At 72.0% G+C, this 44489-nt stretch carries 41 protein-coding genes, 3 tRNA genes and 1 riboswitch (1 of these 45 cut by a window edge); of the genes, 24 read left to right on the plus strand and 20 right to left on the minus strand.

Annotated elements, in window-relative coordinates:
- On the plus strand, positions 1-1269 hold the 3' portion of the coding sequence (locus ABD284_RS22310) for a cation:proton antiporter domain-containing protein (RefSeq protein WP_344147075.1). It extends 762 nt beyond the left edge of the window; 1269 of the gene's 2031 nt are visible here — the last part of the coding sequence; its start codon lies beyond the left edge, outside the window; it ends in the stop codon at positions 1267-1269.
- On the opposite strand, the gene ABD284_RS22315 is transcribed toward ABD284_RS22310, so the two are convergent.
- Positions 1233-2309 carry a DMT family transporter gene (locus ABD284_RS22315; RefSeq protein ID WP_344147078.1) on the minus strand — a complete coding sequence of 359 codons (1077 nt, stop codon included), beginning with the start codon at positions 2307-2309 and terminating at the stop codon, positions 1233-1235. The genes ABD284_RS22310 and ABD284_RS22315 overlap by 37 nt on opposite strands.
- 74 nt (positions 2310-2383) lie before the next feature.
- Between ABD284_RS22315 and ABD284_RS22320 the strand changes: the two genes are divergently transcribed.
- Both ABD284_RS22320 and ABD284_RS22325 read left to right on the plus strand, forming a co-directional pair.
- Positions 2384-3301: a LysR family transcriptional regulator gene (locus tag ABD284_RS22320; protein WP_344147081.1), complete on the plus strand. Its 918-nt coding sequence runs from the start codon at positions 2384-2386 to the stop codon at positions 3299-3301.
- A 110-nt stretch (positions 3302-3411) separates the two neighbouring features.
- Positions 3412-3500: transfer RNA gene (locus ABD284_RS22325), tRNA-Ser, on the plus strand.
- A gap of 170 nt (positions 3501-3670) precedes the next feature.
- On the opposite strand, the gene ABD284_RS22330 is transcribed toward ABD284_RS22325, so the two are convergent.
- Positions 3671-5788 carry a nucleotide-binding protein gene (locus tag ABD284_RS22330; protein WP_344147084.1) on the minus strand — a complete coding sequence of 706 codons (2118 nt, stop codon included), beginning with the start codon at positions 5786-5788 and terminating at the stop codon, positions 3671-3673.
- A 1097-nt stretch (positions 5789-6885) separates the two neighbouring features.
- On the opposite strand from ABD284_RS22330, the gene ABD284_RS22335 reads away from it, so the two are divergent.
- The gene (locus ABD284_RS22335) at positions 6886-7869 is read left to right on the plus strand and encodes an NAD(P)H-quinone oxidoreductase (protein WP_344147087.1); all 984 of its coding nucleotides are present in this window, start codon (positions 6886-6888) and stop codon (positions 7867-7869) included.
- A gap of 28 nt (positions 7870-7897) precedes the next feature.
- Positions 7898-8428 carry a bacterial proteasome activator family protein gene (locus ABD284_RS22340; RefSeq protein WP_344147090.1) on the plus strand — a complete coding sequence of 177 codons (531 nt, stop codon included), beginning with the start codon at positions 7898-7900 and terminating at the stop codon, positions 8426-8428.
- A gap of 118 nt (positions 8429-8546) precedes the next feature.
- Here ABD284_RS22340 and serS read toward each other — a convergent pair whose 3' ends face one another.
- A complete protein-coding gene (serS, locus tag ABD284_RS22345; protein WP_344147093.1) occupies positions 8547-9815 on the minus strand; it encodes a serine--tRNA ligase in 1269 nt (422 codons plus the stop codon).
- 190 nt (positions 9816-10005) lie between these two features.
- Between serS and ABD284_RS22350 the strand changes: the two genes are divergently transcribed.
- The gene (locus ABD284_RS22350) at positions 10006-10185 is read left to right on the plus strand and encodes a hypothetical protein (RefSeq protein WP_344147096.1); all 180 of its coding nucleotides are present in this window, start codon (positions 10006-10008) and stop codon (positions 10183-10185) included.
- 29 nt (positions 10186-10214) lie between these two features.
- Here ABD284_RS22350 and pheA read toward each other — a convergent pair whose 3' ends face one another.
- From pheA to ABD284_RS22385, 7 genes are all read right to left on the minus strand, one after another.
- Complete coding sequence (gene pheA / locus ABD284_RS22355) at positions 10215-11156, minus strand: prephenate dehydratase (RefSeq protein WP_344147099.1); 942 nt, start codon at positions 11154-11156, stop codon at positions 10215-10217.
- 207 nt (positions 11157-11363) lie between these two features.
- Entirely contained in the window at positions 11364-12011 is a 648-nt protein-coding gene (locus tag ABD284_RS22360) for a DUF4446 family protein (protein ID WP_344147102.1), read from the minus strand.
- A 73-nt stretch (positions 12012-12084) separates the two neighbouring features.
- The gene (locus ABD284_RS22365; RefSeq protein WP_344147105.1) at positions 12085-12927 is read right to left on the minus strand and encodes a glycosyltransferase family 2 protein; all 843 of its coding nucleotides are present in this window, start codon (positions 12925-12927) and stop codon (positions 12085-12087) included.
- Between the two features lie 336 nt (positions 12928-13263).
- Positions 13264-13620 (minus strand): STAS domain-containing protein, encoded by a 357-nt coding sequence (locus ABD284_RS22370; protein WP_344147108.1) that lies wholly within the window; start codon positions 13618-13620, stop codon positions 13264-13266.
- 173 nt (positions 13621-13793) lie between these two features.
- On the minus strand, positions 13794-14354 hold the full coding sequence (locus ABD284_RS22375; protein WP_344147111.1) for an ATP-binding protein: 561 nt from the start codon (positions 14352-14354) through the stop codon (positions 13794-13796).
- Positions 14355-14618: 264 nt separating this feature from the next.
- Positions 14619-16502, minus strand: a complete 1884-nt coding sequence (locus ABD284_RS22380; protein ID WP_344147114.1) for a PAS domain S-box protein — start codon at positions 16500-16502, stop codon at positions 14619-14621.
- 110 nt (positions 16503-16612) lie between these two features.
- Entirely contained in the window at positions 16613-16945 is a 333-nt protein-coding gene (locus tag ABD284_RS22385) for a rhodanese-like domain-containing protein (protein WP_344147117.1), read from the minus strand.
- A gap of 204 nt (positions 16946-17149) precedes the next feature.
- On the opposite strand from ABD284_RS22385, the gene ABD284_RS22390 reads away from it, so the two are divergent.
- Complete coding sequence (locus tag ABD284_RS22390; protein ID WP_344147120.1) at positions 17150-17668, plus strand: SSI family serine proteinase inhibitor; 519 nt, start codon at positions 17150-17152, stop codon at positions 17666-17668.
- Between the two features lie 187 nt (positions 17669-17855).
- On the opposite strand, the gene ABD284_RS22395 is transcribed toward ABD284_RS22390, so the two are convergent.
- Positions 17856-17941 (minus strand) — tRNA-Leu (locus ABD284_RS22395).
- 282 nt (positions 17942-18223) lie between these two features.
- On the opposite strand from ABD284_RS22395, the gene ABD284_RS22400 reads away from it, so the two are divergent.
- The 8 genes from ABD284_RS22400 (at position 18224) to ABD284_RS22435 (ending at position 27864) form a co-directional block, all read left to right on the plus strand.
- A complete protein-coding gene (locus tag ABD284_RS22400; RefSeq protein WP_425573291.1) occupies positions 18224-18985 on the plus strand; it encodes an FHA domain-containing protein in 762 nt (253 codons plus the stop codon).
- Between the two features lie 292 nt (positions 18986-19277).
- Positions 19278-19766 (plus strand): FHA domain-containing protein FhaB/FipA, encoded by a 489-nt coding sequence (locus tag ABD284_RS22405; RefSeq protein WP_311546443.1) that lies wholly within the window; start codon positions 19278-19280, stop codon positions 19764-19766.
- Positions 19763-21160: a Stp1/IreP family PP2C-type Ser/Thr phosphatase gene (locus tag ABD284_RS22410; RefSeq protein ID WP_344147124.1), complete on the plus strand. Its 1398-nt coding sequence runs from the start codon at positions 19763-19765 to the stop codon at positions 21158-21160. The genes ABD284_RS22405 and ABD284_RS22410 overlap by 4 nt, the downstream gene beginning before the upstream one ends.
- A gap of 61 nt (positions 21161-21221) precedes the next feature.
- Positions 21222-22598, plus strand: coding sequence for an FtsW/RodA/SpoVE family cell cycle protein (locus tag ABD284_RS22415; RefSeq protein WP_344147206.1), 1377 nt, complete (start codon positions 21222-21224; stop codon positions 22596-22598).
- The gene (locus ABD284_RS22420) at positions 22595-24037 is read left to right on the plus strand and encodes a peptidoglycan D,D-transpeptidase FtsI family protein (RefSeq protein ID WP_344147129.1); all 1443 of its coding nucleotides are present in this window, start codon (positions 22595-22597) and stop codon (positions 24035-24037) included. The genes ABD284_RS22415 and ABD284_RS22420 overlap by 4 nt, the downstream gene beginning before the upstream one ends.
- Positions 24034-25545 (plus strand): serine/threonine-protein kinase, encoded by a 1512-nt coding sequence (locus tag ABD284_RS22425; RefSeq protein ID WP_344147132.1) that lies wholly within the window; start codon positions 24034-24036, stop codon positions 25543-25545. The genes ABD284_RS22420 and ABD284_RS22425 overlap by 4 nt, the downstream gene beginning before the upstream one ends.
- A gap of 77 nt (positions 25546-25622) precedes the next feature.
- Entirely contained in the window at positions 25623-27401 is a 1779-nt protein-coding gene (gene pknB, locus ABD284_RS22430) for a Stk1 family PASTA domain-containing Ser/Thr kinase (RefSeq protein WP_344147135.1), read from the plus strand.
- 208 nt (positions 27402-27609) lie between these two features.
- Complete coding sequence (locus ABD284_RS22435; protein ID WP_311546438.1) at positions 27610-27864, plus strand: cell division protein CrgA; 255 nt, start codon at positions 27610-27612, stop codon at positions 27862-27864.
- Between the two features lie 352 nt (positions 27865-28216).
- On the opposite strand, the gene ABD284_RS22440 is transcribed toward ABD284_RS22435, so the two are convergent.
- Both ABD284_RS22440 and ABD284_RS22445 read right to left on the minus strand, forming a co-directional pair.
- Positions 28217-29119, minus strand: coding sequence for a rhomboid family intramembrane serine protease (locus tag ABD284_RS22440; protein ID WP_344147140.1), 903 nt, complete (start codon positions 29117-29119; stop codon positions 28217-28219).
- 15 nt (positions 29120-29134) lie between these two features.
- Positions 29135-29650 (minus strand): peptidylprolyl isomerase, encoded by a 516-nt coding sequence (locus tag ABD284_RS22445; protein WP_344147143.1) that lies wholly within the window; start codon positions 29648-29650, stop codon positions 29135-29137.
- Between the two features lie 391 nt (positions 29651-30041).
- Between ABD284_RS22445 and ABD284_RS22450 the strand changes: the two genes are divergently transcribed.
- Complete coding sequence (locus tag ABD284_RS22450; RefSeq protein WP_344147146.1) at positions 30042-30641, plus strand: hypothetical protein; 600 nt, start codon at positions 30042-30044, stop codon at positions 30639-30641.
- Between the two features lie 210 nt (positions 30642-30851).
- On the opposite strand, the gene ABD284_RS22455 is transcribed toward ABD284_RS22450, so the two are convergent.
- A complete protein-coding gene (locus tag ABD284_RS22455) occupies positions 30852-31502 on the minus strand; it encodes a DUF1707 and DUF4870 domain-containing protein (protein WP_344147149.1) in 651 nt (216 codons plus the stop codon).
- Positions 31503-32037: 535 nt separating this feature from the next.
- On the opposite strand from ABD284_RS22455, the gene ABD284_RS22460 reads away from it, so the two are divergent.
- From ABD284_RS22460 to ABD284_RS22475, 4 genes are all read left to right on the plus strand, one after another.
- Positions 32038-32541 carry a GyrI-like domain-containing protein gene (locus ABD284_RS22460; RefSeq protein ID WP_344147152.1) on the plus strand — a complete coding sequence of 168 codons (504 nt, stop codon included), beginning with the start codon at positions 32038-32040 and terminating at the stop codon, positions 32539-32541.
- A 1296-nt stretch (positions 32542-33837) separates the two neighbouring features.
- Positions 33838-34716, plus strand: a complete 879-nt coding sequence (locus ABD284_RS22465) for a RelA/SpoT domain-containing protein (RefSeq protein WP_344147209.1) — start codon at positions 33838-33840, stop codon at positions 34714-34716.
- Between the two features lie 24 nt (positions 34717-34740).
- The gene (locus ABD284_RS22470; protein ID WP_344147155.1) at positions 34741-34971 is read left to right on the plus strand and encodes a hypothetical protein; all 231 of its coding nucleotides are present in this window, start codon (positions 34741-34743) and stop codon (positions 34969-34971) included.
- 460 nt (positions 34972-35431) lie between these two features.
- Complete coding sequence (locus ABD284_RS22475) at positions 35432-36091, plus strand: HAD family hydrolase (protein WP_344147158.1); 660 nt, start codon at positions 35432-35434, stop codon at positions 36089-36091.
- On the opposite strand, the gene ABD284_RS22480 is transcribed toward ABD284_RS22475, so the two are convergent.
- The gene (locus ABD284_RS22480; RefSeq protein ID WP_486387779.1) at positions 36072-37352 is read right to left on the minus strand and encodes an NsdA family TPR-like regulatory protein; all 1281 of its coding nucleotides are present in this window, start codon (positions 37350-37352) and stop codon (positions 36072-36074) included. The two genes, ABD284_RS22475 and ABD284_RS22480, sit on opposite strands and share 20 nt — an antisense overlap.
- A gap of 506 nt (positions 37353-37858) precedes the next feature.
- Here ABD284_RS22480 and ABD284_RS22485 point away from each other — a divergent pair.
- Together ABD284_RS22485 and ABD284_RS22490 are read left to right on the plus strand one after the other, a co-directional pair.
- A complete protein-coding gene (locus ABD284_RS22485) occupies positions 37859-38053 on the plus strand; it encodes a hypothetical protein (RefSeq protein WP_344147164.1) in 195 nt (64 codons plus the stop codon).
- Complete coding sequence (locus ABD284_RS22490) at positions 38050-38340, plus strand: hypothetical protein (protein ID WP_344147167.1); 291 nt, start codon at positions 38050-38052, stop codon at positions 38338-38340. Before ABD284_RS22485 ends, ABD284_RS22490 begins: the two co-directional genes overlap by 4 nt.
- A 335-nt stretch (positions 38341-38675) precedes the next feature.
- Here the strand turns inward: ABD284_RS22490 and ABD284_RS22495 are convergent.
- The 4 genes from ABD284_RS22495 to ABD284_RS22510 all read right to left on the minus strand — a co-directional run bounded on the left by ABD284_RS22495 (position 38676) and on the right by ABD284_RS22510 (position 40877).
- Positions 38676-38748 (minus strand) — tRNA-Ala (locus ABD284_RS22495).
- Positions 38749-38952: 204 nt separating this feature from the next.
- Positions 38953-39072, minus strand: a complete 120-nt coding sequence (locus ABD284_RS22500; protein ID WP_217783044.1) for a DLW-39 family protein — start codon at positions 39070-39072, stop codon at positions 38953-38955.
- Between the two features lie 195 nt (positions 39073-39267).
- Positions 39268-40032 (minus strand): helix-turn-helix domain-containing protein, encoded by a 765-nt coding sequence (locus tag ABD284_RS22505; RefSeq protein WP_344147176.1) that lies wholly within the window; start codon positions 40030-40032, stop codon positions 39268-39270.
- Between the two features lie 530 nt (positions 40033-40562).
- The gene (locus ABD284_RS22510) at positions 40563-40877 is read right to left on the minus strand and encodes a DMT family transporter (RefSeq protein ID WP_344147179.1); all 315 of its coding nucleotides are present in this window, start codon (positions 40875-40877) and stop codon (positions 40563-40565) included.
- Positions 40878-40888: 11 nt separating this feature from the next.
- Positions 40889-40954: riboswitch (guanidine-III (ykkC-III) riboswitch) on the minus strand.
- A gap of 186 nt (positions 40955-41140) precedes the next feature.
- Here ABD284_RS22510 and ABD284_RS22515 point away from each other — a divergent pair.
- The gene (locus ABD284_RS22515) at positions 41141-41449 is read left to right on the plus strand and encodes a hypothetical protein (protein WP_344147182.1); all 309 of its coding nucleotides are present in this window, start codon (positions 41141-41143) and stop codon (positions 41447-41449) included.
- Between the two features lie 623 nt (positions 41450-42072).
- Here the strand turns inward: ABD284_RS22515 and ABD284_RS22520 are convergent.
- Positions 42073-43209 carry a winged helix DNA-binding domain-containing protein gene (locus tag ABD284_RS22520; protein ID WP_344147185.1) on the minus strand — a complete coding sequence of 379 codons (1137 nt, stop codon included), beginning with the start codon at positions 43207-43209 and terminating at the stop codon, positions 42073-42075.
- 323 nt (positions 43210-43532) lie between these two features.
- Here ABD284_RS22520 and ABD284_RS22525 point away from each other — a divergent pair, with 323 nt between their 5' ends.
- On the plus strand, positions 43533-44327 hold the full coding sequence (locus tag ABD284_RS22525) for an SDR family oxidoreductase (protein WP_344147188.1): 795 nt from the start codon (positions 43533-43535) through the stop codon (positions 44325-44327).
- The last annotated feature ends 162 nt before the right edge of the window (positions 44328-44489 follow it).

The following is a 44489-nucleotide window of genomic DNA, read 5'->3' on the forward strand; positions in this document are numbered from 1 at the left end:
GCGCTGGGCGCGTTCCTGGCCGGACTGGTGGTCAGCGAGTCGCGGCACAGCGCGCACGCCCTGGGCGAGGTGCTGCCGCTGCAGATCCTCTTCAGCGCCACGTTCTTCGTCTCCATCGGCATGCTGCTGGACCTGAGCGTGCTGCTGGAGCTGTGGTGGCTGGTGCTGCTGCTGGCCGTCGCCGTCGTGGCGGTCAAGGCGGCCACCGGCGCGCTGGCGCTGTCGGTGCTGGGCGTGGGCGCCTCCACGGCCGTTGCGGGCGGGCTGCTCCTCGCCCAGATCGGCGAGTTCTCCTTCGTCCTCCAGCGCTCGGGCGCGGAGGCGGGGCTGGCACCGGCCGGGTTGGGCGCCGACGGCGAGCAGGTGCTCATCGCGGTCACGGTGCTGCTGATGACCCTGACACCGGCGCTGGCCGCACTCGGCGACCGCCTCGGCCGATGGGCGGGCGGACGCCGCCGGCCGCGTACCGCGGTGCCCGGGGCGGGCGCCGACCGCGGCCGGGGGGACGGCGGCGGGGACGCGCCGCCCGACGCGCCGGTGCTGATATCGGGCTGGGGCCCGGTGGCCGCCGAGCTCGCCGCCGCCGTGCGCGCCCGCGGCATCCCCGTGGCCGTCACGACGCTGGGGCCCGACCTCGCGGCGGCGGCCGAGGCCGAGGGCTACACCGTTGTCCGCGGCGACCCGCTGCGCCACAACGTCCTCGAAGAGGCGGGCCTGTTCTCGGCCCGCGCGGTCGTCATCGCGGAGAACACCACCGAGGAGAGCGCCCGGATCGCCGCCGTCATCGGCCAGCTCGCACCGGACGCGCCGATCGTGGTGCGGCCGGTCGACTCCCCCGAGCCCGACGTCCTCGCCCCGTCGGGGGCGCGCCGCATCGTCGACACCTCGCGCGCCGTCGCCGCCGACCTGGCCGGGACCCTGCTGGACGAGCTGGGCATCGCCGCACCTCCGACCGGCGACTACCCCGATCCCAATACCCTGTTCGACTTCGCGGCCGACCCCCAGGCCTGCCCGCACGCCTCGCGGATCCGCCCCGTGCTGCCCAGCACGGCCGGGTGCGCCGACTGCCTGCTCGCGGGCGGCAACGACTGGGTGCACCTGCGCATCTGCCTCGGCTGCGGCCACGTTGGCTGCTGCGACTCCTCGCCCAACCGCCACGCGTCGGCGCACGCGACCGCGTCCGACCACCCCCTCGCCGCCGCGGCCGAGGACGGGGAGGACTGGGCGTGGTGCTACCTGGACGGCACGCTGATCGCACGCGAGGAGTAGGCCCTCTCCCGGCGGGACCGGCGCGGCCGCCCGTGCTCCCGCTTCGAGCGTTCGGTCGCCAGTGCCCAGATCGCGAGGAGGACGAGGGCGCAGCCGCCGAGCTGCGTGGCGGTCGGCCGCTCGCCGAGGAACACGGTGCCCAGCGCCACCGCCAGCACCGGCTGGATCACCAGCAGCGCCGCACCGGTGCCCGGTGCGAGCCTGGGCAGGGCGGAACCGATCAGCAGCCACGACAGCACCTGCCCCAGCAGGGCGAGGGCCGCCAGCCAGCCCCACGAGGCGAGCGGCAGCACCAGGTCGACGCCGGTCCAGGCGCCGCCGAGGGCGGCCGCCGCAACGGCGGCGGACAGCGTCGAGACGAAGACGGGCGCGGCGCTGTGGCCGGTCCCGCCCGCCGACCGGGTCAGGAACAGGTACCCGGCGTAGGCGACACCCGCGGCGACACCGCAGAGCGCGCCGGAGACGGGGGAGCCGCCCGGCGCGGCGTCGCCCGCCGCCCCGCTGGCGAAGGCCACTCCGGCCAGCATGGCCGGCGCCGCCAGGGCGAAGCGGGCGGAGGGGCGCACCCCGCTGAAGGCCCACGCCAGCACGGGGAAGACGACCACCTGCACGTTGATCAGCACGGTGGCGATGGAGGCGCCGACGTCGTCGATGCTGCGCGCCCAGAACACGTAGTCCACGCCGAGCAGCAGACCGGCGGCGGCGTCGGCGGCGACGAGCCGGGCCGGGCGGGGCCCGCGTGCGCGGTACTCCGCCGCCGCGAGCGGCAGCAGGGCGACCAGCGCCAGCGCGCAGCGCAGGAACGCCGTCGTCCCGGGGCCCGCACCCGCGAGCTTCGCGAACGCGGCCGAGGTCGAGTTGGCGGCCGCGCCGGACACCGCCGCGACCACCGGGTGGAGGCGGTCGAGCGGTCCGGCGGGCCGACCGGAGCCCGGCGCGGCGGCGGAGTCGGCGGCCGCGTGGTGTGCGGTCCGCGCATGCGCCACCGCAGCCGCCGCCGGACGCGCACCGGGGGCCGTCGGATCGTCGTACCTCTCCATGCCGCCTACTGTGCCGGGAATGAGCGCGAAGCAAAAGCGATCATTTCTACCAGTAACCCGGTAGCATCACTTACGTGTTCAATCTGGAGCGGTTGCGGGTCCTGAACGCGGTCGCCGTACACGGGTCGGTCGCGCAGGGCGCGCAGGCGCTGCACATCACCCCGTCCGGCGTCTCGCAGCATCTGAACAAGCTGGAGCGCGAGACCGGCCACCGGTTGCTGGAGCCCGACGGGCGGGGCGTCCGCCTCACGCACGCGGGCCGCGTGCTGGCCGAGCACGCCGCCAGGGTCGTGGCCCAGACCGGCGCGGCGGAGAACGACCTCGCCGACCTCCGGGCAGAGACGCTCGGGCCGCTGCGCATCGGCAGCGTCGGCAGCGCGGTGCGCACCCTGCTTCCCCGCGCGCTGGCCGAGCTGGCCGGCGCCCATCCGCGGCTCATCCCCTCGGTGCGCGACGGCGAGGTCATCGACATGATGCCGATGCTGCTGCGCGGCGAACTCGACCTGCTGCTGGTGGAGAGCTGGGCCAACCGCCCGGTCTTCCTGCCGCCCGGCCTGTCTGTGCGGCCCCTCGTCGACGAGGAGGTCAGCGCGGCCCTGTCGGACCGCCACCCGCTGGCCGGGCGCGAGCGGATCGGCCTGGCCGAGCTGGAGGGCACCCCGTTCGCGAGCTGCTCGCCGGGCACCGAGCAGCACGAGGCCCTGGTGCAGGCGCTGCGAGGGCGGGGTGTGGAGCCGGATGTGCGCTATCTGCTCGACGAGGTGCCGACCCAGCTGGCGCTGGTGGCCGCGGGCCTGGCCGCGGCGCTCGTCCCGGAGATGGCGCAGTGGCCGGCCCCGCCCGGCGTCCGCTTCGTGCCCCTGGACTCGCCACTGCGGCGCGAGATCGCGGCGGTGTGGCGGGCCGAGTACGAGAGCCCGCCGATCCGCGCCTGCCTGGCCGCCCTGTGCCGTGGCCTGGATGACGGCGGGGAGCACGGCGGGGCCGGCTGAAGCGGGCCCGCGCGGACCGGCGCGACGCGGTAGGCCGCGGAGCTGCGGCCCTCCGGACCGAGTCGGGTGTCTGCGCTATGCTGAGGGCGGCCTGCGTGGCCGCCGCTCATGGAGGGTTCGCATAGTGGCCGAGTGCAGTGCTCTTGAAAAGCACAAGATCCTTAGCGGGATCTCGTGGGTTCAAATCCCACACCCTCCGCGCCGTTGAAGCCCTCCCTCCGGTCCGTCTCCCGCGGTCCGGGGGGAGGGCTTCGTCCGTTCGCGCAATCGCCGGGCCGGCGGGCCGCCCCGCACGGGGCACAGCCGCACGCGCTCCGAGCACGCCGGCGCGTTGTGCGGGACCGCTCCGGCGCGGCCCCGCACACGGGGTCACCGCGGCCAGGCGAAGGCCTCGCCGACGGTGGCGGCCAGTTGCAGGTAGGCGTCGCGGGTGATGGGCGCAAGGCGCTCCAGGTCGACCTCGGCGCCCTCCTCCAGGTGGGCGTCCCACGGCACACGCGCCACAGCACGGCACCGGCTCGCGAAGTGCTGCTCCAGCCGCTCCAGGTCCACGCTGCTCTTGCCGGTGCGCACCATCGACAGCACCACCACCGCGCCGCGCACCAGCGAGCCGTACCGGTGCGCCTCCAGCCAGTCCAGGGTCGCGCTGGCGCTGCGCGCCCCGTCGACCGAGGCTGAGCTGACCAGCACGATCTGGTCGGCCAGGCCGAGCACGCCGCGCATGGCCGAGTGCAGCAGGCCCGTGCCGCAGTCGGTCAGGCAGATGGAGTAGTAGTGCTCCAGCAGCCAGGAGACCTCGCGGTAGTCCTCCTCGCTGAAGGCCTCCGAGACCGCGGGGTCGCGGTCGGACGCCAGGATCTCCAGCCGGCTGTTGGCCTGGGAGGTGAAGGCGCGGATGTCGGCGTAGCGGGAGATCGACTCGCGCTCGTTGAGCAGGTCGCGGATGGTGGCCGCGGTCTCCAGCCGCACCTTGTCCGACAGCGTGCCGCGGTCGGGGTTGGCGTCCACGGCCAGCACCCGGTCGCCGCGCAGCGAGGCGAGCATCGAGCCGAGCGCCACCGTGGTGGTGGTCTTGCCCACCCCGCCCTTCAGGCTCAGCACGGCCACCCGGTGGTGGCCGCCGCCGACCTGCGTGCGCGCCCGCTCGGTGAGCTCGCGGCGGCGCTGCTCGGCCGCCGACTCCCCCACGTCGACCATCCCGAAGGTGGCCGAGTGGAGCATCTTGCGCCACCCCTTGCTCGGCCCCGGCCGCCTGTCGCTGACCAGGTTCTCCGCGCGCAGGTCCTCGGCCGTCTCCGGGTGCCCGCTGTGGCCGGGGAACTGCTGGGGCTGCACGCCGTCCGCGAAGTGGGCGGAGTACTGGAACCCCGTCTGCGGCCCGGACGGCGGCCCGCCCGGGGCCGGGCCCGGCGCGGGACGGTAGCCCTCCGGTGCACCCGGCGGCGGAGGCGCGCCGTACGGGTCGTATCCGGGGCGGGCGTAGGGGTCGCCGGGCTGCTGGACCGGCCGGCCGTAGGCCTCGTAGGGCCGGCTGTAGGGGTCGAAACGACCGCCGTCCGGCGCGCCGGGCGCGTACGGCTGCTGCTGCGCCTGGTGCGGGCCGGCAGGCGGCGGCGCGTTCCACGGCTGCGGGCCCGACGGCGCCGATTCCGGACGCGGGTCACCGGCCGGGGGCGCGGGGCGGCCGCCGGTGTCGGCGCCGCCCGGCCCGCCTGAGTGCTGCGGCGGCCACGCGGGAGGAGCGGTCGGCGGACCGGCCCCGGGGCCCGTGCCCGGTCCGCCGTGCGGGGGCCCGGCGTTCGGCGGCAGCGGCGGGAGCCGCTCGGGAGAGGGGACGTCCCCGCCCGGCGCGGGGTGCCCGTCGGAGGGCGCCGGCCCGCCGGGCGGTTCCGGCGGGCGCACCCGCGGCGGGGTAGCCGGACCGTCGCCGACGAGCGGGGGCTCGCCGGGCGCGGCGTGCGGCCCCGGCGCGCCTTCGGGGGGACGGACGGGCTCGGCCGAGGTCCACTGCGGTCCGTCGCCGGCAGGCGGCTGGCCCCGGCCGGTGGGGTGCGGAGGTTCGGCGGACGACTCGTCCCAGGCGGCGGGGTCGTAGGCCCACGAGCCCGCCGCGGGCTCGCCCTCGTCACGGAAGGGCGGGATCACCTCGGTGGCCTCGCCGGGGCGCGGTCCGGCGCCGTTGCGGTCGGCGGACCCGCCCTCGGGCCGGGAGCCCGGCGGCGGGCTCGGCGCGCGCTCCGGCGGCGCCCACTGCGAGAAGCCGCTGTGGCCGCCGGTCCACGGCGCGCCGCCGGCGCCGTTGCTCCACGGCGGGGCCGACGGCTGCCCCGGCGGCGGGTCGGCGGGTGCCGCCTCCCCCGCAGCAGGGCGGTCGGGCGCGGTTCCCTCGGGCCGCTGGTCCCGTTCCGCGCTCTGCCCCGGCGACCCTGTTGCGGGGCCGACGGTGCCGGCGCCGCCGGACGCGCCGCCGTCGCGCTGTCCGGGCATGCCCGCAGCGTCCGGGGCCTCCGGCGCCGGACGGTCGGAAGCGGGTGCCGCGGGTATCGGCTGCCCGTTGTAGGCGGTCCGCGGCGCCTGGTTCGGGTCCTGCACTGGTCGGCCGGAAGCCGGGGGCTGCTGCGCCGGGCCGGGCGGCGGGGCGGGGTAGGGACCCGCCGGGTACGCCTCGCCCGGCCGCCCGCCGTGGAACCCGGGCGGGTCCGCGGGCGGGGGCCCGGCCGGATCGCGGCGCGCGGGGTCGCCGTCCCCGGCGGCGGGGGGAGGCGGCGGGACCGGGGCCGGCGCGTCCGGTCCCCCGCCCGCGGGGAAGGGCCCGGGGGCGGGGCCGTCCTGGGGCGGCGCGGGTGGCTGGTAGGGCCCGGCCTGGTACGGGCCGGAGGGGTAGGCGTCCGGCGCGGGCGCCGGGTTCCGGCCGTCGTCGTACTGCGGCTGCGGTGCGCCCGGCGCACCGGGCGGCTGGTAGGCGCCGGGCGCGGCGGACTGCTGCGGAGCGGGCGGCGGCCCGTAGGGAGCGGCGGGGCCGGACAGGCCGTCCTGCGCCGGCGCACCGCCGGGGCCGCCGGGGCCTGCAGGGTGTTCCGGAACCGGCTGATCCGCCGGCGCCTGCGGGGCGGGCCGGTCGGGCCCGAACCCGCCCATCCCGCCTACGGCATAGGGAGGAGGCGGGACGGCGCCCTCGTCGATGGCGTAGGGCGGGGGCGGCGGTGACGCGTCGCCGAACCACTGATCGGCCGGGGAGGGGGCCTGCCCGCGGTCGCCCGGAGCCTCGTCCCCGGCGGCGTCCTGGTCGTGCCCCCTGTCCCACGCACGCGTACCGGCATGTTCGGAACCGTCGTGCTCTCGGTGTGCCAACGCGGTTCTCCTCAAGACGCTTGCTCGGGTGCGCGATGTCCGATCGCTGCCGCCTGGCCGCGCCATGGGGGAACCTGGCAGACCAGACCCGGACTCACGGATATTCTCTCCTCCGCCAACAAAGATACGAACCGCAGCCAAAGGCCGACACCCCGCACCCGCCCGTTCCCCCGCCGTCCACAAGCGGCCGATCCGACGAGCGCGGCCCGCACCGCCCTGGGTAGCGTTGCGGCATGCACGCGATCCTCATCACAGAACCCGGCCCGGCCGACGTCCTGGCCTGGACCGAGGTCCCCGACCCTGTCCCCGGCGAGGGCGAGGTCCTCGTCGACGTCGCCGCCACGGCCGCCAACCGGGCGGACGTCAACCAGCGCCAGGGGAACTACCCTCCGCCTCCGGGCGCCTCCGAGTACCCCGGGCTGGAGTGCTCCGGCCACGTCGCCGCTCTCGGGCCCGGCACCGGGGACTCGGGCTGGTCGGTCGGCGACCCCGTCTGCGCGCTGCTCAGCGGCGGCGGCTACGCCGAGCGCGTCGCCGTGCCCGCAGGCCAGTTGCTGCCGGTCCCCCGCGGCGTCGACCTCGTGACCGCGGCCGCTCTTCCCGAGGCCGCCTGCACGGTGTGGTCCAACGTGTTCATGACTGCCGGCCTCCGCTCCGGCGAGACCCTGCTCGTGCACGGCGGCGGCAGCGGCATCGGCACCTTCGCCATCCAGCTCGCGCACGCGCGGGGCGCGCGCGTCGTGGCCACCGCCGGCAGCGCCGAGAAACTGGACCGGTGCCGCGAGCTCGGCGCCGACGCCGGCATCGACTACCATCGCGAGCGCTTCCCTGACCGGGTGAAGGAGGAGACCGGGGGCGCCGGCGCCGACGTGGTCCTCGACATCATGGGCGGCTCCTACCTGGCCGACAACGTGCGCTCGCTGAACGTGGGCGGCCGCCTGGTGATCATCGGGCTGATGGGCGGGCGCTCCGGCGAGCTCGACCTCGGGCGCCTGCTGGTCAAGCGCCTGTCGGTGCACGCCACGACGCTGCGTTCGCGCCCGCTGGAGGAGAAGGCGGCCATCGTGGCCGGAGTGGCCGAGCACGTCTGGCCGCTCGTCGCCGACGGCTCGGTGCGGCCTATCGTGGATCGCACACTGCCGTTGGCGCGCGCCGCCGAAGCACACAGCATCATGGAGTCGAGCGCGCACGTCGGCAAGATCGTGCTCACCCGATGACGACGCAACCCCGCTAGGTGAGGGATTCATGAGCGAGCGATTCGACGAAGAAGAGCAGCCGCACGTGCTGGTCATGGGCTCCGGCGCGGACTCCGGCGCCGATTCGGGCGCGGAGGACGATGAACAGGCCGCCCAGCGCCCCTTGAGCGAGATGGTCGAGCAGCCGGCCAAGGTGATGCGCATCGGCAGCATGATCCGCCAGCTCCTGGAGGAGGTGAAGGCCGCTCCGCTGGACGAGGCCAGCCGCGAGCGGCTGCGCGAGATCCACACCAGCTCCATCAAGGAGCTGGAGGACGGCCTGGCTCCGGAGCTGATCGAGGAGCTGGAGCGCCTCACCCTGCCCTTCGCCGGGGACAGCACGCCCAGCGAGGCCGAGCTGCGCATCGCCCAGGCCCAGCTCGTCGGCTGGCTGGAGGGCCTTTTCCACGGAATTCAGACCACCCTGTTCGCCCAGCAGATGGCGGCCCGCGCGCAGCTGGAGAACATGCGCAAGGCGCTGCCCGCCGGCATGGCACCGCAGGGCGAGCCCGAGCGGGGCGGATCAGGCCCCTACCTGTGACGAGGCGCATCCGCCCGCCCGCGACCTCCGGGAACCGCCCGCGAAACCCCACCGCCGAGGGTGCCGGCACCGGGCGGTTCCCGCGGGGTACCCGGCCCCCGGCCGTGCGGCTCCGGCGCTAGCGCTTGACGGGTTCGAGCACCTCGCGGCCGCCGACGAAGGGGCGCAGCGCCTCGGGTACCACCACCGAGCCGTCGGCCCGCTGGTGGTTCTCCAGGATCGCCACGATCCATCGGGTGGTGGCCAGCGTGCCGTTCAGCGTCGCGGCGTGGCGCGGCTTGCCGGAGTCGTCGCGGAAGCGGATGTTCAGCCGCCGCGCCTGGAAGTCGGTGCAGTTGGAGGTCGAGGTCAGCTCCCTGTAGCGGCCCTGGGTGGGCAGCCACGCCTCGCAGTCGAACTTGCGGGCCGCGCTGGCGCCGAGGTCGCCGCCCGCGATGTCGACGACGCGGTAGGGCAGCTCCAGCTTGTCGAGCATCTCCCGCTCCCAGGCCAGCAGCCGATCGTGCTCGGCGCGGGCGTCGTCGGGATGGGCGTAGACGAACATCTCGACCTTGTTGAACTGGTGCACGCGGATGATGCCGCGGGTGTCCTTGCCGTAGGAGCCGGCCTCGCGGCGGAAGCACGACGACCAGCCGACGTAGCGGTTGGGCAGCGCGTCAGCGGCGAGGATCTCGTCGGCGTGGTAGCCCGCGAGCGGCACCTCCGAGGTGCCGACCAGGTAGAGGTCGTCGGCCTCAAGCCGGTAGACCTCGTCCGCGTGGGCGCCGAGGAACCCGGTGCCCTCCATGGTCTCGGGGCGTACCAGCACCGGCGGGATCATCGGGGTGAAGCCGTTGGCCACCGCCTGCTGCATGGCCATGTTCAACAGGCCCAGCTCCAGCATCGCGCCGACGCCGGTGAGGAAGTAGAACCGCGCACCCGAGACCTTGGCGCCCCGGTCGGTGTCGATGGCGCCGAGCAGCTCGCCCAGCTCCAGGTGGTCGCGCGGGGTGAAGTCGAGCTCGGCCGGGGTGCCGACGTGCTCCAGCACCCGGAAGTCGTCGACGCCGCCCTCGGGGGTGGCCTCGTCGACGATGTTGGGAATGTCGTGCAGCATCGCGTCGACCTCGGCACCGAGGTCGTTCGCCTCGGCTTCGGCCCGCTTGACGTCGGCCGCCAACTCCTTGGCCTGGGCCAGCAGAGTCGCACGCTCCTCGGGAGCGGCGGAGGAGACCGCCTTGCCCGCGCTCTTCTGCTCGGCGCGCAGACCTTCGAAGCGCGTCTGCGCGGCGCGGCGCCGGGAGTCGAGGTCCAGCAGGCGGTCGACGACGGTTTCGTCCTCGCCGCGGACCCGCTGCGAGGCGCGCAGGCGGTCGGGGGACTCTCTGAGAGCACGGAGGTCGATCACGACTGCAGGCTACCGGTGATCGGAGCGGGCGACACATCGAGTTCCCGCCCGTCAGGCCCCGGGCGGAGCCGCCCGACCCGCAGTGGGAGTCCGGCCTCGCGAAACCGCGTCATAAGCGGCCTGCGACACCGTGTACCGGTGCCGGCGCGCTGGAGGGGGCGCGCCGGCGTACACGGAAGGAAGCGAAGCGATGGCACAGCCGTGGGCGATGAAGGCGCTGAGCGCCATGACGGCGGACGAGGTGCGGGCCGCGCTGGACCAGCTGCCCTACCTCTGCCCGGAGGACGCGGCCCTGGAGACGGCGCTGCGGGACCGGCTCGCCCGCATCCAGGAGGGGCGCCCGATCGAGGCGGCGCTGTCGGCGAGGTGACCCTCCGCGGACGCGCGCTCCCGCCGGGTTCAGCCGACCTCGCCCGCCCGGATGCGGGTCAGCCACTCCTGGGCCTCGTAGAAGTCGGCGCTGGTGGTGCCGCGCGAGGGCATGAACGGGGTGAGCTCGGTGTCGGCGTCGGCCCGCGGGTAGCTGCCGAGGAACCGGACCTCCTTGCACAGCCGCCGCAGCCCCATCAGCGCCTCGCCGACGGCGGGCTCGGCCACGTGCCCGTCGGCGTCCAGGCAGAAGCAGTACCGGCCGAGTCCGTCGCCGGTGGGCCGCGACTCCAGCCGGGTGAGGTTCACGCCCCGGACCGCGAACTGGTTGAGCAGCTCGACCAGCGCACCCGGGTGGTCGTCGGACAGGAACGCGACGAGCGACGTGCGGTCCGACCCGGTCGGCTCGGGCAGCGGCTGCGGCCGCATGAGGTGGATGAAGCGGGTCGCCCCGTCGTCGCGGTCGCCGACGCCCTCGGCCAGGGCGTACAGACCGTTGCGCTCGCCCGCGATGCGCGCGCAGATCGCGGCGTCGTAGGGGCTGCCCGGCTCGGCGACGCTCTGGGCCGCCGCGGCCGTGGACGAGACCGTGAACACCTCCGCGTCGGGCAGGTGGCGGGCGAGCCACCCGCGGCACTGCGCCAGCGCGTGCGGGTGGGTGGCGATGCGCTTGACGTCGGCGACCGCGGCGCCTTCGCGCGCGAACAGGGTGAACTCGACGGGCAGGGCGGCCTCGGCCGCGATCAGCAGCGGCTCGCCGTTGATCAGTTCGGCGATGGTGGCGGTGACGCCGCCCTCGACGGAGTTCTCCAGCGGCACCGTGCCTCCGTCGACGTCGCCGCGGCGGATCGCGGCGAACACGGCGTCGACGCCGGCATAAGGGATGCGGGCCGCCTCCGTCGCCTCGGGCTGGAGGGTGCGGAGTGCGGCCTCGGTGAACGTCCCCTCGGGGCCGAGATAGGCGTAACGCATATTTCGCAGGTTATACCCGTGCGGCGTGCGCTGCGTGGGTCCGGACCGCGGCCGTGCCCCCGCCCGACCTGCGATCGCCCGCGTGGAGGCGCAACCGGACCGCGTACCGGCGGCGGCCCGCGCGGAGCGCGGCCGCCGCGCGCGGGCTCAGCACACCGGCAAGGGCGGCCGCCCGCCGCGCCGCGGGCGAACAGCCCGCAGCCCCGGTCAGTCGGCGGAGGTACCGCCCGTGCCGGTGGCCGGTGCCCCCGTCGGCGCGGTGCCCAGCGTGCGGACCGGCGACGCGTCGCCGTCGGCGGGCCCACCGTGCTCGCCCGCGTCCCCCGCTTGCGCGCGGGACTCCTCGACGGCACCCTGCCTGCCGGCCGAGGCGCCGTCGCCGCCCGCGGCCTGCTTGCGCCCGCGGCCGGGCCCGCCCTTACCGGAGTGCGCGGCCGCGTCGTCGCCCTCGGGAGCGCCCGGTCGGTGCCCGAGCCGGGCCGCCCGGAGGGCGCGGTACTCCTCGGGCGACAGCGCCTCCTCGGCACGGCCCTGCCCGATGGACTTGGCGTAGGTCCGCGACTCGGTCCGCCCGTTGATCGAGGTCACGACGACGCCGTCGCCGACGGCGTTGAGCAGGGCCAGCGAGAACGAGCGCGCCCCCGACATCTCCTCCAGGGCGTCGTAGCGCACCACCGCCACGTCGCGCACCGCCCGCATGTCCAGTCCGTTTCCGTCGGGCTGGAGCCGTTGGATCATCGTGCGGCATTCACGCGCCGCGCTGCGGACGCTGATGAGGGCGTAAACGCCGAGTGCCAGTCCGCCCACGCCCGCGAGCGCCGCCAGAACGGCCAGATAGGTAGTCCAGGTAGTCACCACAGTGTGAGACTAACCGCCACTCCCGGTAATGAGAACGACACTCAGCGCGTTTCGCGTAGCCGGTCAGCCGTCAGCGGCCGCGCCGTGCCGCCCGCCCGCGCCGTGTCGCGGCCCTGCGCACCGCGACGACCGCGGCGCCGCGCAGGTCCTCCCGCAGCCGCCGGCCGCGGCGCACCAGGGCCGGGCCCAGCTCCCGCTCGGCCAGTGCCCGCGCCACGTCCGCCAACTGCCGGGCGCGGTGCAGCTGGGCACGCGGCCCCGTGCCGGTGGGCCGGTGCTCCAACGGGACCTCGACCTCCACCACCGCCAGTCCCGCACGCAGCAGGTCGACCGTCATCCCGGTCTCCGCACCGAAGCCGGCGGCGAGCGGACGCGCGGCCTCGAACGCCGCCCGGGTCAGGCACCGCTGGCCGCTGAGCGGCTGCTCGGGCTCCCACCCGGTCGCGCGGCGGATTCCCTCGCGGGCCAGCGAGACGACGGCGCCGCGCCCGCCGAGGCGCTGCCGGGTCGCCGGGAGCAGCGCGATCGTCATGTCGGCCGCCCCCGAGCACACCGGCTCGACCAGCGGCGCGGCCCGTGCCGCACTGGTGCCGAGGTCGGCGTCGAGAAAGAGCAGATGGCGGGCGCCGCTGCCGCGCTCCGCGCACTCGACGCGCCGGACCCCCTCGGCGCCGGTCTCCATGGCCGCGCCCTTGCCGCGGTTGGCGCCGTGGCGCAGCACGCGCGCCCCCGCGGCCCCGGCGACGGCGGCGGTGCGGTCGCGGGAGCCGTCGTCGACGACCACGACCAGGTCGGCGCCGGGCAGCCCGGCGGCCGCGCGCACCGTGGCGCCGATCAGCACCTCCTCGTCACGCGCGGCGATGACGACGGCGGTCCGGGCACCCGCCGAGCCGGCTTCCGCAGGCCCGGTCACGGCCCCGCGCCGAAGCGAGCGGGACGCGCGCCGGCGCGTCCGGTCCGCGGCGCGCCCGTGCTGGGCCCGGCCGGCGGGTTCGGGAGCCGGCGGCGAGGCGCCCGGCACCCGGGGCCCACGAGCGCGGGGCACGCGCGTGCGCGCTGCAGTCGATGGGCGGCGCGGCGCCGTCGCAGCGAGCGCTGCCGCGGGCGCGCCCCTGATCGGCGGCCTGCGCCGCGCCCGGCGTCGGGACCGGGGTCAGCGCCCCGCAGAGCGCGGCGAGGGCCCGCGGCCCGCCCGTCGCCGACCGCCCCCAGCGGCTGTGCGGCAGGGCGGCGGTCCACCGGGCACGGCCTACGCCGTAGGGCTGGACTCGGCCGCCAGGGGAAGGGCGTCGGTGGAGTCCTCGACGGCGAAGACGGCGTCGAGCCCGGTGACCTCCAGGATCTTGCGGACGGCGGGCTTGGGCGCGACCAGGACGAGGTCGCCCTCCTTCGCGCGTGCGCGCTTCATTCCCGACAGCAGGACGCTCATCCCGGTCGAGTCGCAGAACTCCACCCGCGACATGTCGACCAGGAGTCGCCGCGCACCGTCCTCCAGCGCGTTGACGAGCCCGCTCTGCAGCTGCGGTGCCGTATAGAGGTCAATCTCGCCACGAACAGTGACGACGGCGCTATCGCCTTGAGACTGACTCGAGATCTTCAACTCCACAGTCGAGACTGTAGCGCCCACGGGGAGTACAGGCCACATCGGCGACGGCGTTTCGGACATCGGGAACGTTCCGCGGGAAGTACGGCAGCCGTCGCACACACGCCGGTCACGCTGCGAGAAGACCCCGCTCACGGGCTACACGGGCCGGTCCGGCCCCGCGCGCCGAGCGCCGCTCAGGCGCGGGCGGCCTGCTGCGGAGGCACCGCCGATATCCGCTCGCCCGCGCGGCCCGCGCTGTGCGGAGCGGGCGCGGCGCCGGCGGACCCCGACGCGCGCTCGGGCGGTTCGCCGGCGCGCGGTTCCGGCTGCTCCGGCGCCGCCTCGAGCACGGCCCAGACGGTGGTGACCCGGTCGTCGACCTCGGTGCCCCACTTGGCGGCGATGTGCTCCACGATGCCCAGACCGCGCCCGCCGAGGCCCGACAAGGAGGGGCGGGCCAGCCGCGGGAGGGTCTGGGCGCCGCCGTCGCGCACCGTGACCTCCAGCCAGCCGCTGCGCGCGCCGCCCGCGGAGGCGTCGCCGAGCTCCCAGCTCACCTCGACGCATCCCGGAGGGAAGGGGTCGGGCAGGCAGGAGGCGTGGCGCAGGGCGTTGCTCAGCAGTTCACTCAGGACGATGGCCGCGTCGTCGACCTTGGTGTTGTCGACTCCGCAGGCCCGCAGATCAGAGCAGAGCCGCCGGCGCGCGCTCGTCACACTCGACGCCGCGTGCGGCAGCAGTACAACTCGTGACACGTCCTTCTCCCGTTCCCCGACGCGCACACTCCCGCGCGTCCGGTGTAGCCCAGCAAGCGGCGGGAGCACGAGCCTGCCGCCCACGTCCCGACCTCGATCCAACCCTTATTCACTTGGTCGGTGCGCGGCAAAGTCCCGGCCATGCGACTCTGCCAGGGCCGAAATGCCCCGTTCGCCCACATCGGAAACACGTCGTCGCCGCTCGTCTGCCGGGCGGCTCCTACCGGCCGGCGAACGGTCGCGGCCTCCGGCCGCGCGAAACGGTCACTGGCCCGGGTTTTCGGGCTCGCCGGGCCCGCCGACCTGCGCGGAACGTAATGTGAATCTCATCCGCGTGCCATGGCCGTCGAGGGCCTGAGCCGTGACCTCGCCGCCCTGGGCGCGGGCCAGCCGGCGGGCGATGTACAGGCCCAGCCCGATCCCGCCGAACCTGCGGCGGTCGCCCGCCTCGCCCTGCACGAACCGCCCGAAGATGCGCTCCTCGTCGCCCGGCTGGACGCCGACCCCCTCGTCCTCGACGCTCATCGCCACGCAGTGGCCCTCAACGGCCGCGCGCAGCACGATGCGCCCGCCCTCGGGCGAGTACTTGAACGCGTTCTCCAGAAGTTGGCCGATGACGACGTCGGTGGCCGCGGCGTCGCCGACGGCGAACGGCATCAGATCGGGCAGCTCCAGCTCCAGCGTGTGCCTGGTGGAGAAGGGCTGGAAGGCGGTCGCGCAGTCGCGCAGCAGCCGCTCCAGGTCGAAGGGGGCGTTGCCGGTCTTCAGCTCGGCCTCGCGTGCGTCCGATCCCAGCAGCAGGTTCTCGACCAGCTGCGCGAGCGTCCCCGAACGCTCGGCGATGGTGTCGACGGCGCTGCGGCGCGCCTCGTCGTCGAGCTGCTCCCAGCGCCGCACCAGGGTGCTGGCGAAGCCCTGCACCACGGTGATGGGGGTGCGCAGCTCGTGCCCGGCGGTGGCCAGGAAGAGGTCCTTCTCCTCCTCCAGCGCCTTGGCCTCGGTGATGTCGCGGAAGTCCACCACGCGCTCGCCGGTCTCGGGGATGTCGGTGATGAGGATCTCCAGCCACCGGCCGTTGTCCAGGCGGTGCCGGATGTTCTCGCCCTGGCGGGCCGGCAGCGGGAACGGCGGGTGGCGGCCCACCGCATCGGCCATGGCGTAGCCGGTCAGCTCCGCGGCCGAGCGGTTCCACTTGCGCACCAGGCCGCTGGCCCCCAGCACCGCGATGCCGTCGGCGCTGGAGTCGACGACGGCGTGCTCGTGGGCGCGCTGGCGCACGATCTCGCGGTAGGCCATGGCGTTGCCCAGCGCCACCCCGGCGTGCGCCGCGAGCAGCTCCAGCAGTTCGAGCTCGACGTGGCCCACCTTGCGCCTGCTGTAAAGCGCGTACAGCGCGCCGTAGGGCCTGCCCTGCACGTTAGAGACGCCGAGCGCGATCGTGTGCAGGCCTTCGAGGTCGGCCCAGATGAGGTCGTCCAGGCTCCGGGTGTCGTCGGTGGCGAGCAGGACGGTCTTGCCGCTGCGCAGCAGCTCGCCGAACAGGCTGGACTCCAGGGGCGCCTGGTAGCCGCGCAGGTGGTCGGAGAGCTGGGTCAGGCTGACCAGCCGCAGCTGGTCGTCCTCGATCAGCGCGAACCCGCCGGCGTCGGCGCCCGTGAGCTCGGTCAGGCTGTGGGCGATGCGGTCCAGCACCGCGTCGAGGTCGAGGTCGGCGTTGATGTCGGCGACCACGTCGGTGAGCCGGCGCACCAGGCGGGCCCGCTCGGTCATGTGGCTCTGGACCGCGCCGATCTCCTCGTAGGTGTGGAAGACACTGATCCAGCCCGCGGGCCTGCCCCGCCCGTCCAGCAGGGAGCTGCTGTCGATCCGCACGTCGACGACGCTGCCGTCGCGGCGCAGCCGGCGGCTGACGATGGAGACGGGGCCGCCGGCGCGCACCCGTTCCAGGATCGCGTGGTGCTCAGCCGTCAGCTCGTCGGGCACGATCGGCAGGGGGCGCCCGGCCACCTCGGCGGAGGTCCAGCCGAACATGCGCTCGGCGGCGGGGTTCCACAGCACGACACGAAGGTCGGTGTCCACGGCCACGATCGCGTCGGCGGCGCACGCCAGGACGGCGTCGGCGCTGGGGGCGAAGTGATCGGGAGCCACCTCGACATAGTGCCACCCGCGCCCGCCCGAGCGGTTCGCCATTCCCCAAAAAGCGGGTGGGCGGACGGCGGTGTGCGGCGCGGTCCGTGCTCAGGTGCGGCGCGTCCGGATCAGGCCACGCGCGGTGCCTCCCCGGTCTCGCTGACCATCGCCCGCCCGGACAGCGCCCAGGCCTGCATGCCGCCGGCGACGTTGGCCGCCTGCCAGCCGGCCTGGTTCAGCGCCTGGACGGCCTGCGCCGAGCGCCCGCCGACCCGGCATACCACATAGACCTGCCGGTCCTGCGGGACCTCGCCGGCCAGCTCGGCCAGCCTGCTCAGGGGGACGTGCACGGCGTCGGGCGCGTGGCCCGCCGCCCACTCGTCGTCCTCGCGGACGTCGAGCAGGTAGCCGTCGGGCGGCACCGAACCGACCTCGACCACGGGGACACTCTCAGCGAACACCGGATACTCCTCGACTTTGCTCATGCGGCTGCGCGGGCGCGGTCCGCCTCCTCCGGCCCGGGTCCCGGGGATACCGGGCGGTGCGGCGGAGCTCGGGTGGAAGCCCACGGAAGCCGATGGGATCCGCGCCCGCAGCGCGGCGACAGTGCGTGGCGCGGGCGTGACCGAGGGAACCCGACGGGGCCCCGCCACGTCGAACAGGGTATGCGCCCACCTGTTACAGCGGCCGCGCCGGCATCGGCCGCCCTGCTCGCCCTCGTCTTCGCGGCGGGTTGCGGTGCGTCCGAGGTCCGCACGCCGCCGGAGGCGACTCCGAGCGGCGCGGCGACCTCTCCGTCCGGCGACCAAGGCCCCCAGCCTGAGACCGAACTCACTATCGACATCTCCTCCGACGCAAGCGCCGAGCCCAGCGGCGCGGCCGACCCCTCCCCGGTGCCCAGCCCGTCGCCGGCGGAGCCGCGCGAATGGCGGCTCACCTGCGGTCCGGCGGGCGGAGACCATCCGGCCCCCGAGGAGGCCTGCGCCGATCTCGCCGAGGCGGGCGGCGCCGAGGCGTTCGAGGAGGTCCCCGAGAACACCCCGTGCACCTTCGTCTACGGCGGCCCGCAGGTCGCCCGGATCACCGGCCACGTCGGCGACACCCGGATCGACACCGAGGTCACCAGGACCGACGGCTGCGAGATGGAGCGCTACGACGACCTGGGCGCCGTGCTCGCGCCCTGACCGCGCGAAGGCCGCCGCGCCCGCACCGCCCGCACCGCACGGCGGTGCGGGCGCCTGTGCGCGGTCAGGCGGGCCGCATTCGGCCCCGCTTGCGCACACGCCGAGCGGGGGAGGAGAGCGGCAACGGGCGGACCCGGGACCGAAAAAGAGACGGGCCCCGCCGCTTGGTGCGGCAGGGCCCGTCTGCTGGTGGGCGAGGAGGGATTTGAACCCTCACATCCTTTCGGACACACGGACCTGAACCGTGCGCGTCTACCGTTCCGCCACCCGCCCGAGTGACACATATATGATTGCACACATATAGAGTGGGTTCGCCGGGGCCGATTCCGACCTGGGGGTCCGGTTCCGTCTCCGCTCGGCGACGGAAACAAGATTAGCACGGACGCCGGGTGGTCTGTGCACGCTTTCCCTCCTCCCTCGCGGCACTCCACCCCGCGAAACGGCGGGACGCCGTGCCCTACCGGATCGCCCTCCGGATGGCGCGCGTGAGTCCAAGGGTGCTGTTACCCGGTTACGATCGTCAGTACATCCGGAGTGGAGTAAGGGAGGTACCTCGTGGGAGTGCTCCAACGCTTCGAGCGCAGGCTTGGAGGCATGATCGAAGGCACCTTCGCTCGGGCCTTCAAGTCGAAGCTCGAACCGGTCGAGATCGCCAGCGCCGTCCAGCGGGAGATGGACGAGCGCGCCGCAATCGTCGCCCAGGGCCGGACCCTGGTGCCGAACGACTTCGTCGTGGAGCTCTCAGGCGAGGACGCCGAACAGATGGACGCCCTGGCCGACACGATCGGGCAGGAGCTGGCAAAACTCGCGCGCGACTACGCGACCGAGCAGGGGTACTCCTTCGTCGGCCCCGTGCGGGTGCACTTCAAGGCGGAGGCCGACCTGCAGATCGGCCGCTTCCGCATCCGCTCCGGGGTGATCCGCGGCTCCACCGTCGAGAGCGGCGAGATCCGCCAGCCGGTCAGCGACCAGCCGCGCAGCTCCGCCGATGTCCAGGGCCAGCCGCGCCTGCTGATCTCGCCGGGCGGCGCGACCGCCGAGGGCTCGGTCGAGAGCCACGGCATGCAGCAGTCGTTCGTGCTGAACACCCAGGTGACCCTGCTGGGCCGGGGCACCGACTGCCACCTGCGCCTGGTGGACAACGGCGTATCCCGCCACCATGCCGAGATCCGCGTGGAGGGCGACGAAGCGGTCCTCGTCGACCTCGGCTCGACCAACGGCACCTTCGTCAACGGCGAGCAGGTCAAGCGCGCTCGACTGATCGACGGCAGCCGCGTCAGCCTGGGCCGCACCACCATGACCTTCCGCCGCGACTGACACGACAACCGCCACCTCGACCCCCGTTCGGGCTTCCCCCGGCCCGAACGCCCGCAACCAAACGGACTCTCGCCGCGTCTCAGACGGTGAGAGGTCTCCACCCAAACAGACGCCACCCGCTGGCGAGGCGGGCGGCGGCCGAATCACCGGCGACGGCCCCTAGGATCCCCTTCCATTGAGTTCGTTCGGCTTTTCCGCCACGATCTCCTAGGGTCCGACGCCGACTAGACGCGGTGGCGGCTCCGATGATCGCCACCTCGCCGGAGCACGACAGGGGCTGAAGAGCAGTTCAATGTCCGACTTGACCCTCATGCTGATCAGGATCACGTTCCTCTGCGTGCTGTGGCTGTTCGTGATCATGGCGGTCGGCGTCATCCGCACCGACCTCCTCGGCCCCGCCAAGAGCAAGTCCAAGCGCAGCAAACGCAGCGAGGAGGGCCGGTCCTCCGGCCCCGCACGGCCGGCCCGCGCCCCCAAGGGCCGCCGCAACGAGCCGCGCGCCCTGGTCGTGACCAAGGGACCGCTCGCCGGCACCTCGCTCAACCTCACGTCACAGCCGATCGTCATCGGCCGGGCCAACGACGCCACACTCGTCATCAACGACGACTACGCGTCCGGTCGGCACGCCCGCATCTTCTCCGACCAGGGCCGCTGGATCGTCGAGGACCTCGGGTCGACGAACGGCACCTACCTCGGTCAGCAGCGGCTGACCCGCCCTCAGCCCATTACGGTCGGACAACCCATCCGCATCGGCAAAACCGTCCTGGAACTGCGCAAATGACAATCGCTCTCCGATACGCGGCGTACTCCGACGTAGGATGCCTCCGCGAAGGCAACGAAGACTCCGCCTACGCCGGCCCGTACCTCCTCGCGGTCGCCGACGGAATGGGCGGTCATGCCGGCGGCGAGATCGCCAGCGCCATCGCCGTCTCGACTCTGCGGGCGCTGGACGAGGACGTCCCCACCACCGACGAGATGGTCGGCTCCCTCCAGCAGGCGGTCGAGAACGCCAACTCCACCCTCGCCCAGCGGGTGAAGGACGAGCCCCGCCTGGAGAACATGGGCACAACCCTAACGGCCATGCTCTGGTCGGGGGCTCGCGTCGCCATGATCCACGTCGGCGACTCCCGCGCCTACCTGCTGCGCGGCGAGGAGTTCGGCCAGATCACGCACGACCACACCCTGGTGCAGACCCTCGTCGACGAAGGCAAGATCACCGAGGACGAGGTCGCCACCCACCCCCAGCGCTCCCTGCTGCTGCGCGCGCTCGACGGCCGCAGCCAGGTCGACCCCGATGTGTCCGTCAGCGAGGCCCGGGTCGGCGACCGCTACCTGCTGTGCTCCGACGGCCTGTCCGGTGTCGTCAGCACCGACACCATCCGCCAGACGCTGGAGTCGGAGCCGAACCCCGACGCCGCCGCGCGCCGGCTGATCGACCTGGCCAACCGGGGCGGCGGGCCCGACAACATCACGGCCGTGGTCGCCGACGTCATCGACACCGCCACCGACCCCGGCGGCCCCACTCAGGAGCCCGCGGTCGTCGGCGCCGCCGACCAGCGCCGCGAGCCGGTGATGACCCCCGACACCCCGGCCGGCCGCGCCCAGGGACTGAACCGCTCCGCCGGCGACACCGCCGAGATGGACCGCATCCCGCCCGCCGAGGACGTCCGCGAGGCCGCCGCCCCCGAGCCCGGGCCCGAGCGGCGCACCCGCCGGTGGTGGCCGATGGTCGTCACGTTCCTGGTCATCGTCGTCGCAATCGCCGCGGCCGGCTTCTACTTCGGCTCGCAGTACCTGAGCAACCAGTACTTCATCGGCCCCTCGGAGGACGGGTCCACCGTCGCCGTCTACCAGGGCCTCAACACCGACGTCGCCGGCTACGAACTGGCCGAGCAGATCCAGAAGACCGACATCCCCCTCGACGGGCTGCCCGAGAACCAGCGCAGCTCCGTCAACGCCACCATCCCCCTCGACCGCGGCGACGTCGACGGCCGCATCAGCGAACTGCGCGAGCAGGCGGACGCCTGCGCCTCCGACCCCGAGTCCTGCGGCCTGGAGTCCGGCGACTCCGGACAGCAGGGCCAGGACGGCCAGGAGTCCCAGCAGCAGAACCGCGGCACCGCGCAGAACACGCTGAGCGGCGACGCCGTCGAGAACTCAACAGGAGGGGAGTGAGTTGGCGACCGAGGCCCCTACGCAGCTGCCACCGGTCAAGCGGCGCAACGCCGAACTGGTGATGACGCTGATCGCGGTCGGCACGACGCTGTTCGCGATGATCGAGGCCGGCCTCACCCGCAACGGGGAGATGCCGGCCAGCCTCTTCGTCTTCGGCGTGCTCTTCGGCGGCCTGGCGCTCCTCGCGCACTTCTTCATCCGCTTCTTCGCGCCGTGGTCGGACCCGCTGCTGCTGCCGCTGGCGACCCTGCTCAACGGCCTGGGCATCGCCATGCTCTGGCGCCTGTTCGAGGCCACCGGCGACACCAGCAAGGGCAGTGCGCTGGACCAGCTGATCCTCACGGCGGCCAGCATGGCCGTGTTCGCGGCGATCGTCTTCTTCCTCAAAGAGCCCCGCACCCTGCAGCGCTATCCCTACATCATGGCGCTGGGCGCGGTGGTTCTGCTGCTCATGCCGCTCATCCCGGGCATCGGCCAGACGATCAACGGCGCCCGCCAGTGGGTCGACCTCGGGGTCACGACGCTGCAGCCCTCGGAGTTCGCCAAGATCGCCCTGGTCGTGTTCCTGGCCGGCTACATGGTCACCAAGCGCGACGTGCTCGCCCTGGCGTCGCGACAGGTCAAGATCGGTCCGCTGAAGGTGCTGGACCTCCCCCGGGCCCGCGACACCGCGCCGATGGCCGTCATGTGGGGCTTCTGCATCATCGTCCTGGTCATCCTGATGAACGACCTGGGCACCTCGCTGATGCTGTTCGGCACATTCCTGGCGATGATCTACGTCGCCACCCACCGCGCCAACTGGCTGGTGATCGGGCTCACCGCGTTCTTCGGCGCCTGCGCCCTGATCTACCCGTTCGTCTCGCACTTCCGGGTACGCATGGTCACCTGGCTCGACGCGTTCCGCCCGGACGTGTACTGCACCGACGAGGCGATGGCCAACCCCGACTCCTTCTGCAACGTCTCCGGCAACAGCCAGCAGCTCGTCCAGGGCCTGTTCGCGCTGGCTGAAGGCGGCATGACGGGGACCGGCCTGGGCGGCGGCAAGCCCGGCTACGTGCCCGAGGTGCAGAACGACTTCATCTTCACCGCCTTCGGAGAGGAGCTGGGGCTGGCCGGCGTCATGGTGATGCTGCTGGCCCTCGCCCTGCTGGTCGAGCGCGGCATGCGCATCGCGCTCGCCTCCAAGGAGCTCTTCATCAAGATGTTCGCCTCGGGCATCTCGTTCCTGATCGCCTTCCAGACGTTCGTCGTCATCGGCGGCGTCACCCGGGTGATCCCGATGACGGGTGCGACCATCCCCTTCGTCGCCAAGGGCGGTTCCGCCCTCCTGTCGAGCTGGATCATGCTGGCGCTGCTGATGCGGATGAGCAACAACGCACGCAAGCCGGCCCCGCAGGCCATCCAGGACGAAGGCGCGACACAGGTGATCTCACGATGAACAAGCCAATCCGCCGCCTCGCGATCTTCACCATGGCACTCTTCGGTGTGCTGCTCCTCAACGTGTCCTGGATCCAGACGTTCCAGGCCGAGCACCTGCGCGAACACCCCTACAACCGGCGCCAGTTCATCGAGAGCCTCACTCAGCACCGGGGCTCCATCCTCGTCGGCAGCCAGGAGGTCGCCTACTCCAAGCCGGTGGGCGGCGACAGCGAGCAGTACCAGCGCCACTACGAGAACGGTCAGAAGTACGCCCCCGTCGTGGGCGCGTTCCGCGCGGGCTCGGCCACCGGCATCGAGCGGGCCGAGAACTCGTTCCTGGACGGCTCGAACGAGCTGCTGGCGGTGAACAACTTCCGCGACATGCTGACCGGCGAGGAGCCCGAGGGCGCCGACGTCTACCTCACTCTCGACGCCAAGGCGCAGCAGGCCGCCATGGACGGGCTGCAGGCACTGGGCAAGAACGGGGCCGCGGTCGCGCTCGACCCCAAGACCGGGGCGGTCCTGGCCTCCTACTCCTCGCCCACCTTCGACCCCAACAGCGTCGCCAGCGTAACCGAGACCGACCAGGCGGCCAAGAACTGGACCGAGCTGGAGGCCAGCGAGCAGCAGCCGCTGCTCAACCGCGCCTTCAACCAGGTCTACCCGCCCGGGTCGACCTTCAAGGTGGTCACGGCGGCCACCGCGCTGGAGAACGGCGCAACCCCGGAGTCGACGCAGGAGGCGCCGGCCAGCCTGGATCTGGGTGCTCCGCTGCCCAACGCCTGGGGCGGGCCGTGCAACGACGGCGCCCCCGACTCCCTGGCGCACTCCATCGAGATCTCCTGCAACACGTCGATGGCCAACTGGGCGATCGACCTCGGCGGCCAGGCGCTCAGCGAGCAGGCGTCCGCGTTCGGCTTCAACCAGGGCCCGATGGAGATCCCGCTGGAAGTGACCGAGAGTGCGGCACCTGTGGAGACCGATCCCAATATCCTGGGCCGTGCCGGCATCGGCCAGGCCAACATCCAGGCCACTCCGCTGCAGATGGCCATGGTCGCCGCCGGTGTCGCCAACGACGGCGACGTCATGAAGCCCTACCTGGTCGAGTCCGTGCAGAACTCCAATCTGGAGGAGGTCAAGGCCGCCCAGCCCGAGGTCGCCTTCCCCGACGCCATCAGCTCCGGCACCGCCGACGACCTGACCGAGATGATGATCGGCGTCACCGAGGGCGATGAGGCTTCAGGCCCCGCCGGCGCGATCTCCGGTATCCACGTCGCCGGCAAGACCGGTACCGCCGAGACCGCGAGCGGTCCCACACACAACTGGTTCATCTCCTTCGCACCGGCCGAGGACCCCCAGGTCGCCATCGCGGTGGTCGTCGAGCACGGCGGGGCGAGCGGCGGAACGCTGGCCGCTCCGATCGCGCAGGACATGATGGAGGCTGTGATCAACGAGTGAGCGAGAACGACGCCGGCTCCCCCGGCCCGGGCTCCCTGGCGGGCACCGTGCTCAGCGGCCGCTACCGGCTCCAGGAGCAGATCGGCTCCGGCGGCATGGGGACCGTCTGGCGGGCCGAGGACTCCCTGCTCAACCGCGAGGTCGCGGTGAAGCTGCTGCATCCCGCGCAGATGGCCGAGCCCACCTCGCGCGAGCGGTTCCGCACCGAGGGCCGCATCACCGCCGGCCTGTCGCACCCCGGCATAGCCCAGGTCTACGACTACGGCGAACAGGACGGCCACGCCTACCTGATCATGGAGCTCGTCCCGGGCGAGCCGCTGGCGTCGATCCTGCGCCGCAACGACGGCCTGGAGCCCAGCGTCACGCTGGACATCGTCGGCCAGGCGGCGGCCGCGCTGGCGGCGGCGCACGCCCGCGGCGTGGTCCACCGCGACATCAAGCCCGGCAACCTGCTGGTCACCGAGAACGGCACCGTCAAGCTGACCGACTTCGGCATCGCCCGCGGCAACGAGTCGGTCACCCTCACCCAGACCGGCATGGTGATGGGCACCGCCCAGTACATCTCGCCGGAGCAGGCGTCCGGCCGCCCGGCCACCCACGCCTCCGACATCTACGCGCTGGGCGTGGTCGCCTACGAGTGCCTGGCCGGCCAGCCGCCCTTCACCGCCGACACGCCGCTGGCCCTGGCCCTGGCCCACACCCGCGAACCGCCGCCTCCGCTGCCCGCCGACGTGCCGCCCCAGGCCGCCGCGCTCGTGGAGCGCCTGCTGGAGAAGTCGCCCGAGGCCCGGCCCGCGTCGGCCGGCGATGTGGCCGCCGCGGCCCAGCGCCTGCGCAACGGCATGGACGCCGCGCTCGGCGGCTCCACCACGGCCATGGACCTGCCCGACCCGGCGCACACGATGGTCGCCGGTGTCGCCCCGACGACCTCGCCGGACGCGATGTCCACCGTGGCCGGGGGCGCGCAGGCCGGTGGGATGGGGCCTGCGACCGGCCGATACGGAGACGATAGTCTTGCCGAGGCCTCGTCGCCGAGGCGCCGGGCGAGCCTCCCGCTGGTGCTGGCCGCCGTGGCGGCCGCGGCCGTCCTCGTGCTCGGCGTGGTCTGGGCGGGCCGCTACTTCGGTACGCCCGAGGCCGAGGGCAACAACGTGGGCAACCAGCAGCCGAACACGTCGGAGAGCGCATCGGAGCCTCAGCCGTCGAACACGCAGGAGGAGACGTCGGACGAGGGCTCCGGCGTAGAGGACTACCCGCCGCCCGAGGGCGACGAGACGGACTACGGGTCGCAGCCTTCTGAAACACCCTCGACTCAGCCGACGAGCCAGCCCACCGGCGGGGACGGAGCGACGGACGAACCCGTCGAGCCCACCGGCGACGACGAGCCGCCCTCGACCGGCGACCCCGGAGGCGGCGGCACCCCGCCCGCGAACGGCGGGAGCACCCCTGAGACGGGCAACGGCGGAGATACCGGCGACTCCTCAGGGGGCGGCTCGGAGACAGGTTGACCGGCAACGACGCGACCGACACTCGCCAGGCGCGGGGCTGACGCCCGAAGCGCGGATTACGAGGAACAGTTCACGACATGTCACAGCCACGGCTACTCGGCGGCCGCTACGAGCTCGACCAAGTCATCGGGCGCGGCGGCATGGCCGAGGTCTACCGCGCCCGTGATCTGCGGCTGGACCGCATGGTGGCCGTCAAGACACTGCGCCACGATCTCGCTCGCGACCACACGTTCCAGACCCGGTTCCGGCGCGAGGCGCAGTCGGCGGCGTCACTGAACCACCCCTCGATCATCGCCGTCTACGACACCGGCGAGGACATGGTCGACGGGCTGGCGATCCCGTTCATCATCATGGAGTACGTCGAGGGCCGCACCCTCAAGGAGCTGCTCGACGACGACCGCCGGCTGCTGCCCGAGCGCTGCGCCGAGGTGACCGACGGGATTCTGCGCGCGCTGGAGTACAGCCACCAGAACGGCATCGTGCACCGCGACATCAAGCCGGCCAACGTCATGCTGACGCGCCAGGCCGAAGCCAAGGTGATGGACTTCGGCATCGCCCGCGCGATGAACGACAACCAGGCCACGATGACCCAGACGTCGCAGGTCATCGGCACCGCGCAGTACCTTTCGCCGGAGCAGGCCCGCGGCGAGCGGGTCGACCCTCGCAGCGACATCTACTCGACCGGGTGCGTCCTCTACGAGCTGCTCACCGGTCAGCCGCCCTTCACCGGCGACTCCCCCGTCTCGATCGCCTACCAGCACGTGCGCGAGGAGCCGGTGCCGCCCTCCCAGGTCGACCCGGAGATCCCGGCCTGGCTCGAAGAGGTCACGCTGCGCGCGATGACCAAGGACCGCGACCAGCGGTACCAGACCGCCGAGGAGATGCGCCAGGACATCCAGCGCGGTCTGCAGGGCATGCCCACCGAGGCGAGCACGATGGCGATCGCGCCTGCGGGCGCCACGTCCGCGCTTCCCCCCGTGGACGACCGCGACCGGCGCGACGACTACGACGATGACGACTACTACGGCCGCGACGAGCGCCGCGGGGGGCGCACCGCCCTGTGGATCCTGCTCGCCGTCGCCGTCGTGGCCGCCCTGGGCTTCGCCGTCTGGCTGTTCACCCAGGAGCCCGCGGAGCGCATGGAGATCCCCGATGTGTCGGGGATGTCGAGGTCCGAGGCGCAGCAGGAGCTGGAGCAGGCGGGCTTCACCAACGTCACCGTCGACGAGCAGAACAGCGACGACGTCGAAGAGGGCAACGCGATCGGCACCGATCCGCCCGCCGGCGAGATGAGCACCGCCGGCAACGAGATCGAGCTGCAGATATCCGCCGGTCCGGGCTCCAAGCAGGTTCCTGACGTGGTCGGGCAGGACCAGCAGAGCGCCGAGCAGACGCTCCAGGACGCCGGGTTCGAGATCGGCGACACCAGCGAGGAGGCGTCGGCGTCCTATGCCGAGGGGCAGGTGGTACGGACCAGTCCGCGCGGCGGCCAGTCCGCCGACCCCGGCAGCACCGTCGACCTGGTCATCTCCACAGGACCGGAGCAGGTCGCCGTACCCGACATGGCCAACATGACCCAGGAGGAGGCGCAGAGCGCCCTCGATGACGCCGGGCTGACCGCCAGCTTCCAGGAGGAGGCGAGCGACTCCGTCGACCCGGGCCGGGTGATCCGCCAGGACCCCAGTGCCGGCACCGAGGTCGACCCCGGATCCACGGTCACCGTGGTGCTGGCCACCGAATCCGAGGAGCCGGAGCAGCCCACACCGAGCGATACCCCGACCCCGCCGGGCGGCGGCGAGTCCGAGACGCCGGAAGGGTGGCCCAGCGGGCTTCCGTGGCCGCCCAACGAGGGCTGATCCGCCCGATGGGGCGCGCCGGTGCACCGTTCCGGCCGGATCGGGAGCCGAAGGTTCTGGGCCCGGCTGGAACGGTTTCCGCGCAGGCCGCAGGCGTTCCAGCCGGTAGAGCGGCCGCCGCGGACGTCCCGTGGAGGCTCTGTTGGGCGTAGACTGATAGGAACCGAGATCCGTAGTTCCCGGCCGATTCGTATTTGGAGCAGCGACCGTGCCCAAGTCCCGCAGCGATCGCAAGAAGAAGGCCGTTTACACGCCGCCGCCGTCGGCCGCCAAGCCGAAGGTCAGTCCCCGCTGGGTACTGCCGACGCTGGTCACGCTGATGGTGCTCGGCGTTCTGTGGATCGCGGTGTACTACATCGCCGGCTCGATGATCCCCTACATGAGCGACCTGGGGAACTGGAACCTGGCCATCGGCTTCGGCGGGATCATCCTCGCCCTCATCCTGGGCACGCGCTGGCACTGACGCGCTGAGCGTCCTGGTGGCCGGGGCTCTTCGGAGCCCGCCCACCTCCACCGTCCACCCGATGGAGACCCGCCCGCACGCAGGGCCCGCCGTCCCGCGGCGGCCTCTGCGAGCAGGGCCCCGGCGCCGCGATGCGCCGGACGTCTCCGCTCGCCGCTTCCGGCGAAGGCACACACCGCCGCGGCCCGTCCGGCCGACGCCGCGTGCAGAACGGCGCGTCGCGCCGCGTATTCACCGACAACCGGACAGTCAGCCGTCCACAGAGTTATCCACAAGCTGTGGGTAGCTGTTTTTCGTATGCCCGTGTGTCTCCGGGCACCCCGCCCGGAGACACACGGCGAAGCCCTCCGCGTCAGGCGGGCAGCAGGACGATTCCCGCGTTGAGCAGCGCCACTCCGGCGCCCCCCACCACCGCCAGCAGCACCGCGACTCCCGCGGTGGCCAGCCAGTGTGTGAGCGCCTGCCGGCGCTGCCGGTCCGCACCGGCGCTCTCGGTGCCCAGCGGCAGGTAGGCGTAGGCGGCGCCCAGCAGCAGGCCGACCGCCAGACCGCCGATGTGCCCGGCCCAGGCGATGTTGGGCACGAGGAACGTGATGAGCAGGTTCACCACCAGCAGTCCGACGATGAACCGGATGTCCAGCCGCAGCCGGCGGCCGATCACGAACACGGCGCCGAACAGCCCGAAGATCGCGCCCGAGGCGCCGACCGACCAGGACTCCGGCGCGAGCAGCAGGCTCAGTACGGAACCGCCCACGGCGCTGAGCACCCACAGCGCCGTGTAGCGCGCGTGGCCGAGCGCGGTCTCGACCTGCTGGCCCACGATGTACAGCGCCAGCCCGTTGAACAGCAGGTGCATCACCCCGACGTGCAGGAACGCCGAGGTGACCAGCCGGTACCACTGCCCTCCGAACACGACGGCCTGGCCGTTCATGCCGAACTGGGAGGACAGCCACTGGCCGGGCGAGGCGAACTGGGCCACAAACCCCGCACCGATCAGGGCCAGCAGCGCCCAGGTGACGACCGGCCGGGCGGCGACGCGGCCGCCGAAGACGGTGCGCGAGCGCCGCACGTCCCGGTTTCCCTCGGAGACGCACTGCGGGCAGTGCTGGCCGACCGGCGCCTCGCGGATGCAGTCGGGGCAGATCGGCCGGTCGCAGCGGGAGCACCGCAGATAGGTCTCGCGATCGCGGTGCCGGTAGCAGGTGGGAACTTCCGCGGCGCCCGGTCCCGAGCCGTCAACGGGGGAGGAGTCCATGGGTGCAGCCGCCGCCTAGGACCGCTCGATCTCGACGGACTCGACGGTGACGTCCTCCAGCGGACGGTCCTGCGCGTTCGTGGCGACCTTGGAGATCGTGTCGACGATCTCGGTGCCCGAGACGACCTCGCCGAAGATGGTGTGCTTGCGGTTCAGCCAGTCGGGGGTACCCACCGTGATGAAGAACTGCGAGCCGTTGGTGTTGGGCCCGGCGTTGGCCATCGCCAGCAGGTAGGGGCGGTCGAACTTCAGCGACGGGTCGAACTCGTCCTTGAACTTGTAGCCGGGGCCGCCGCGGCCGTTGCCCAGCGGGTCACCGCCCTGGACCATGAAGCCGTCGATGATCCGGTGGAAGATCGTACCGTTGTACAGCGGCGCGGTGCTGGGCTTGCCGGTGGTGGGGTCGATCCACTGCTTCGTCCCCTCGGCGAGTCCGACGAAGTTCTCGACCGTCTCGGGGGCCTGCTCCGCGAAGAGCTTGGCGACGATCGTCCCCTGGTTGGTGTTCAACCGCGCTATGACCTCGGACACCTGGGTACGCCTTTCCGTAGTTTTCGCTTGCCCGATCCACGTTACCCGCAGTGGCCCGACCGCGTTCCGGCCCTGCGCGCGGGGCCGGCGGCCGCGGCGCCGCCCGTACACGCCGCCGCCCGCCCGCCGCCCGCGGCGGACTCCGGAGGCCACCTGCGGCCAGGTCGCGGGTAAGCGTGTTGAACATGCGGCCATCCGACCGATCCGCAGTATGTTGGGATAACACGGGGATAACGCCGGAATCGGAATGCCGAGCTCCGCGTCGTCCCTGGATACGGAGGCGGTTCCACGACGGGCGGCCCGGGCGGTGACCCACGTCGCCGACACCGCGCGCATAGGTGCTCCGCCATAGGGCAGGGGCACACGGAGACGAATGGAAAAGGAGGTCACCGTGCCCAGAACGCTGAAGCGCCAGAAGGGCGGCTTCGAGACTGAGGCGGCAATGGCCCGACTGCAGCAGCTCGCACGCGAACAGTCCGACCGGTTCGGCCCCTACGCCGACCAGGCCAGGCAGACCGCTGCCGAGCGCCTCTACCAGGCCCGCGGATGGACGGCGCCCCGCTTGGAGACCGCGGCCCACCGTGTCGAGGACACCGTCGCTCCCCGCGTGGCCGACCTCCTCAGCTACGCGGCGGGCCGGGTCGAGCCCCGCAAGGCCAAGCGCAGCGGAATCCTGGCGCGCCGCGGCGGCCGCCGCGTGCCGCGCACCCTGTTCATCGCCGGCGCGGCCGTTGCCGGTGCAGCCGCTGTGTACGGCGTGGTCCGGCTGCGCCAGGCCGCCCAGGACGCCCGCTGGCAGGAGAACCTCGACCAGGCGCGCGAACAGGTCCGCGAGACCCGCGACCAGCTCGCCGCCAAGGCCAAGAGCGCCAAGGAGAAGGTGGCCGGCACCGGAGCCGAGCTCAAGGAGGACGCCCAGGAGGCGAAGGACACCACGGCTTCCGGGGCCAAGCAGGCCGCGAGCGACCTCAACGGACGCGTAACCCCGTGACCGCAGGGGTGACACCCGAGTCGCACGAAACGGGCCCCGCCGCGATGTCGGCGGGGCCTTCGTGTGTTCGAGACGGCCGCCGCGGCTCGGTGCGTCGCCCCTGCTGCTTCCTGCCGCCTTCCGGACCGCGGCGCGGTCCGGTAGCGGCGGGCGCGCGGCGGCGGCGCGCGGCGCCGGGGTCAGGGAGCGGTCACGCTCGGGTCCGGGGGGTCAGGCTCCCTGCTCGGATTTGTCGCGCACGGGACGCCAGGTGAAGAGGTAGCGCATCTCGCCGCCCATCAGGGCGGTGATGCCGGCGACGGCCGGCATGAACATCCAGCCGAGCATCATGAAGCCCCACAGCACGAGCGGCAGGATGAGGAAGCCCAGCGCCATCGCCGCGATCGAGGCGACCGCGACGGTGATCTGGTAGTTCAGCGCCTCGGTGAGGTGCCTGCGGACGAACGGCGAGACGTCCCGGCTGGTCGCCAGCAGCAGCAGGGGGCCGATGAAGGTGAAGTACCCGGAGAAGTGGCCCAGGCTGGCGTGCATCCGGTCGGAGGCGGAGCGCGGCCCCTCCTTCTCCTTGTCCTCCTTGTCCGAGGCGATCCGCCCGACCTTTCGCTGCTGCGACGGCACCAGATCCGTCAGCAGGGGTTCCAGCTCGGAGGGGAACTTGGCGTTGATGGCCAGCCCGAGGCGCTCCTCGAACTCGTCCTCGTCCAACTGGCCGGCGGCGTAGCACTCCCGCAGGGTCTCGACCGCGGTGTCGCGGTCGGCGTGGGTCAGCCGCAGCTCCTGGCCCCCGCTGCGGCGGCGCTGCGGGACGGGGTCCCGGCTGCCGCCCGCGGGCGGTGGAGACGGAGGTTCGTACACAGCCACCCTCACTCCTCGACGCTCGGCCGCCGCCGGCGGCACCGCGGATAACTTCCCGCCTCCATCATGCTCCGCCGACCGCGCGCGGTGTATGGGGGAAGCCCCTGACCGTTCCCTGGTTCAGCGGCTTCGGGGGCCCCTTCGGGTTTCCAGACTATGCGGTCTACGGCCCGTCCGCCGGGTGCGGTTGCGCCCGTTCGACGAATGCGTCCGGCCGGACGGCGGGGCGGGGGCGGGGCGCGCGGGCGCAGGTCGGGCGCGGGTGTGGGGCGCGGGCGCAGGTCGGGCGCGGGTGGGGCACGGATGCCGCGCCGGACGGGCGAACCGGCCGCCGGCGCCCCGGCACCGAGCCTGCGACCTGCGGCTCCGCGAAAACACCGCCTGAGCATTCTCGGGGCATTCCGCCGTGTGCCTACGGGCCATCGGCCGCCTGAACAGGGAGAGTTTGGCACGTAGTCCCGAGCAGATGCAGTCGCGGAGCCACCGCGGCCGCAGGGCGCCGTGCGGCGGCGGTGGCGGTGAGCGGAACCGGGGGGAACCGATGACCGATGTGCCAAGACACGAAGTACTTACCGAGCAGCCCTATGTGGCCATTCCGACCAAGGTGACGACGCGCGAGTGGGGCAAGGCCGCCGCGCTCGTCACCGAGGTCCGGGACTGGCTGCGGGGCAATGGGATACCGGCCGCGGGGCCGCCGTTCTTCCGCTACTGGGTGGTCGGCGGCGGCGAGCGCGAGCACATCCTGGAAGTGGGAACGCCGATCGGCGAGCCGGTGGCCGGGGACGGACGCGTGGTGCCGGGGGTGATCCCGGGGGGCGAGTACGCGCTGCTGTCCCACATCGGCGACCCCGAGCGCCTCGACGCCGCCCACGCCCAACTGCGGTCCTGGGCGGCTGAGCACGACCTGACCTGGATGAAGCGCGGCCAGGGCGACAGCGAGGTCTGGAGCGGCCGGTTCGAGTTCTACCTGACCAGCCCCGTGCGCAACCTGGGGGCGGCCTGCTCCGTCGAGCTCGCCTACCTGGTCCGCGACGCCGAAAGCTGATCGGCCGCACCCGGCGGCCCCGCTCCGGCACCCGCACGCACCGCCGCCCCGCTCGCCGGCGGATGACCACCCTGAACCACGCACCCGCGAACCGCCCGGTTCGCGTCGGCGGAGGAGCAGGGGGCGGGTAGCCGGAGCGGGGCCCCTACGGCGTGCCGCGGCGCTTCACGGCGGTTTCAGGGAAGCAGAAGGGCCGTGCCGATCGCTGCCCGCTCCTCGACGACGGCGCCCGGCCCGCGCCCGGCGGCATCATCGGCACCGGCCCGGCACCGAGCGCGGCCGTGCTCCCGTATTCCCTGGTGACCGCGTTCGGCCATGCGGGGGATCCGGGTACGGCTACTCATCAGTATTGTCACCGGAAGCCGCCACAATCGGACCATGATGAACGCACAGCACCCCGCCTGCCCCTGCCGGATGTGCTCGCGCACCGCCCTCCGCCCCCGCCCGCGCACGTCCCCCGCCCCGCGCCCGCTCCCGCGCGTCCACACCCCCGCCCCCGCTACCGCGCGCCCCGAGCAGCCCGCCTAGCATCTGCGCCCCGGCGCCGTCCGCACGCTCAGGATCGCCTTCGACGCCGCGAGCGCGGACCGCCGGCCACACCCCCGCCGACCCGATCACGCCGACGCAACAGCATGTGCATCCCGCGGTGCACGTCAGCGACTCACGGGGGAGAGGCTGCTCGCCGCAACCGCGAACAAAGCCCGGTCACGATGCCCAGGCGCCGCGCGACCGCTTCAAGGTCTGCTCCCGCCCCCGGGATGAGGTGCCCCGATACCGACGGCTCCGACCGGCAATCCACACAAGCCGAGGGGTCGGCACACCGCGCGCCCGAGCGGCGGCCAAGGGGTCACCGCCGACAACGCCGGGCGCGCAAAGGCACCCGAACACGCGACGGCCGCCCGGATCCTGGACCCGGGCGGCCGTCGTTGCTCGCTTGACCTGCGAGGAAAGGTGTGGAGCCAAGGGGAGTCGAACCCCTGACCTCCGGTATGCAAATCGCCTGGGGGTGACTGTGGCACCTGGGATGATCAAGCGGATTGGCTCTCTGCCTGGGCGGATGCATCCCGCCGGTTCCCGCGCTTTCCCCGGTTCTCCCGACGCCATGTGCATTAAATGTGCATCACCTGCCCCACCCCGCCCTCGCTCACGAGCCACTCAGTCCTCAGCTCTCGTGCAGCGAGACTGCCTCGAGTTCGAGCCACGTTGTCACGCCAACGTCAGTCCAAACCAAAGGTAGCCGGCAGGACGACTACACCCGCTCCTGCCAGGGACCTACTACTTACTTTATTTTGAGTGATGGTGCACGCGCATGAATCAGAGGCAGCTTTTCATATTACTGCCGAGCCACAGCCCATCGCGATGTACAATCACGCCATGACCCTACCTTTCAGCAAGTCAAAAATCACCCGAATAGGAGAAAACCTAGTAAAATACAAACCTCCCCGCGAAGAGGACTTGAATAACCTGAGTCAGATTTTGCTGACCTATGACGAAACTTTGGAATTAACTACAGAAAAAATTGAGGAACTCGGCTATTCGTGCACCAGTCGCATAAAGAACACCGGAACAATTCTCGAAAAGCTGGATCGACATGGGGGTTCTTGGCTAAAAAGCATCCAAGACCTCGCAGGACTTCGAATAGTACTACCAACCACGAGAAATGAGCAGGATCGCGCAACAGGAAAAATCGCAGCCGCCTTCAGTGATTTCCCGCGAGAACCACGAGTCATAGATCGACGCACAAATCCCAGCCATGGGTACCGCGCCGTGCACGTTATCGTCTACCCTAACGGCCTTCCAGTGGAGATCCAGGTAAGAACTCGCTGGCAGCATGAATGGGCTGAAATGTTCGAGAAGTTGGCGGACCTAGTAGGCCGAGATATCCGATATGGATATCCGCCGCGACATTGGTGGCATGAGATAGAGCGATCAGCAGATCTAACACCTGAACAGGAATACCACCTTGATCGCGTCTACGACGCCGCCTACGCCTACCGTGAGTCTCTCGTGGAACTCGCCTTGGCCATCAGTGACCTCATCGCTGGCCTTGAGAATGAAGAGTCACAGAACGAAAGCGAACCCGAAGAAATTCAAAGTTTGTGGCTGACGGTTCATAATGATTTGGCCGATCTACGCGAAGCGATCCGAGAGATGGAACCCTTCAGCGACAGCTAGCCCCTCGTGAGGTATCGTATGAGCATGACCAATGTTCTCGTAGTCTACGACCGCTCGTCCGGCGCTGTGCTGCGCGAACAAGAGTACGAGCGCCGCAGGGACGCCCTGGAGGCTCGGTTCGCTCTGGAGCGAGAGTACCGAGATCGGGCCTCTGTAGAGGTTGTGGTACTGGGTGCGCGAACCCGAGAGGCCATGACATTGAGCCATGGCCGCTACTTCCTTGGGTTGGATGAGCTGGCAGCACGCATCGCTTGAGCCTGTGCGTGCGCTATGAGGCGTGCGGTCGGTCGCAGCGTCGAAGAGTTACACCAGCGCTTCTTCATCCCCCACGGCGACCACGATCCGGTCCGAGGTGCTCGGTCGCGCCGGTGCCGGCCACCGAAGACAGACAGGGTCGCGCGACCGAGTGCCTCGGGACCTAGAACGCCAGCGACCATAGGGCGGATTCCGATGTGAACCTGTCGGCGCTCTGACTGGCCGTGCTCCGGCGACGGCACGACCGCAAGGGGCGGATGGGGTTGATGCGGGCGCGCGGTGCTGCGGCCCCGGCGGTCGTCCGCGCGCTCGGGACCGGGCGGCAGCCCGCAGCCCGAGCGGCGGACGGCAAGCCGGGAGCGACGGCGCGGAGCGCCGTCGCCTTGATCTCATATAGCCGGATTCGGCAATGCTGGGGCGCTGTCTGCTCGTCGCCCGGCACCGTCCTAGGCTGGCGGACATGATCCGTGCTGTGGTGTTCGATGTCGGTGAGTGCCTGGTGGACGAGTCGACCGAGTACGGGACGTGGGCTGACTGGCTCGGGGTGCCGCGTCATACGTTCTCGGCGATGTTCGGAGCCGTCATCGCTCGGGGGCTCGACTACCGGGAGACGTTCCAGGTCTTCCAGCCGGGTTTCGACTTGGCCGACCAGCGGCAGAAGCGGGCCGATGCCGGTCAACCCGAGACATTCGGTGAAGCTGACCTCTACTCCGACGTGCGGCCGTCGCTGGCGAGGCTGCGGGAGCAAGGGCTGTGGGTCGGCATCGCGGGCAATCAGACCGTGCGGGCCGGGGGCATCCTGCGCTCGCTCGACCTGCCCAACGACATGATCGCCACGTCCGACGATTGGGGCGTGTCCAAGCCCGATGAGGGGTTCTTCCGGCGCCTGGTGCAGGAAGCGCCGTGTGCGGCCGACGAGATTCTGTATGTGGGCGACCGCTTGGACAACGACGTCATGCCGGCTGCTGCGGTCGGGCTTCATACTGCGCTCATACGGCGGGGGCCGTGGGGCACCATTCAGCAGGGCGACCCGGACGCTGACCGCATCCCCACGATGCGGATCGCTGCCCTTTCCGAGCTGCCGGGCCACGTCGCCGACGTCAACGCCGGAGCGCGCTGAGCGTCGCCTCCCAACCGTACAGCCGGTCGTCGAGGCGGCGGACGCAATCGGTGTCCGCCCACGGCTGCAACGACCGGCGGACCTCGCTGATGCGGTCCATGCCGGTCGCGTACCACGCCGTTGCGAGCTGGTTCAACGCCTGCTCGGCGTACGCGCACGCCTCCTCGGGGGCCTTCTGTGCGACTGCGGCCGCCGCCAGATCGCCGAGAACGACCGAGCGCTGTTTGCCGCTCTCCCCGCCGATCACCTCCAGCGCGCCCAAAAGCGTCTCCTTCGCCTGGGCGGGCTGTCCGGCCTTGAGCTGGGTGTTGCCCTTGAACGCCGCCAAGCGCACCGGCGAGAACCAGTTGAACCACTCCGGCGACGGCTCGTCGCCCGCCTCGGCCAACACCGCCTCGGCGTGGTTGATCAGGCGCAACGCTTCGCGCGGGTAGCCGCACAGGGTCTCGCACTCGGCCTCGACGGCGTCCAGCCACGCCAGGAACTCGGCCGAGGGCTGACCGCGCCGCGCGTAGGTGCGTGCTGCACGCGTGCGCTCGGCTGCCTTCTCGCGGTCGCCGTCCCAACCGGGGATGAACGCCGCGTGAGCCAGGATCGCCGAACCCATGAGCGGGTCGTCGGCCTCTCCCGCTGCCTGGAGGGCGCGGACATAAGTCGCGTCGGCGTCGGACTCCTGGCGCAAGTCGAAGAACTCGATGCGCCCCACCAGCAGCAGCGACTCGGCCAGAGCTGCCGCCAGAATGCGGCGCGGCACGCCGGTGGTTTCGGCGAGAAGCTGCGTGCCCAATCGCGTGTGTTCGGAGACGGCCGGGTGGAGCTGGGCGGGCTGAACTGTGAAGTACAAGCGCCGGTATGCCGCGTTGATCGCGGCGAAGTCGGATCCCGCCGTCGCCGGTTGGACGGCGACGTTGGCATGCGGGAGAGGCAAGGCCGATCCGCCTGAGTTGGCGGGCATGTAGGGCACCGGAGGAGTAGCCCGTGCCGGCGACCCTTCGGCCTCCGCTCCACTCCACGGGGACGTGAATCCCAACTCCTCGACCGGGAGCTGGAGCAGGTGAACCAAGAGGCGCTGATGGTCGTTACGCGGCCACGGTGGATTCGCCGACTCCCAACGCCGGATCTGACGGGCGCTGACCTGCATGTTGCGGATACCGAGCATGGGTGCGGCTGCGGTCATCGCATCAGCGAGGGCCTGTTGAGACGCGTAACCGGCGTGTTGCCGGGCTGCTTTCAGTCGAGTGTTGCCAGCCGAGCGGGCCATGTCCTCTTACCTCCGGTTGGGCTCGTCCCGTCCTTCGACCATAGCGCTCAATAGGGCACCGAATGGACTCTTGGCCCGAGAAAATCCAGAGAAAGTCCTATGAGAGTCCTCAATGAGACCTATGGAGGACCTTTGATCGTCCCTTACTGCTCGGGATGCTGAGTCCTATGGGAGACACGCGAGCAACCCCCAAGTGCCGCTCCCGCCGCGGGCGGGGCCGCAAGACGGTGCGACCGCGGAAGCTGGTCGTCGTCGGGTCCGGCGTCACCGGTATCCCCGTGCGGCTCGTCGTGTGCGTGGCCTGTCGTGGCACGGGCGTCTCGTCTGCCGCGTGACTCCCGCGCAACAAGCCTCCGGCGGAACGACTGCTCGGCGCGCTGAACAGCCGGCGTTCTGTCCTTCGCCTGCGGCTTCGCATCCGTCCGGCTGCTCCGGCAGCGAAGACCCCCGCGACGGTGGGCGCCGTCCGGGGGCGTGGTCCCGACCTGACTGAGACAGGTGGAACGATGACAAGGCTAACGCCGCACCCCCAGTCCTATTACCCGCCCCGCCATGCGCGGGCGTCCTACGTCCGCCCCTATGTGCTCGCCCATGAGCGGCGCATGCGCGAACGCGAAGCGGCCGAACGGGCTCGGCGCGAGGAACGCCGCCGCGCGAGTGCCGTGGCCCTGGCCGGGGCGGGGTCGGGGGTGCTGATATGAGCACCGCGAATGACGCGCTGCTGGCGCTGCTGCGGTCGCGCTATGGCGAGCGCTGGAGCATCCGGCGCACTGAACACCTGTGGCTCGCCACGGCTGTTGACCGCGACGCCGCGCACGCCCCGACGCTGATCGAACCCGACGTCGAGCGGTTCGTACGGCAGTTGGAGGATCCACCCTCCCGCGCCGGGCGCTCGTCGCGGTCCCTGCTGTCCTCGCCGTGGGTCGCCGAACAGCTCTTCGAGGTGAGCGAGGGCGTGTACTGGAACGACTTCCTACCGCCCGAGTAGGTCACGCCCGCGCGGCCGGTCGCCGTGGTAACGGCCTTCCCACCGGCCGCGCGCTCGCGGGTGTGCGGACCGTCTCACTGACCCTGACCGAGCCGGGCCGCATCGTCACCCATATGCCCGTCTCTTCGCCCGGACCGCTTGGACGAGGTGGCCAAGCAGATGAGCGACCAGCGCGCGGCCGCGCTCCGCAAGGCGCGCTCGGCCACTCGCCGGACCCGCAAGCGCGCGGGGTAGACCCAAGCCATGTGCATTAAATGTGCATCAGACACACGACGGCCGCCCGGGTGCTGGACCCGGGCGGCCGTCGTTGCTCGCTTGACCTGCGAGGAAAGGTGTGGAGCCAAGGGGAGTCGAACCCCTGACCTCCGGTATGCAAAACCGGCGCTCTGCCAGCTGAGCTATGGCCCCGGTTTGATCAGTGTCGATCATACCGTGTGGCGGGCAGTGCCGGTCGCTCTTTTCCGGCGTAGCGCTCGGGGTGGAGGAGGCACCACTCGCAGGCGGTCCCAGAAGCGTGGGGGCCGCAGGGGACGACGTCCGCCCACGACTCCGGGTACGCCGAAGTAGCCACCGGCGCGTGTACCGCGCCGTGGCCGGTGGGACCGATACCGGCTAGTTGTCGCCGGCCGTGGCCTCGGTCCACAGGTCGAGCTCGGCGCGGTCCGCCTGGATCTTGCGGTAGACGGCGAACGCACCGAGCGCCACCAGCACCAGAACGATGATCTTCTTCATGGTGTGCACCCCTTCTTGGTCTCGGATAGTGATAACGGGACGTGTAGCCCACCGCCGGTCGGGGAGCGCGGCCGGGTGCTCCCTTGCCGGGCTCCCGTCCGCTGTGCGGAAGGCGCCACTAGAGAACTTTATGGGGTTGTCTCCCCCGCAGACTAGCAACCCGTCGGCGCGTTCCCGCCCGATGCGGCCGGGGCTTCATGTCAGCAGGGCGAGCCGGTTGAGCGTCGTGACTGTGGCCTCGGGCGTACTGGTCGCCGCGACCAGGCGGCACCACACGTCTTGGCACGCCGCGACGCCGTCCTCGGACTCCACGATCCCGCCGCCGTGGGTCGCCTCGACGAACGCCAGGGACGCCTCGCCCTCGTCGAACTCCAGCACGGTGAACGGGCCGGCGCTGCCCGGGTGCAGGCCCGCGGAGCTGGGCAGCAGCCGGATGACGACCCGGTCGTGGCGGCGGCCGAGGTCGATCAGGCGGCGCAGTTGGGCGTGCAGCAGGGCGGAGTCGCCGCTCACCCTGCGCAGCGCGTCCTCCTCCACGATCGCGTGGTAGCGCTCCAGGGTGTCGCGTTCGAGCACCTCCTGGCGCTTGAGGAACGCGGCCACCATGCGTTCGGTACCGAGGGCGCCGTGCCCCTGCGAGCGGGCGAGCGCCGCCGTGTACTCGGGCACCTGCAGCAGGTCCGGCACGAGCATCCCGCCGTAGGTCTCGATCGCGACGGCTCCGGCCTCGTTGCCGACGTAGGCGGAGGAGATGACGTCCTCGTACTCCGTCCACCAGGGGCGCAGCCGCGACTCGCGGACCATGGTGAGGATGGCCTCGCGCTGGCCGCCGGTGACCCCGTACAGCTTCAGCAGCGCAGACACCTCCATCACGGACGGCCATTTCCGGATGCCGGTCTCTATGTGCCCGAGCTTGGCGGGAGACCATTCGAGGACATCGGCCACATCGCTGAGGGTCATTCCCGCTTCGACGCGGCGGCGGCGCAATTCCGCGGAGAGTCGCCGGCGGCGAACAGTGGGGCTGGTCATGGCGCCCGTCCCGTACACGCTGAGTACTGGCTACGTGGCTCCAGAGAAGCACTCGGTCTAGCCTCTAGCAATGCGTTTCTAGAAATCAGCGTCCGACCACGGGATATCCGCCGGCGGAAGTCGCCGCGCACCTGCTCGCGGGCGTTTCGGAAGTGACAGTGTGCGACCAGGGAAAATTGCAGGACAGCATGGCCGTCGGAGCGGACTGCCGGCGAGCGATGACCGGATCGTGACACGCGGATTCGTGCTGCCCGGATCGCGTTCCATGGCACAGCCGAATGCGGTAGGGAACGGTGTGCCCGCCCGAGCCGCCGCGACCGGACGTCTTCGGGACGCCCCGGACGGCGACGGTGCGACCGCCCGAGCACGCGCGGCAGCCCGTACCGGTCCGCCGCAGCCCGCAGGGGTCCCGGGCGGAGACGCTCGGTACCCCTCTCCCCACTGCTCCCGCCCGCCCCGGCTCAGTGCAGCAGCTTCAACCCGACGATCCCGCCGACGATCAGCAGCAGGCACACGATCCGTGCGGCACTCGCCGCCTCCCCGAACCACACCATGCCCGCGATCGCCGTTCCCACCGCGCCTATGCCGACCCAGACGGCGTACCCGGTACCCACCGGGATCGAGCGCAGCGCGAGCGCGAGGCCGGACATGCTCAACGCGAGCGCCACAGCGAACACGGCGGACGGCCACAAACGGGTGAAGCCGTTCGACGCGGCGAGCGCGGTCGCCCAGACGCTCTCCAACAGACCGGACAGAACGAGCAGCAGCCAGGCCATGACCCCTCCGAACCGCGCCGTCTTGTCGCTGACCGGGTACGGCGCACCTCGTCCGGGGGGACCGGGACGGCCTCTCCGAACCGGTGGAACCATGCCGGAACCCGTCCCTATTCCCCCCTTTTTCCGGCCCTGTTCTCGACGCCTCTTCGCCGTGACCGCGCTGTCACGGTCGGCCACGGCCCTGCGCCGAACCGTCGCAGGGACCGCGTACGATGCAGAAGGACCGACGGGAGCATGCACCCGTGCACAGGTGAAGGAACTCAATGAGCCAACCGATCGACGACACCGAGCAGCTGATCGCGAACGCCGAGGAGGAGCTTCCCCCGTCGACGCGTTCGCGCCTCATAGCCAAGCTGCGCAAGGGTGTCCACATCGACGACGCGGCGCGCGACCTCGGTGTCAGCCCACAGCGCGTGTTCTCCGCGGCGCGAATCCTCACCACCTTCGGCGAGCAGCTCGACGCAACCCTCACCGCTGAACGCGACCCCGACATTCCCCACGGAACCCTGACCGGTTACAACAAGCGCTGCCGCTGCCCCCAGTGCCGCGGCGCGGTGAACCGCCGGTTCTGACGCCCGCCGGCCGTAGCGCACCGCGGTGGCCGCACCCGGTCGGACCCGAGGCGACGAGCTCAGGCCTCTTTTGTACCTGTGCGCTCGGCAGACATCGCACGCCACAATCGTTTACCGGGAATTAGCCCGCGGAAGGTCTGATTCAGGCTTATTGATCTTGAATCCGGGGAATCCGGCCACCATGAACGAGCGTGTGGACTGGGCCGCGATGAGCGACGAAGAGTTCATGGCGCTGGTGCGCCAGCTTATGGAGACCCCCGCGGGTGCCGATCCCGACGACGACTAGCCCTCAGCCCCCAACCCCTCGAAGCCTGATTCGGTAACGCGCGGGCGCGGTTTTACCTCCCGCGTGCGGTGGCGCGTGTCGGGCCCCGATAGGCCTCAGTGGCAACTGTTCCGCACCCGATCCGCCCCGCTCCCGTCGCACGGCCGACTGTGTCCGGCCGCGGACGCCGGCCGTGCGGCACGCGCGTGCCGGCAATCCTCCCCTGCGGATCCGCAGTCGATCCGGCGCGGTCCGCCCTCGATTTGGCGCGGTTTGGCGCGGTCCTGCGCCGGTTCGGCGCCGATCCAGTGAGGGCTCCGGCGGCCCCGGTTCCGCATCGGCGAAGCCGACGCCCCGGTCAGTGGACCCCCGCCGCCTCCCGCACATCCAGCCGCGTCCGGCCGTGGCCCAGGAATCGGCCGATGTCGGCCGCCTCCGCCTCCAGCGGTCCGCGCAGCACCGCCGGCAGGTGCGCGAACGGCTCGACGACCACCGACTCGCGCCCGCGCCCCCAGCTCCACCGCGCAACGGCCCGACCGTCCACCAGGACCGCCGGATGCACGAGCCCGCCGCCAGGCGCGATCCGCCCCCCGTACTGCTGCGGCACAGCGAGGTCGCGTCCCTTGTAGCCCAGAAGGCACGCGTCGAAGGCGCCGACCAGCCGGACGGCGGGTGTCGGCCCGGCGGTGGGCAGCGCTTCGGCGAACTCCCGCGGCGCCCAGACGGGCCCGCGGCTCGTGGCCACTTCGGCGACCTCGGATGCGACCAGTTCCCATCCGCGGCGCGCCATCGGGGCCGGCAGCCCTGACCAGGCCGCGAAGTCCTCGAGCGCAGCCGGTCCGTAGCCCCACAGGTACCGCCGCGCCAGCTTCGCCAGCGCCGAACCGGTATCGCGCGCCTCCCACTCACCGACCCATTCCCGCATGAGGACATAGGTGGGTTCGCCGCCGTCGCCGCCCGCGGTGTCCGGACCGCGGCAGACCACGCCCCGCATCGCCGCGTAGGCCATAAGGTGAGCGGGCGCCTGGCCTTCGGCCGGGACGGGCACGTCGGCCTTGTTCAGCTGCTCGACCAGCCGCTCGCGGGGGAGGCACGTGCCGCCGGCGAGCACCTCGCGGATCGCGCGCTCGGCCCGCTCGCACAACGCGTCGTCCAGGCCCAGTTCGAGGCGCCGCCTGCGGAACCTGCGCACGAAGACGGGGCCCAGCAGGTCGACGATCCAGCCGGCGTCCGACGCCGGCAGCGCGTGCAGGGTGCCGCGCATCGCCCACGTGCGCACGATCGACCGCTCTTCGGCCACCGCGCTGCGCACATCGGCGGTGGTCAGCCCGGAGGTCCGGGCGCGAACCGCCAACCGCAGCGCCTGCGCGTCCTGCGCCTGCAGCGCGGCCGCGCCCCGCACCGCACCGACGACGCCCGCGGCAGGCGGCCCCATGAGCAGCTGCGCGTGCATCCGCGCAGCGCGCAGCCGGCCATCGTCCACGGTGAGCGGCATCGCGCAATCCCTCCTGGACTTCCTGGACGTGTCGACGTAACGACAACCATGCCAGGAGTTAACAGTCCGTTGCGCCTATTCACAGGGTGAGGACACACATCTGTGCCGAAGCGGGTAGGGCGAGGGGGAAGAGCCGGGTATCGTTGCCTGCCTCCCGCCGGCGGCGGGCCGACGGCTCATCGCGGCCGCGCGCTCAGGCGCCGAACACGGCGGTCGAGGGCCGGGGGAGCGGTGCGACGGACGCGCGGAAAGCGGCGAACGTGGCGCGCCGATCCGGCGCGGCGGCGGAGCCGGACAGGCGACTGCGGAGGAGAATCACTGCCATGGCCAACAAACCGACACAGACACTGGTCACGGGCGGAACAGGGACGCTCGGGCGCCTCATCGTCCGCCGCCTGGCGGACGACGAGGACACGGAGGTCCGCGTCCTCAGCCGCCGGGCGGCACCCGCGCAGGGGGACGGCGCCAAGTGGATCACCGGCGACCTCGCCGCGGACCGAGGGCTCGACCGCGCCCTCGAGGGAGTCGACACCGTGGTGCACTGCGCACACGTAGCCGACTCGCCCGTCGGAGAGGTCTCGGCCGGCGCGAACGTCATCACCGCGGCGGCGCGGGCAGGGGTAAGCCACTTCATCTATATATCGATCGTCGGCATCGACTACGTGCCACTGGGCTACTACAAAGGCAAGCTCGCGGTGGAGGAGCTGATCGAGGAGTCGGGTCTTCCGTCGACGATTCTGCGCGCCACTCAGTTCCACGAGCTTCTCGACTGGCTGTTCGGGCAAGCGGGCAGACTGCCCGTCGTGCCCGTGCCGGCGGGTTTCTGGTTCCAGCCGGTCGCCGCCGACGAGGTGGCCGAGCGCCTCGTCGGGATCGCGCGTCAGGAACCCGCGGGGCGTGCGGTCGACATGGGAGGCCCCGAGGTCCGCTCGATCGAAAGCCTCGCCGAGTCGTACGAGCACATCCGGGGCCGGGGGCGGCCGGTGAAGAGGATCCCGTTCCCGGGAGAGATCGCGGGCGCGTTCCGCAGCGGCGCCAGCCTGGCGGCGGGCCATGCTGACGGACGGCAGACCTGGGAGGAGTATCTGAGCGCCGCGGAGGAGGAGCCGGGGGAGTAGTGCTCTGTCAGGAGCCGTTCGTCTCCGCTGGACCTGCCCGCTGTTTTCGGGCATAAAAAAAGGCGGGGGCGCAACCCGAACAAACGGGCCACACCCCCACCAACAAAAAATGCGGCAGCAACCTACTCTCCCACCCCCACCATGAAGGCAGTACCATCGGCG

It is taken from the genome of Streptomonospora arabica, from assembly GCF_039531585.1.
In the GTDB taxonomy this organism is placed as follows: Bacteria; Actinomycetota; Actinomycetes; order Streptosporangiales; family Streptosporangiaceae; genus Streptomonospora; species Streptomonospora halophila.

Coding starts and splice junctions, on each gene's coding strand:
- ABD284_RS22510 (WP_344147179.1), bottom strand. CDS start 40,877: ATGGCCTGGCTGCTGCTCGTTCTGTCCGGTCTGTTGGAGAGCGTCTGG.
- ABD284_RS22485 (WP_344147164.1), top strand. CDS start 37,859: ATGACAAGGCTAACGCCGCACCCCCAGTCCTATTACCCGCCCCGCCAT.
- ABD284_RS22520 (WP_344147185.1), bottom strand. CDS start 43,209: ATGCCGCTCACCGTGGACGATGGCCGGCTGCGCGCTGCGCGGATGCAC.
- ABD284_RS22415 (WP_344147206.1), top strand. CDS start 21,222: ATGACGCTGATCGCGGTCGGCACGACGCTGTTCGCGATGATCGAGGCC.
- ABD284_RS22340 (WP_344147090.1), top strand. CDS start 7,898: ATGAGCGAGCGATTCGACGAAGAAGAGCAGCCGCACGTGCTGGTCATG.
- ABD284_RS22330 (WP_344147084.1), bottom strand. CDS start 5,788: ATGCCCGGACAGCGCGACGGCGGCGCGTCCGGCGGCGCCGGCACCGTC.
- ABD284_RS22470 (WP_344147155.1), top strand. CDS start 34,741: ATGACCAATGTTCTCGTAGTCTACGACCGCTCGTCCGGCGCTGTGCTG.
- ABD284_RS22390 (WP_344147120.1), top strand. CDS start 17,150: ATGCGCCCACCTGTTACAGCGGCCGCGCCGGCATCGGCCGCCCTGCTC.
- ABD284_RS22525 (WP_344147188.1), top strand. CDS start 43,533: ATGGCCAACAAACCGACACAGACACTGGTCACGGGCGGAACAGGGACG.
- pheA (WP_344147099.1), bottom strand. CDS start 11,156: ATGCGTTACGCCTATCTCGGCCCCGAGGGGACGTTCACCGAGGCCGCA.
- ABD284_RS22515 (WP_344147182.1), top strand. CDS start 41,141: ATGAGCCAACCGATCGACGACACCGAGCAGCTGATCGCGAACGCCGAG.
- ABD284_RS22475 (WP_344147158.1), top strand. CDS start 35,432: ATGATCCGTGCTGTGGTGTTCGATGTCGGTGAGTGCCTGGTGGACGAG.
- ABD284_RS22420 (WP_344147129.1), top strand. CDS start 22,595: ATGAACAAGCCAATCCGCCGCCTCGCGATCTTCACCATGGCACTCTTC.
- ABD284_RS22505 (WP_344147176.1), bottom strand. CDS start 40,032: ATGACCCTCAGCGATGTGGCCGATGTCCTCGAATGGTCTCCCGCCAAG.
- ABD284_RS22410 (WP_344147124.1), top strand. CDS start 19,763: ATGACAATCGCTCTCCGATACGCGGCGTACTCCGACGTAGGATGCCTC.
- ABD284_RS22440 (WP_344147140.1), bottom strand. CDS start 29,119: ATGGACTCCTCCCCCGTTGACGGCTCGGGACCGGGCGCCGCGGAAGTT.
- ABD284_RS22500 (WP_217783044.1), bottom strand. CDS start 39,072: ATGAAGAAGATCATCGTTCTGGTGCTGGTGGCGCTCGGTGCGTTCGCC.
- ABD284_RS22460 (WP_344147152.1), top strand. CDS start 32,038: ATGACCGATGTGCCAAGACACGAAGTACTTACCGAGCAGCCCTATGTG.
- ABD284_RS22315 (WP_344147078.1), bottom strand. CDS start 2,309: ATGGAGAGGTACGACGATCCGACGGCCCCCGGTGCGCGTCCGGCGGCG.
- ABD284_RS22480 (WP_486387779.1), bottom strand. CDS start 37,352: ATGGCCCGCTCGGCTGGCAACACTCGACTGAAAGCAGCCCGGCAACAC.
- ABD284_RS22405 (WP_311546443.1), top strand. CDS start 19,278: ATGTCCGACTTGACCCTCATGCTGATCAGGATCACGTTCCTCTGCGTG.
- ABD284_RS22465 (WP_344147209.1), top strand. CDS start 33,838: ATGGTGCACGCGCATGAATCAGAGGCAGCTTTTCATATTACTGCCGAG.
- ABD284_RS22350 (WP_344147096.1), top strand. CDS start 10,006: ATGGCACAGCCGTGGGCGATGAAGGCGCTGAGCGCCATGACGGCGGAC.
- ABD284_RS22335 (WP_344147087.1), top strand. CDS start 6,886: ATGCACGCGATCCTCATCACAGAACCCGGCCCGGCCGACGTCCTGGCC.
- ABD284_RS22490 (WP_344147167.1), top strand. CDS start 38,050: ATGAGCACCGCGAATGACGCGCTGCTGGCGCTGCTGCGGTCGCGCTAT.
- pknB (WP_344147135.1), top strand. CDS start 25,623: ATGTCACAGCCACGGCTACTCGGCGGCCGCTACGAGCTCGACCAAGTC.